Source organism: Nocardia sp. NPDC050378, assembly GCF_040655675.1.
GTDB lineage: Bacteria > Actinomycetota > Actinomycetes > Mycobacteriales > Mycobacteriaceae > Nocardia > Nocardia coubleae.
This window is the reverse complement of record NZ_JBFAKI010000017.1, coordinates 56,826-112,702: the sequence shown is the minus strand read 5'-3', so window position 1 is coordinate 112,702 and position 55,877 is coordinate 56,826. Positions and strand designations below refer to the sequence as shown.

Here is a 55,877-nt window from a genome sequence, read left to right as displayed (position 1 = left end):
CTCGCACCCGAGAACCAGGTGCAGGAACGGGATGTCGGCGCCGTCGAGCAGCACATAGGCGGCGACGTAGGGCGGCTTGATCCGCTGGCCGAGGAACGGCACGTTCACGATGCAGAAGGTGGTCACCGTGCCCTTGTCGGGCAGTTCGACCAGGTCGTCGGTGGGGGTGCCATCGGTCGGGTTGGCCCCGCGCGGCGGGAAGTACACGGCCCCACCGGCTTCGGAGCGGCCGCCGATCAGCTTGCCCTCGGCGAGACCGCGCAGGTACACGCTCTCCTGGGGCGAGGCGGTGTGTTTGTAGCTCATGTCGACGGGCGTCACCAGCACGGTCACCGGCTCGGCGGAGTCCTCGGCGGGTGGCGCGGTCGCGCCCTCGCCCGGCTCGAAGCAGGTGATGTCGGCGATGGTGCCCGCGCGTTCCTCGGCCCAGCGCACGCGCACCCGCATACCGGTGCTCACCTGCGCGGGCTCGGTCACGTCGAGGGCGTGGAGCATGCTGGTGTCGGCACCGTCGAGCTGCACGAGCACCCAGGCGAACGGGCGGTCGAACGGCTGACCGGGTAGCGGCTCGGCCACCCACGTCCACGAGCGCACCGTGCCGGTCGTCTCCACCTGCACCAATTCGGCCAGCGGGGCCGAGGTGATGGGATCGTATTCCTGGGCAGGCACGAGCACCCGGCCGTCACTGCCGCGCACGCCGAGTATGCGGCGTTCACGCAGTCCGGTCAGGAAGGCTCCGATGATCGGTCCGACGGATCTGGTGTAGTCGAACTGCACCCGAAGGGGTGCACTCAATACTTCCACTGCGGTATTCCCCTGGGTCACGATATCGAGTAGAACAGGTTCTTATTCTGCACGCAAGGATTCGCCGGAAAGGGCGTCGGCCATGAAATTCGGACTGCAACTCGGATACTGGGGTGCGCAGCCGCCCACAAACGCGGGCGAGATGGTCGTCGCGGCCGAGGAGGCCGGGTTCGACGCGGTGTTCGCGGCCGAGTCCTGGGGGTCGGATGCCTTCACCCCCCTGGCCTGGTGGGGCTCCTCCACGCAGCGTGTGCGGCTGGGTACCTCGGTCGCCCAGCTGTCGGCGCGCACCCCGGCGGCAGCCGCCATGCATGCGCTCACCCTGGATCATCTCAGTGGTGGCCGGGCCATTCTCGGGCTCGGCGTGTCCGGCCCGCAGGTGGTGGAGGGCTGGTACGGGCAGCCGTTCGCGCAGCCGCTGCGGCGCACCCGCGAGTACGTCGACATCGTGCGCAAGGTGCTGGCCCGCGAGGCGCCGGTGACCTCCGACAGTCAGGTCTACGGCCTGCCCTACACCGGTCCCGGCGCCACCGGCCTGGGCAAACCGCTCAAGCCGATCGTCCATCCGCTGCGCGCCGACCTGCCGATCTGGCTCGGTGCCGAAGGTCCGAAGAACGTCGCACAGACCGCCGAGATCGCCGACGGCTGGCTTGCGATCTACTACGCCCCGCGTCTGGCCGGCATGTACAACGAGTGGCTCGACGAGGGCTTCGCGCGGCCGGGCGCCCGTCGTTCACGTGCGGATTTCGAGATCGCGGCCAGCGCGCAGGTGGTGGTCACCGACGACCCGGCCGCCGAGATCGAGCGGATGCGCTGGGTCACCTCGCTCTACATCGGCGGGATGGGCGCACCCGAGCTGAACTTCCATGCCCAGGTCTACAAGCGGATGGGCTACGACAAGGAGGTCGACGAGATCTCGGCGCTGTTCCGGGCCGGGCGCAAGGCCGAGGCCGCCGCCGCGGTGCCCGACGAGCTCATCACCGACACCGCGATCTTCGGCGACGAGGCGCACGTCCGCACCCGATTGCGGGAATGGGAGGACGCCGGCGTGACCATGATGCTGATCTCGGTTTCCGATCCCGAACAACTTCGTCGGCTCCAACCCCTTGTTACGCGGTAGAACACGTTCTAAATTCTTAGGGGTGAGCAGTCAGCAGACAACGGAAATCCTCGGACTGTGGAATATCGCCGCGGCCGAACCCGAGCGGGTCGCCGTCGTCGACCCGGACGGCCGGGAGATCACCTATCGAGAATTGGCCACCCTCGCCAACCGGTACGCCAACGGGCTACGCGGGATCGGATTGCGAACCGGAGACGTCGTTGTCAGCATGCTGCACAACGGCGTCGAGGCGATCGCCGCGTACTTCGCCGCCTACCAGTGCGGTTTCTACATCGTCGCGGTCAACTGGCATCTGACCGCGCCCGAGATCGCCTACATCCTCCAGGACAGTGAAGCCTCGGCCTTCCTGGCGAGCGAACGGTTCGCCGCCACCGCCGCCGCGGCCGCCGACGAGGCCGGACTCCCCGCCGACGCGCGGTTCGCCGTGGGCACCATCGAGGGCTTCCGTCCGGTGTCGTGGCTCGGCGCGGCCGATACCGGCCGGCCGGGCGAGCGTTCGGTCGGCGCACCGATGCTCTACACCTCCGGAACCACCGGACGCCCGAAGGGCGTTCGCCGCCCGCTGACCGGCGCCGATCCCGACGAGGTCCCCGCGCCGAACAAGGCGTTCTTCAGTCTCTTCGGGCTGGCGCCCTACGACGACCACGTGCACATCTGCGGTTCGCCGCTCTATCACACCGCCGTACTGAACTTCTCGACCATCTCGATCCAGTTGGGGCACAAGCTCGTTCTGATGGACCGCTGGGACGCGCAGGACATGCTCGCCCTCATCGAACGGCATCGGGTGACCCACTCGCACATGGTGCCCACCCAGTTCCACCGCCTGCTCGCCCTGCCCGACGAGGTACGCGCCCGCTACGACGTGTCGTCACTGCGCAGCATGGTGCACGGCGCCGCGCCGTGCCCGCCGCAGACCAAGCGGCAGATGCTGGACTGGTGGGGTCCGGTCGTCACCGAGTACTACGCCGCCACCGAGGGCGGCGGCACGGTGATCTCCGGGACCGAATGGCTGGCCAAGCCGGGATCGGTCGGCAAGGCCTGGCCGTGGTCGATCATCAAGGTCCTCGACGAGGCCGACGGCACCGAACTGCCGCCGGGCAAAGAGGGCCTGGTCTACATGAAAATGGGCGCCTCGAGCTTCGAATACCACCACGCCAAGGAGAAGACCGAGGAGTCGCGCGTCGGTGATCTGTTCACCGTCGGCGACATCGGTTACCTCGACGAGGACGGTTATCTGTTCCTCTGCGACCGGCGCTCGGACCTCATTCTCTCCGGCGGCGTGAACATCTACCCGGCCGAGATCGAAGGCGTGCTGATGAGCCACCCGAAGGTCGCCGACGTCGCGGTTCTCGGTGTGCCCGACCCGGATTGGGGTCAGCAGGTGAAGGCGTTCGTGCAGCCGGTCGACGGAGTCGCGGGCGACGACGAACTCACCACCGACCTGCTCGCCTTCGCGGCCGGTCAGCTCGCCAAGTACAAGCTGCCCCGCACGGTGGAATACCGTGCGGAGCTGCCACGCGACCCCAACGGCAAGCTGTACAAGCGCCGGCTGTGCTGATTAGCGGCTGGCGCCGCGGGTTTCGGCCCTAAACCCTGGCTCTTCCCTCCCTACGGGCACTCCTTCGTCGCACCCTTCGGTCAGTCCATCGCCAGGGACGGGCCGAAACCGGGCGGTCAGGCGGCTTCGCGCCACTCGGGCGGCAGGCCGAACAGCGGGAACAGGCGCTGGGTGTCGAGGAAGAAGTTGAGGCCGGCGATGGTGTCGCCCTCGAGTTCGAGCACCGTGATCGACCACGGCACCCAGACGCCGGGCTCCTCGCTCGGCTTGTAATGGCCGAACGCGGGCAGGCCGTTGGCGCCCTCCAACGGAACCATCCGCGAATCGCGGCAGGCACTTCCGGTGCCGAGCATGAACGCCGCCACGTTCTCCGGACCGGAGATCCAGAGGTCGAAGGGCGGCATCGACAGCGCCACATCGGCTTTCAGCAGCGTGGTGAGCGTGTCCATATCGTAGGCCTCGAAGGCTTTGACGAAATCGTCGACGAGTTTGCGCTGATCGGGGTCCGACTCGTCGAAACCGTCGGTGACCGTGGGCTGCACCTTCGACATCGTGGAGCGGGCGCGTTGCAGCGCGCTGTTCACCGACGCGGGCGACATCATCAGTGCCTCGGCGGTCTCGCTCGCCGAGAAGCGCAGCACCTCGCGCATGATCAGGATCGCGCGCTGGGTGGCGGGCAGATGCTGACACGCGGCCACGAACGCCAGGCGCAAGGTGTCCTTGGTGGAGGCGTGCTCGGCCGGGTCGGCGCCGAAGGCGAGCGCGTTGGGGATCGGCTCGATCCACACATAATCCGGCTGCGGCATCGGCAGCGGCGAATCCGGGCGGCCCGGGCCGTTCAGATCCATCGGTCTGGCTCGGCTCTGCGGGCGATCGAGCATGTCGAGACAGATGTTGGTGGCGATCTTGTAGAGCCACGAGCGAAGGCTCGCCCGGCCCTCGAAGGAATCGTAGGAGCGCCAGGCGCGCGTGAACGTCTCCTGCACCGCGTCCTCGGCCTCGAAGGAGGAGCCGAGCATGCGGTAGGCGTACGCGCACAACTCGCGCCGGTGGGTTTCGAATTCGGCGAGGACCTCGGGGTCCGGTCCGGTGGTTGCGGTTGTGGCGTCCGTCATGGTTTTCACCATGCCATAGGGGTCCGACAGCCGACAGGGGACGAATCGGACTATCGAGATTTCGCGAATTCTCCGGTTCGGCGATGAATCCCCACGCGTCACAGCGTCTACATGAACGAGACCGCAACGACGCTCCGAAAGGCTGAAACCATGAGCAGCAAGATGATCTTCATCAACCTCCCCGTCGCCGACCTCGACCGCTCCAAGGGGTTCTACGAGGCGCTCGGCTGGAAGGTCAACGAGGACTTCACCGACCAGAACGCGGCCTGCATCGTCGTCGACGACAACATCTGCCTCATGCTGCTGACCAAGGACTTCTTCACCACCTTCAGCAAGCGCCCCATCGCCGACACCGGCACCCAGGTCGCCGCGGCTTACGCCCTGTCGCTCGGGAGCGCCGAAGAGGTCGACGCCCTCACCGACGCCGCCGTCGCCGCGGGCGCTCGCGAGGAAGTCAACGACGACAAGCGTGCCGAAGAGGCACAGGTAGGCATGCACGGCCGCACCTTCATCGACCCGGACGGCCACCAGTGGGAGCCCTTCTTCATGAACTACCCCGGGGCGTAAGCACCGTTGCCGAACAGGGCGCCGGGCACATGTCCCGGCGCCCTGTGGCGTGTCAGGAGCCGGTGAAGTTCGGCTTGCGCTTTTCGGCGAAGGCTCGGGGGCCTTCCTTGGCGTCGGCCGATTTGAAGACCTCGATGCCGATCTTCGCCTCGATGGGGAACGCCTCGTTCTCCGGCATGGCCTCGGTTTCGCGCAGGGTGCGCAGCATCGCCTGGACGGCGAGGGGGCCGTTGTCGGCGATCTGGCCTGCCAGTGCGAGGGCCTTGTCGAGGGCGGTGCCGTCGGGGACCACGTGGCCGATCAGGCCGATCTCCTTGGCCTCGGTGGCGGTGATGTGCCGGCCGGTCAGCAGCAGATCGGCGGCCACGGTGTACGGGATCTGGCGGGCCAGGCGCACGGCGGAACCGCCGAGCGGGAACAGGCCCCAGCGGGCCTCGGAGACGCCGAACTTGGCGCTTTCCCCGGCCACGCGCAGGTCGGTGCCCTGCAGGATCTCGGTGCCACCGGCGATGGCCGGGCCCTCGACCGCGGCGATCAGCGGCTTGCTCAGCCGCCGCCCCTTCAGCAGGGCGGGGAGATAGGCCGGGTCCCAGCCGCCGCCCGCGGCGGTGTCGCCCGGATGCGACGAACTCATCGCCTTCAGGTCCATCCCCGCGCAGAAGGCCCCGCCCGCGCCGGTCAAGATCGCGACACGGATGTCGGGATCGCTGTCCACCTGGTCCCAGGCGTCGCGCATGATCGCCATCATCTCGCCGGACAGGGCGTTGCGCGCCTCCGGACGGTTCATGGTGACGATGAGGACGTGGTCTCGCTTCTCGACCAGACAGTGGGCCATTTCGATGTCTCCTGACGTTCAGCCTTGTCAGAAACAGTAACACGTTCTATTTTTGTCTTTGTGAGCTACAACATAGCCGATCTCGTCGAACACGCCGTCGACCTGATGCCCGACCGGATCGTGCTGGTCGGCGAACATCGTGAGTCGACCTACGCCGAACTGGAGGAGCGGGCCAATAAACTGGCCCACTACCTGCTGGAACAGGGTGTGCGTCCCGGCGACAAAGTCGGAATCTACAGCCGGAACACCGTGGAGGCCGTCGAAGCGATGGTCGCCGTCTTCAAGGCGCGGGCGGTGATGATCAACGTCAACTTCCGCTACGTCGAGAACGAGTTACTACACATCTTCGACAACTCGGACATGGTCGCCCTGATCCACGAGCGCCGCTACACCGACCGGGTGGCCGCGGTGCGCGACAAGGTGCCCGCCCTGAAGACGGTGATCGTCGTCGAGGACGGCACCGACACCCCGACCGCACCGGGAACGGTGGAATACGAGGCGGCCCTTGCCGATTCGTCCGGCGAGCGCGACTTCGGCGAACGCTCGCCCGACGACATCTACATGCTCTACACCGGCGGAACCACCGGCCTGCCCAAGGGCGTCATGTGGCGCCACGAGGACGTGTGGCGGGTGCTCGGCGCGGGCATCAACTTCGTGACCGGCGAATACGTCAAGGACGAGTGGGAGCTGGCCAAGGTCGGCGCCGCCAATCCGCAGATGGTGCGCTACCCGATCCCGCCGATGATCCACGGCGGTTCGCAGTGGGCCACCTTCCACAGCCTGTTCGGTGGCGGCAAGGCCGTGATGATCCCGGAGTTCAGCGGGCACGGTGTCTGGCAGGCCGTCGACAAGCACGGCGTGAACCTGCTCTTCATCACCGGTGACGCGATGGCGCGCCCGATGCTCGACGCGCTCGCCGAGGGCAACCCGGAAACCGGTGCGCCCTACGACCTCTCGACGCTGTACGTGCTCGCCAGCAGCGCGGCGCTGTTCTCGCCCTCGCTCAAGGACAAGTTCCTCGAGGTGCTGCCCAACCGGATGATCTCCGACTCCATCGGTTCCTCGGAGACGGGCTTCGGCGGTCTGGCGCTGGTAACCAAGGGCGCCACCCACACCGGTGGTCCGCGGGTGAAGATCGACACCGCCACCCAGGTCCTCGATGAGGACGGCAAACCGGTGGAGCCCGGTTCCGGCGTCGTCGGCATGCTCGCGCGCAGCGGCCACATCCCGCTCGGCTACTACAAGGACGAAGCGAAGTCGGCCGCGACCTTCAAGGAGTACAACGGGATTCGCTACGCCATCCCCGGCGACTACGCGCGCGTCGAGGAGGACGGCACCGTCACCATGCTCGGCCGTGGTTCGGTGAGCATCAACAGCGGTGGCGAGAAGATCTACCCCGAAGAGGTGGAGGGCGCGCTCAAGGCTCACCCCGAGATCTTCGACGCGCTCGTCGTGGGTGTGGAGGACGAGCGGTGGGGTCAGCGGGTGTGTGCTGTGGTCCAGTGTCGCGGTGACAAGCGCCCCACCCTCACCGAGCTGAGGCCGCTGCTCACCCAGGAGATCGCCTCCTACAAGCAGCCACGCAGCCTGTGGTTCGTCGACGAGATCAAGCGCTCACCCGCCGGTAAGCCCGATTACCGCTGGGCCAAGGAGCAGACCGACGCCCGTCCCGCCGATGAGCACGCCGACGCAGGCGCCTCCTGAGGTGACACCATCGAATCGGCCCGCCCAGCATCTCGCTGAGCGGGCCGATTCGCGTCTACCGGGCTTCGCCACCGCCGGACATGTGATCACCACGCTCTGGTGGCGGTGGCCTCTCGGGCTTTGCCGCCACCAGAGCGTGGTGACCGACTCAGCGGGCGCGGAGTTCGGCGAGTTGGTAGGCGAGTCTGGTGCGGACGGCGGGGATCCGGGTGAGGACGCGCATGGCGGTGTTGCGGAGGGTGCGGGCGGGGGAGGAGCTGAGGGTGGCCATTTTCGTCATGCGATCGGTGAAGGCGACGACTTCGGTCGCGATGGGCCTGCGGGTCGTTTCGTAGGTGTCGAGCAGGGAATCCGGCTCGCCCGCCGCCACTTTCGCGAGCAGGGTGCCGAGCAGGGCGGCGTCCTGGATGCCGGTGTTCATGCCCTGGCCGCCTGCGGGGCTGTGGACGTGGGCGGCGTCGCCCGCGAGGAGAACGCGGCCGGCGCGATACCGGTCGGCGACGCGGTGGTGCACGCGGAAGCGTGAGCTCCACAGGACCTCGTCCACGCGGACCGCGCCTGCCGGGCCGCGGGTGTCGAGGACGGCCTGGATGTCCTCGCGCGTGGGGTGCTCGGGTGCCTCGTCCACGGTGGCGACCACGCGGTAGCGCTCGCCGTCCGCGTCGGGGAGCGGGGCGACGACGGTGACGCCTTCGGGTGAAAGGTGCAGGGAGACTTCGCTGCGTGGCGACGGCCAGGTCATCCGGACGTCGGCCAGGACGAACGACGCGGGGTAGGTGTCGCCGCTGAAGCCGATGCCCGCCTGTTCGCGGACCACGCTGTGCATGCCGTCGGTGCCGACCACGTAGTCGGCCGCGATGCTGCCCGGTGTGCCGTCGGCGTTCACGTATTCGACGGTGGCGGAATTCTTTTCGTTGCCTATCGCGGTCACCGTGATCGGGCGGTGTACCCGGCCGCCCGCCTTGTGGAGCCGGTCGAGCAGGACGCGCTCGGTGACATCCTGGGGAACCATCAACGTGTAGGGGAACGCGGTCGGCAGGCCGCCGAATTCGATGGTGGCCAGGGTCTTCGGGCCGTCGTGCACCTTGAAGGTCGGCACCTCGATGCCGAGCCCGACCAGTTCGTCGGCGATACCGAGCTCGTCGAGCACCTCGAGTGTCCTGGCGTGCACCACGGCGGCGCGAGAAGTGTTGGCGCCCTCGGCGAGACGGTCGATGAGCACGTGATCGACGCCCGCTTCGGCGAGCACGATCGCGGTGGTGAGGCCGGCGGGACCCGCGCCGACGATGACGACGGAAGTGGTTGCGGGAAGGGTGATGGCGGCCATTTCGACTCCTGGTCAACGAGTGTTTGCCAACGCTTGTAGGCATAACGGTAGACCCGGTGCCGCTGGGAAGTCAACAGTTGTTGGCCTACAATCGTTGGCATGTCATCCGCACAGCAAGAGCAGCCGGTCCGGCGCTCCGATGCCACCCGCGCGGCCATCCTCGCCGCTGCCCGCGCACGCTTCGCCGCCGACGGCTACGCCAAGGCCACCATCCGCGCCATCGCCGCCGACGCCGACATCGATCCATCGATGGTGATGCGCTACTTCGGCTCCAAGGACGGCCTCTTCGCCGCCGCGGCCCAGATCGACCTCGACCTCCCCGACCTCGGTGCCGCCGACCCGAACACATTGGGAGAGCAATTGATCCGCCGCTTCCTCACCATCTGGGAGGACAACGACAACACGGTCCTGCTGATCCTGCTGCGCACCTCGATCACCGACGACGCGGTAGCCGAGCGAGTCCGCGAAATCTTCGCCGCCCAGGTCCTCCCCGCGGTCCTGCGCTTCGGGGATCCGGCCGACGCCCCACGCCGGGCCGGAATGATCGTCACCCAGCTCTTGGGCCTGGCCCTGTGCCGCTACATCCTGCGCCTACCGCCGGTGGTGGCTCTCGCTCCGACCCAGATCGTCACCGACATCGCGCCGACCTTGCAGCGTTACTTGACCTTATGAGTCGGCTGACGACAGCCCTGGTCGGCATCGGTATGCGCAACCGTCGGGTGATGCGTGACTAGTGCTCGATCACGAGTGCTCGAAAATGGCTGCGGCGGCCTCGAAGTCGTGGTGCTCGCCGCTGACGAGCGCGTTGCGGGCGAGCGGCGAGCTGAGCCCTCGGCTCGCAACGTGGCGCGCGGTGGGCGTCGCTTACCCCGCCAGTCGCGAGCCGAGGGCGAGGAGGTGGGGGGTGGCGCCGCCGAGGGCGAATTCGTGGTGTTTGGCGGCGGTGAAGTAGTTGTGGGTGATGTGGTCGCGGTCGATGCCGAGGCCGCCGTGGACGTGGACGACGGTGTGGGCGACCTTGTGGCCCGCTTCTGCTGCCCAGAACTTGGCGATGTGCACGGACTCGGTGGCGGGCAGCCCCTCGGACAGGCGCCAGGCCGCCTGGGTGACGGTCAGGCGGAGGCCGCCGATGTCGATGTAGGCGTCGGCCAGGCGCTGGGCCACCGACTGGAAGGAGCCGATGGCCTTGCCGAACTGTTCGCGGGTGCGGGTGTGCTCGGCGGTGATCTCGAGTGCCCGTTCCAGGGTGCCGAGCTGCAGGGCCGAGAGACCGAGCCAGGCGCGCTCACGCAGCCAGGTGAGGATGTCGGCGCCGGTTTCCACGGTGCCGAGCAGTTCGGCCGGGGTGCCGTCGAACTCCACGAGGAATTCGGGGGACAGGTCGACGACCTGCTGGGGCGTGACAACGGCATCCGCCGGGTCGACGAGGAAGACCGCCACGGTACCCGTACCGCGCGCCGACGCATCACCGGAAATCGACGCGGGCACCAGGATTCGCTCCGCCCGGTCTGCGTACGGGACCGTTGTCGCGACACCTGTCAGAGTCCACGCGGAGCCCTGGCCGGCCGAGGCCGAAGCGCCGCTGGTCGAATCGTCGGCCGAACCGCCGGTGGTCGCGGCGGAACCATCCGCCGGATCGGCCGCAGGGGTGGAGCTGTGGGGGGCGGCGGGAGTCGCCGTGATCCCCGGTGCACCGATCGGATCCTGCAGCGAGGACGACAGAGCCGCCGTCAAAACCGATTCACCCGCGCCCGCGCGCTGTGCCAGCCCCCGCTGACCCTCGTCGCCGAACCGCGCGAGCGCGCCCGCACCGAGCACGACCGACCACAGGTACGGCACGGCGGCGACAGCCCGCCCGAGCTCACCCAACACGGCGGTCTGCTCGAGCTCACCGAAATCGCTGCCGCCCAGTGCTTCCGGCAGCGCGGCCGCGAGCACACCGGTTTCGGCGAGCGCCTTCCAGAGTTGCTCGTCGAAGCGGCCCGGTGTGTCGAGCTCACGCAGCCGATCGGCGGTGACGAGTTTGGCGCAGACCTCGCCGGTGAGACGGGCGAGGTCGGTCTGGGCTTCGGTGGGGGTGAAATCCATGGCGGTGTACCGGCTTTCGTGGTTCAGCGGGCGGCGGCGGGCTGGCGCAGGGCGGTCATGGCGATGATGTCGCGCTGCACCTCGTTGGTGCCGCCGCCGAAGGTGAGGATCAGGGCGGCGCGGTGCATCCGCTCCAGCCTGCCGAGCAGCACCGCACCGGGGGAGTCCTGGCGCAGGTAGGCATCGGCGCCGACCACTTCCATCAGCAGCCGGTAGGCCTCGGTGGCCAGTTCGGTGCCGTACACCTTGCACGCCGAGGCATCCCACGGGCGCGGTGCGGCCTCGCCGCCCTGGTCGGCGCGGCTGGCGATCTCCCAGTTCAGCAGCTTCAGATATTCGACCTTGGCATGCACGCGGGCCAGATTCAGCCGCGCCCATTCCTGGTCGATCACGCGCGAACCGTCGGGCAACAGGGTGTCGCGGGCCCACGCGGTCGTCTGCGCCACCGCGAGCGACAGCGGCCCGGCCGAGGTGAGCGCCACCCGCTCGTGGTTGAGCTGGTTGGTGATGAGCGACCAGCCACCGTTCTCCGGGCCGACCATCGACGACGCGGGAACGCGAACATCCTGGTAGTAGGTGGCGCTGGTGTCGGGACCGGCCATGGTGTGCACCGGCGTCCAGGAGAAGCCTTCGGCGGAGGTCGGCACGATGAACATGCTGATCCCCTTGTGCTTCTTGGCAGTGGGGTCGGTGCGCACGGCCAGCCAGATGTAGTCGGCGTAGGCGATGAGGCTGGTCCACATCTTCTGGCCGTTGATGACGAAGTCGTCGCCGTCGCGCACCGCGGCGGTGCGCAGCGAGGCCAGGTCGGTTCCCGCGCCCGGCTCGGAATAGCCGATCGCGAAGTGCAGCTCACCGGCGGCGATGCGGGGCAGGAAGAACTTCTTCTGCTCCTCGGTGCCGTACTGCATGATAGTTGGGGCCACCGAGTTGAGCGTGAGGAACGGGACAGGCGCGCCCGCGATGGCGGCCTCTTCGACGAAGATCAGCTGATCCATGGTGGTCCGGTCCTGGCCGCCGTACTCCTTGGGCCAGCTCAGGGTGAGCCAGCCGTCGCGGCCCATCTGACGCACCACCTCGCGGTATACGTCGCCCTCGCCGTACTCCCCGGTCTGCAGGCTCAGCGCCTTCTTGCGCTCCGGTGTCATGAGCCCGGCGAAATACGCGCGCAGCTCGGCGCGCAATTCTTCCTGCTGCGGCGTGTACGCGACGCGCATGCTTCCCACCTCGGTGTCGAACTCCAGCTTCGGTGAGCCGATCATTGCACAGCAACTGGAACATGTTCCAGTATTGACAGTGAATCGGTGCCGGTTCCGCCGCGCGAGGTATGCCATCCGGGTTACTCTCGCCGAGACCGTCTGGAAGGAAGATCCCATGAAGATCATCGTCGATTTCGACCGCTGCGAAGCGAACGGCGTCTGCGTCGGAATCGCCCCTGACATGTTCGAACTCGATGAAGACGATCAGCTGACCGTCGCCGAGGGCGATATCGCCGCCGACCGCGTCGCCGATGCGGAGGAGGCGGTGGCGCAGTGCCCGAAGGCCGCGCTGAGATTGGCGTGATCGCCTCTTGTCGGATGGTGAAACACGTTCTAAAGTCGGCCCGATGAGTGTGATGCAGACTTCACTGGAGGGCCGGGTCGCCATCGTGACCGGTGCGGGCGCGGGTCTCGGCCGGGCCGAGGCGCTCGCGCTGGCCTCGGCAGGCGCGGCGGTGGTCGTCAACGACCTCACCGAGGACGCGGCCGCCGAAACGATCGCCGCGATACGCGAACTCGGCGGAAAAGCGGAATTCGTCGGTGGAAGTATCGCCGAACGCGCCACTGCCGACGCGCTCGTCGCCACCGCGCGGGAATCGCTCGGGGGCCTCGATATCGTTGTCAACAATGCGGGTATTACGCGCGATCGCATGCTGTTCAACATGTCCGACGAAGACTGGGACGCGGTGCTCGCTGTTCATCTGCGCGGCCATTTTCTTTTGTCGCGCAATGCTTGCTCGTATTGGCGAACGGCCGCCAAAGCGGCGGGCGAACCGGTGTACGGGCGGTTGATCAACACCTCCTCCGAGGCCGGTCTGCTCGGTCCGGAAGGCCAGGCGAACTACGGTGCGGCCAAGGCGGGCATCACGGCGCTCACCCTTTCGGCGGCGCGCGGTTTGTCGCGCTACGGCGTGCGGGCCAACGCGATCTGCCCGCGGGCGCGCACGGCCATGACCGAGGCTGTTTTCGCCGACGCGCCCGAGGGTCAGGTCGACCCGCTCGCTCCCGAACATGTCGCGAAACTGGTCGCCTACCTGGCCTCACCCGCGGCCGACGAGGTGAACGGGCAGGTCTTCGTGGTCTACGGCCCGATGGTCGCGCTGATGGCGCCCCCGACGGTCGAGCAGCGCTTCGACGCCGCGGGCGAGCAGTGGGCCGAGGACGATCTCGCCTCGACCCTGCGGCAGTACTTCGCCGGCCGCCCGGCCGAGCACACTTTCTCGGCACGAGCGCTGCGCGATCTCGGCTGAGGTTGCCGGATGTTGGCCGGGCGGAAAGTCGCCGTCCCGGCTCGCCGCAGATCTGTTGTACGCCGGTCCAGGTATTGGTAGACATGGACGTCGGCGTGTGTGGTGTCTCACAGGAGGTCTGGGTGAAGCGGTCAGGAGTCGTTTCAGTTCGGATGGCATTTTCCGGGAAAAACTCCTGGTACAAGTCTCCGGAAATCGCAGACATTCGTGAGAACGTGTTCTAGTCTTTGGGCAGTCTTCAGATCGGGGTGGCGGTGAAGTACGGAAACGCGGACGCCATGGTCCGCCCGTCTAACGAGGAGGATTGCCGGTGAACGACCTCCTTGCTGTCCCGTTGCGGGCAGTCGGCGGATTCTTCGAACTCGGCGCGGAAGTGGCACGAGCCGCCTTCCGCAGGCCGTTCCAATGGCGTGAGTTCGTCGACCAGTCCTGGTTCGTCGCCCGCGTCTCCATCCTGCCGACGCTGCTGGTGGCGATCCCGTTCACCGTGCTCGTCGTCTTCACCCTCAACATCCTGTTGCGCGAGATCGGTGCCGCCGACCTCAGCGGGGCGGCCGCCGCCTTCGGCGCCGTCACGCAGGTCGGCCCGATCGTCACGGTGCTGATCGTGGCCGGAGCGGGCGCGACAGCGATCTGCGCCGACCTCGGCGCCCGCACCATTCGCGAGGAGATCGACGCGATGAAGGTGCTCGGCATCGACCCGGTGAGCCGGCTGGTCGTGCCACGCGTGCTCGCCTCGATGTTCGTGGCGCTGATGCTCAACAGCCTGGTGTGCACGGTCGGCATCGTCGGTGGCTTCGCGTTCTCGGTGTTTCTGCAAGGCGTGAATCCCGGTGCTTTCGTCAACGGCATTCCGCTGCTCACCAATCTGCCCGAGCTGATCATCTCCGAAATCAAGGCGGGTCTGTTCGGGCTCATCGCCGGAATGGTCGCCTGTTATCTCGGGCTGCAGGTGAAAGGCGGGCCCAAGAGTGTGGGCGACGCCGTGAACCAGACCGTGGTGTTCGCCTTCATGGCGCTGTTCGTGGTGAATGTCGTCGTCACCGCGATCGGCCTGAAATTCACGGTGCGGTGAACACATGGCCTTCGTAGTTCGTTCAAAATTCCCGCGGGCGGTCCGTCGTTACGAGCGGGCGTCCAAAGCGCTGGACTCTCTCGGTGACAAGGCGATCTTCTTCGTCAAGGCACTCGGCTCGGTGCCGCGCGCGCTGGTGCACTACCGCACCGAGACCATCCGACTCATCGCCGAGATCAGCATGGGCAGCGGCGCACTCGCGGTGATCGGCGGCACCGTGGTGATCGTCGGCTTCCTGACGCTGATGGCGGGCGGCACCATCGCGGTGCAGGGTTACAGCTCGCTCGGCAATATCGGCGTCGAGGCGCTCACCGGCTTCTTCGCCGCCTTCATCAATGTGCGCATCGCGGCGCCGGTGATCTCCGGTATCGGCCTGGCCGCGACCATCGGCGCGGGCGCGACCGCCCAGCTCGGAGCCATGCGCGTGGCCGAGGAGATCGACGCGCTGGAATCGATGGCGATCCGGCCGGTGCCGTTCCTGGTCGGAACCCGGGTGCTGGCGGGCATGATCGCGATCGTGCCGCTCTACGCCCTGGCGGTGATCGCCTCGTTCATCGCCAGCCGCTTCGCCACCGTGGTGATCTACGGGCAGTCGGCGGGCGTCTACGACCACTACTTCTCGACCTTCCTCATCCCCAGCGACATCCTGTGGTCGTTCGCGCAGGCGATGGTGATGGCCCTGGCCGTGATGCTGATCCACACCTACTACGGCTTCCATGCCGCGGGCGGTCCGGTCGGCGTCGGTGTGGCGGTCGGCAATGCGGTGCGGGCCTCGCTGGTCGCGGTCGTCACGGTGACGCTGCTGATCTCGCTGGCCATCTACGGCACCTCCGGCAACTTCCACCTCTCGGGATAGCGGTATGGACACCTCACGGATCGTTGCCGCACTGCAGGGCGGGCTCGGGCGCAAGCTCGCGGCCCTCGCCCTCGTCGGTGTACTCGTCGCGGGCGCGGCCTTCGCGATCGCGCTGTTCCAGGGCGCGTTCACCAACACCGCCGTGGTGCTGGTCGACGCGCCACGCTCGGGCCTGGTCCTCGACCCCGACGCCAAGGTGAAGGTGCGCGGCGTCGAGATCGGCCGGGTCGCCGACATCGACCTGGCCGCCGACGGTGCGACCCTGCGGTTGGAACTGGACCCCGACCAGCTGAAGCTCGTGCCCGACAATGCCGGGGTCGACATCCGCTCGACCACGGTGTTCGGCGCCAAATACGTCAATTTCATTGTGCCCGAACAGCCTTCGGCGAAGTCGCTGGCGCCGGGCAGTACCGTCTCGGCGAGCTCGGTGACCGTCGAGTTCAACACCCTGTTCCAGCACCTGTCCGATGTGCTCGCCCAGGTGGAACCCGAGAAGCTGAACGCGACCCTGACCGCGCTCGGCACCGCGCTCGAAGGGCGCGGCGACAAGTTCGGCGATCTGCTCGTCCGCTCGGATCGCTATCTGCGCGAGCTGAATCCGTACCTGCCGACGCTACAGACGGACCTGGACAAGACCGCGCAGGTGACCGGGATCTACGCCGATGTCGCCGATCCGCTGTTGCGCACGGTCGACAACTCGACGGGCACCGCGCAGACCATCACCGAGATGCAGGGCCAGCTCGACAACGTGCTGGTGAATGTGATCGGCCTGTCCGATACGGCCGGAACTGTCCTGCGGGAGAACGAGAACGACCTGGTGACCGCACTCGACCTGCTGCGTCCTTCCACCGCGCTGCTGTACGACTACCGCGAATCGGTGAGCTGTGTGGTCAACGGACTCGGCACCCTGATCCCGATCGCCGAGGACATGATGGGTGGTTTGCTGCCCGGTGTCGGCATGAACGCGAGCTTCATGCTCGGAGCCAAGCCCTACAGCTACCCCGACGACCTGCCCAAGGTGAATGCCACCGGTGGCCCGCGCTGTGCGGGCGTACTCGACCGCGTGCCCGACAGCCACTCGAACTACCTGGTGACCGACACCAGCGAAGGCGCGCCGTACGCACCGACCACGCGTCACGAATTCCACGGCATGCCAAGGGTGTTCCAGCTGCTGCTCGACGGAATGCCGGGAGTGACACGGTGAAGAACACAGCGACGACGATCAAACTGGCGATCTTCACCGTGGTGATGACGCTGGTGTTCGCCGGTCTGGCAATCGTTTTGAGCCAGGCGCGGTTCTCCAGCGAGAACGGCTATCGCGCGGTGTTCACCAGCTCCTCGGGCATGGTGCCCGGCGCCAAGGTGCGCATCGCCGGTGTGCCGGTGGGTTCGGTGACCTCGGTGGAGGTCGGCGACGACAACCTCGCGCACGTCGAGTTCGATGTCGACACCAAGTACGCGGTCCTGGCCAGCACCCGGGCGGCGATCAAGTACGAGAACCTGGTCGGCGACCGGTATCTGGAACTGCTGGAGGGGCCGGGTTCGGCGCGCAGGCTTTCCGACGGCGACACCATCGGCCTCGAGCAAACCCAGCCCGCCCTCGACCTCGACCTGCTGCTCGGCGGGTTCAAGCCGCTGCTGCGTGGGCTCGACCCGGCACAGGTCAACGATCTCACCGAGGCGCTGCTGCAGATCTTCCAGGGGCAGGGCGGAACGCTCGTGTCGCTGCTCAACAGTGGCGGCGGGTTCGCCAAGACCCTGGCCGACCGCGACGCGCTGATCGGCAGCGTGATCGACAACCTGAACACCGTGCTCGCCACGGTCAGCGAGCGCGGCGACCACTTCGCCACCACCATCGACGAACTGCAACGCCTGGTCAGCGACCTGTCGGCGGAGCGCGATCCGATCGGCAACGCGTTGCCGCGGATCGCCGGCGCGACGAAGGAGGTCAACGATCTGCTGGTGCAGGCCCGTCCCGATCTGCGTTCCACCATCGAGCACACCGGGCGCCTGGCCACCAATCTGGACGAGGGCTCCGACCACATCCAGTGGGTGCTCGACAAGCTGCCGGACACCTACAAGAAGCTCATCCGGATCGGGTCCTACGGTTCCTTCCTGCAGCTGTACATCTGCGGGACCAATTTCTTGGTCACGGGTCCCGACGGCCAGCCGATGGAAGTTCACATGCCGGCTCTGCAGGTGACCGGAAGGTGCAAGCCCAATGAATGAGAACAAGTCGTCGGCCGCGACGATCGGCATCGTCGGCGTGGTGCTGGCGCTGACGATCTCGCTCGCGACCTTGCAATTCACCGACCTGCCCTTCATCCGATCGGGTGCGACCTTCACCGCGAACTTCCTCGACGCGGGCGGCTTGGTCCCGGGCGACCCGGTGCATGTGGCCGGGGTGCGCTCCGGCGAGGTGCGGCAGGTGAGCCTCGACGGCGACAAAGTGCTGGTGAGGTTCGACCTGGACGAGTCGATCGTCTTGGGGGAGAAGACAACCGCCGCGATCAAGACCAACACGGTGCTCGGCCGTAAATCGCTGGACGTGGTGCCGGACGGGCCCGGTGCCATCGGCGTGCGCGACACCATTCCCCTCGAGCGAACCACCTCGCCCTACTCGCTCAACGAAGCGCTGAGCGATCTCGGCGGGACGGTACGTGACCTCGACCTGGAGCAGGTCGACCAAACCCTCGACACCCTGTCGGCGGCCTTCGCCGACACACCGGGTCCGTTGCGCAACGCGCTCGACGGCATCACCGCGCTCTCGCGCAGCATCAACACCCGCGACCAGGCGCTGACCGACCTGCTGGCCAGGGCACAGAACGTCACCAAGATCCTGGCCGACCGCAGCACCCAGCTCAACACGCTGCTCATCGACGGCAACGCCCTGCTCGGCGAACTCGACAACCGCCGGGCCGCGATCAACCAGCTCGTCGTGTACATCGACGATGTGGCCAGACAACTTTCGGGCCTGGTAGCCGACAACGAGCCGCAGATGCGGCCCACCCTCGACCGCCTGAATTCGGTGCTGGCCCTGCTCCAGCGCAACAAACAGAACCTCAACGACGCACTCGACGGCCTCGGCCCCTACGCCGCCGCGCTCGGTGAGCAGGTCGGCAACGGACCCTGGTTCAACGCGTATGTGGTGAACGCGAGCAGTGTCGAACTCCGCCCGCTCGTCGACGCGCTGGTCTGGCCGGAACAACTGCCACAGGACGTGATCGACATCTTCACCCACCCGAGGGCGCCGTACATCGCTCCCGCCGAGGAGGATCCCCCGCGATGAGCTTCACCCAGCAGGTGCGCGGGTTGCCGCGCTGGACGATCGCGGTGGCGGTGGTGGTGATCGCGGCGCTGGTCGCGGTCGGCGTCTACCTCGCGACCGGCGTCGGAAAGAACACCGTGACCGCCTCGTTCACCTCGACCACCGGCCTGTACGCGGGCGACGAAGTGCGCGTACTCGGTGTCACCGTCGGCAGCATCGACTCCATCGAACCGGGCCGAGGTCAGGTCACGGTGACGATGAGCATCGACAGCGATATCGATCTGCCCGCCGACGCCCGCGCGGTCATCATCGCGCCGTCGTTGGTCTCGGCCCGCTTCGTGCAGCTCGCCCCCGCCTACAGCGGTGGCCCGAAACTGGCCGACGGAGCGCGGATTCCGCTCGAGCGCACCGCGGTGCCGGTGGAGTGGGACGAGATCAAGGCCGAGCTGACCAAACTGTCGGCGGCGCTCGGTCCGGTCGGTGACGACAAGCAGGGCTCCTTCGGCCGCTTCGTCGACACCGCGGCCCAGAACCTCGACGGCAACGGCCAGAAGTTCCGCGACACCCTGCGGGAACTGTCGGCGACCCTGACCACCCTGTCCGACGGGCGAACCGACCTGTTCGCCACCATCCGCAACCTGCAGAAGTTCGTCGAGGTGCTCTCGGCGAGCAATGAGCAGATCGTGCAGTTCAGCGGCCGGCTCGCGTCGGTGTCGTCGGTGCTGGCCGGTGCGTCGGAAGAACTCGGCGCCGGTCTCGACAGTCTCGATGTGGCACTGGCCGATGTGAAGCGGTTCCTCGAGGGCACCGGTGGTGAGCTGACCGAGGGCGTGCAGCGGCTCGCCGACGTCACCCAGACCCTGGTGGACAATCGGCCCGAGATCGAACGGGTGCTGCATTCCGGTCCCACGGCGATGGTGAACTTCTACCAGCTCTACAAACCGGCTCAGGGCTCGCTCACCGGTGCTGTCGCACTGAACAACACTGCCAATCCGCTCAGCTTCCTGTGCGGTTCGATCCGGGCCATCGAGCACAACAACTCGGACAAGTCCGCAGATCTGTGCGCGGAATTCCTCGCGCCGGTGATCAGTTCGCTCGCCATGAACTACGTGCCGATCATGACCAACCCGGCCAGCGGCGTCACCGCCTTCCCCGAGCAGCTGGAATACAGCGACCCGGCTCTGGCCGGTGCGGTCGAACAGAACCAGCCCCCCGGCGCCGCGCCGATCACCGTGCCCGAAGGTCTTGCCGGGCTTGCTATTCCAGGAGGCCAGCGATGAGGCGGCAACGCGCACTCGCCGGGCTGGCCGTCGGCGTCGCCGTGGCACTCGGCACCACCGGTTGTCAGTTCGACGGGCTCAACTCCCTGCCCATGCCCGGCTCCGAGGGGCGCATGGACGGCTCCTACACGGTGCGCATCCAGATGCCCAATGTCACGACGCTGACCCGGAATTCGCCGGTGCGGGTGCACGACATCGAGGTCGGCAATGTCACCGGGATCGAGGTCGAGGGCTGGCACGCGCTGGTGACGGTCTCGCTCAACCCCGATGTGCGCCTGCCCGCCAACGCGGTCGCCAAGATCGGCCAGACCAGTCTGCTCGGCAGCAACCACGTCGAGTTGGCCGCGCCGACAAGCGAACCGCCGACCGGTCAGTTGCGGGGCGGCGATGTCATCCCGCTCGAGCGGGCCGGTGCCTTCCCGACCACCGAGCAGGTGCTGTCTTCGCTGTCGGTGGTGCTCAACGGCGGCGGTATCGCGCAGCTCGAGACCATCACCACCGAACTGAACGCGATGGTCAACGGCCGCGAGGACGAGATCGCCGACCTGCTCCCGCAGCTCAACGAACTGACCACCGGGCTGCAGCGCCAGACCGGCAGCATCATCGCCGCGATGGAGGGACTGGATCGGCTGTCGGTGCAGCTGGCCGGTCAGCGTGATGTGATCGCCCAGGCGATCGAGCAGATCCATCCCGCGCTCACCGCCCTGGCCGACCGGTCGGCGAACATCACCAGGGCGATCACGGCGCTGGGTGAGCTCGGCGACGTGAGCGAGCGGCTGATCAAGACCAGCGGCGACGACCTGGTGGCCAACCTGCGCAGCCTCGGCCCCGTGCTGCAGACGCTGGCCGACACCGGAACCAATCTGGTCCAGGCCCTCGGCATCCTGCCGACGTTCCCGTTCCCGATCCGCAACATCGACAACGCGATCATGGGCGACTACCTGAATCTGTTCATCACCTTCGACCTGACCGGCAGCCGCCTCGACAGCAACTGGCTCACCGGTACCCCGCTCGGCGGCCGCTTCGGCGGTGTCGAGGGGGTAGTCGGCTCGTTCGCGCCGTCGACCGCGACGGATGCCGGTGACCCGGCCACCACACCGCTCGCCCCCGCGCCGGCTCCCGCTCCCGCTGTTCCGGGGTTGCCGTCGATTCCCGGTCTGCCCGCCATCCCCGGTATCACCGCGCCGCTGCCCGGCCAGGAAGGGGCGGGTCGATGAAACTCACCCGGTTCGTGCGAGCCCAGCTCGCGATCTTCGCGGTGCTCACCGTGGTCGGTCTGGTCGTCATGGGCGGCACCTACCTGCAGGTGCCGGCGATGTTCGGCATCGGCCGGTACGCGGTGACCGTGCAGCTGGCCGCCACCGGCGGGCTCTACCCGACCGCCAATGTGTCCTATCGAGGCCAGAACATCGGCAAGGTGGAGGCGGTGCGGCTCACACCCGCGGGCGTCGACGCCGACCTGTCGATCGACAGCGACTACAAGGTGCCCGCCGATTCGAGCGCGTGGGTGCGCAGCGTCTCGGCCATCGGTGAGCAGTACGTCGACCTCGTGCCGAGCGAACAGCCTGCCGACGGGCACCTGCGCGACGGCTCGGTGATCCCGGTGCAGCGCACCCACCTGCCGCAGGACGTCGGCGCGATGCTCGACCAGGCCGACAAACTCCTCGCCACCGTGGCCGACACCCGTCTGCGTCAGGTGATCGACGAGGCGTTCCTGGCGTTCAACGGCGCCGGGCCCGACCTGCAACGGTTCATCGACTCCGCGGCGCTGCTCATCCAGCAGGCCGAGACCGATATCGAACCGACCAAGAAGCTGCTCGACCAGATCGGCCCGCTGCTCGACACCCAGATCGAGTCCGAAGCCGATATCCGTTCCTGGACAAACGATCTCGCCACGATCACCGATCAGCTCCGGGAAAGCGACCCGACGCTGCGAAACCTTTTCAACAATGCGCCTTCCGCGATGGAGACGGTGAACAAGCAGTTCCAGGACCTGCGCCCCACCCTGCCGCTGCTGGCGCGCAACCTGGTGAGTCTCGGGCAGGTCGGCGTGACGTACCACGCCAGCGTGGAACAACTCATGGTCGTGTTCCCGCCGTTGATCGCGGCGCTGCGCACCGCCATCCGTGGCCCGGCCAAGTACGGCGTGATGGTCGACTTCATGACCGTGCTCAACGACCCGCCCGCCTGCACCACCGGCTTCCTGCCCGCGGAGCAGTGGCGGGAGCCGAGCGACCTGACGCCCATGGACACCCCGCCCGGGCTGTACTGCAAGGTCCCGCAGGACTCGCCCATCGCGGTTCGCGGCATCCGCAACACCCCGTGCATGGAGTTCCCCGGCCGCCGTGCCCCCACTCCCGAACTGTGCCGGACCGGGTTCGTGCCGGAAGGCAACAACCCGCCGTTCGGTCCGGTCGAGCCGGTCGCTCCGGCGTCCGCACCGGCAGGCGCATCGACGGGCGCTGTGACGCCCGCCGCAGCGCGCCCCTATGATCCGTCGACGGGTACGTACCTGGGAACAGACGGACGCACCTACCGCCAAGGTGACATCGCCACCGATGGTTCGGGCACCGTTCCGGCCAGCTGGCAGGCGATGTTGGAGGAGCAGCAACGATGAACGACAACGACAACCGCCGCCCGCGTCGCCGGGCCGCACGCTCGGCCGGGCCTCCGGTCGAGGAGACGGCGGCCGTGACGGTGGCCGTGAGTAAGAGCGAATCCGCATCACCAGCCGCTGAGGTTGCCGCCAGGTCGACGGACACGGTGAAGTTCGCCGAGGGCGCCGCCGCACCCACAGTGAAGTTCGGCAAGGACGCCGTCGAGCCCGCCGCCTCGACCGCGAAGGTCGACAAGGACGCCGTCGATTCGTCCGCTCCGACCGTGAAGTTCACCGACGGCATCGCGCAGTCCGAGGACGCGACGGTGCACAACGTTCGCGACGAGGAGAAGAAGTCGCGCGTGCGTCGCCTCCTCGCCGTCGCGGCCGCGGCCGTCCTCGTGCTCGCGCTCATGGTCGGCGCGGGGGCCGCCGCTGTCGCCGCGTTCATGACCGACGCCGAAGAGGACCTGCGCGCGGAGTACACCGAGACCGCACGTCAGGCCGTGCTGAACCTGACGACCATCCGCGCCGAATCCGCCAAGGAAGACATCGACCGCATCCTCGCCGTGGCATCGGGCGACTTCAAGTCCGAGTTCGACGGTCGAGTCGACCCGTTCATGGATGTCGTCAAGCAGGCCAACGTGGTGTCCAACGGCAGCGTTGTCGAATCGGCCGTCGTCTCGGCCGACCTCGAGTCCGCCCAGGTGCTCGTCGCCGCGAAACAGACGGTGACCAACAACGGCTCGCCCGAACCCCAATCGCGTCAGTACCGATTCCGGATCACGGTGACCAACGGTGAGACGGGCATGACCGTGTCGAAAGTGGAGTTCGTGGGATGAGTCGCACAAGCGCACAGATCATTTTCGGTGTCCTCGCTGTTTTCGGCCTGCTCGCCGCCGCCGTCCTCGGCATCAGCAGCTATCAGCTGTGGCAGCACGACCGCACCGAGCAGGCCCGCGGCGAGGCGATGAGCACGGCGAGCCGCACGGTGAGCGCCATGTTCAGCTATGAACACGGCACCGTCGACACCGAGCTGCCGAAGGCGGCTGACGGCCTGAGCGAGTCGTTCCGCAACGACTACCTGCGGCTCATCGAGGAAGCCATCGCGCCCGGCGCCAAGGAGAAGCAGCTCACCGTCAAGGCGACAACGCAGGCCGAAGGCGTGATCTCCGCCGAACCCGAGCACGCGGTGGTGCTGCTGTACCTGAATCAGGTGACCACGAGCAAGGACACGCCGCAGGGCACCGCCTCGGGCAGCCGCGTCCGGGTCTCGCTGGACAAGACCGGCGATCGCTGGCTGGTTTCCCAGGTCACGCCGGTCTGAGTCCTAACGGCTGGTGTCGGGGTAGTTGTCGTCGTCGTCGCTGAGTAGCGCGGAACCGGCCACACTGCCCTGGGAGAGGGCGTCGAGGAAGGCGCGGGCCCAGCGGTCCACGTCGTGGGTGAGGACCTGGCGGCGCAGGGAGCGCATGCGGCGGCGTTTGGTGTCGCGGTCGTCGTCGAGGGCGCCGACGATCGCGTCCTTCACGCTGTCCAAATCGTGCGGGTTGCACAGGTAGGACTGCCGCAGTTCGGCTGCCGCACCGGTGAATTCACTGAGGACCAGGGCGCCGTTGAGGTCGCTGTGGCAGGCCACGTACTCCTTGGCGACCAGGTTCATGCCGTCACGCAGCGGCGTGACGAGCATGGCGTCGGCGGCCACGAAGAAGGCGATCAGCTCGTCGCGGGGGATCGGCCGGTGCAGGTAGTGCACCACCGGGTAGCCGACGCGGGCGAACTCGCCGTTGATCCGGCCCACCTGACGTTCGATGTCGCCGCGCATCTTGATGTAGCTCTGTACGCGCTCACGCGACGGCGTGGCCAGCTGGACCATCACTGTCTCGGCCGGGTCGATGCGACCCTCCTCCAGGAGCTCCTGGAGGGCATTGAGGCGGATGTCGATGCCCTTGGTGTAGTCGAGGCGGTCGACACCGAGCATGATGTTCTTCGGGTTGCCCAGTTCGGCGCGGATCTTGGCCGCGCGCTCACGCACCGACCGGCGTCGTGAGTGCTCGTCGAGTTCGGCGGAATCGATCGAGATCGGGAACGCGCCGACACGTACCGTGCGGAAACCGACCTGGACCACACCCAGCTTCGACCGCACGCCGATGGTGCCGCGCGAGGTGGGTTGACCGGCCAGCCTGCGGGCCAGGTACAGGAAGTTCTGCGCGCCACCGGGCAGATGGAAACCGATCAGGTCGGCGCCCAGCAGGCCCTCGACGATCTCGGTGCGCCACGGCATCTGCATGAACAACTCGACCGGCGGGAACGGGATGTGCAGGAAGAACCCGATCGTCAGATCCGGGCGCAACATGCGCAGCATCTTCGGCACCAGCTGCAGCTGGTAGTCCTGCACCCAGACCGTCGCGCCCTCGGCGGCCACCTTCGCGGTCTCCTCGGCGAAACGCCGGTTGACCTCCACATAGGCCGCCCACCAGGCCCGGTCGTACACGGGCCGCACGATCACGTCGTGGTACAGCGGCCACAGCGTGCCGTTGGAGAACCCCTCGTAGTAGTCCTCCACCTCCTGCGACGACAGCGGCACCGGATACAGCTCGAGGCCGTCCTCGATGATCGGCTCGACGTCGACATCGGGCACCCCGGCCCAGCCGACCCAGGCGCCCTTGTTGCTGCGCAGTACCGGTTCCAGCGCGGTCACCAGACCGCCGGGGCTGCGCTTCCACCGGGTGGTGCCGTCGGGCAGTTTCTCGAGGTCGACCGGGAGCCGGTTGGCGACGACGACGAATCCCGATCCCGCACCCGAGGGTGCCACGGGTTCTTCGGACGGACGGTCGTTGGACTGTTCATCGATCATCTGGTCCACTCACGCATCCTTTGCGTCGCAGGGTGCCGTTTTGAGGTTGTAGTAGGTGGTTTCGTCAGCTGGGGCCGATGCCGAGCATCGACAGCAGCATGCGGCACTCGTCGGCGTCCTCGGCATATGCCGCGACCACGCGCTGCGCCTGGCGAGCGGTCTCGTCGGCCAGCGGCTCGAGCTCGTCGTCGGCGATGTCGTTGGCGGTGCTCTTCGCGGCCATAGTGGTTCGTCCTCCCGGTTTTCCAACGCTCTTCGTGCGAGTAGTCAATAGTATCGGGCGCCGGTTACCGTGGATTGGTTCGTCAACCCGACCGAAAGGTTTCCCCATGCCACTGGCCACGGTGAACGGCATCGCACTGAACTATCAGGTCAAGGGCGACCGTACCAAGGGCACCGACGTCAAGGGCGGTGGTCCGCTGGTGGTGTTGATCATGGGGACCGGTTCGCCCGGGCGGGTCTGGGAGCTGCACCAGGTGCCCGCGCTGGTCGCGGCCGGATACCGGGTCTGCACCTTCGACAACCGCGGCATCGCGCCGTCCTACGAGGCGGCGGGCGGTATGCGCATCGAGGAACTGGTCGCCGACACCGCCGCGCTCATCGAGTTCCTCGACGAGGGCCCCGCGCTGGTCGCCGGCACGTCGATGGGTGCGCGGGTGGCCCAGGAACTGGCCCTCGCCCGCCCCGATCTCGTGCGCAAGGCCGTGTTCATGGCCGGTCACGGCCGTCTCGACCAGTTCCAGAAGACCCTGTCGGCCGGTGAGCAGGACCTCGACGCATCGGGCGTGCAACTGCCCGCCAAGTTCGAGGCGGCCGTCACCGCGGTGATGAACCTGTCGCCCGCCACCATGGCCGACCGCAATGCCGCCCGCGACTGGCTCGACCTGTTCGAATTCACCGGCGGGCCGGCCACTGCGGGCATCCGCGCCCAGCGCGCCATGGACCACGACTTCGACCGCGTGGCCGCCTACCGCGCGATCACCGTGCCCTGTCTGGCGATCGGTTTCGCCGACGACCGGATGATCCCCCCGTACCTGTCGCGCGAGGTCGCCGAGGCCATCCCCGGCGCCCGGTACCAGGAAATCCCCGACGCGGGTCATTTCGGCTACCTCGAACGGCCCGAGGCCGTGAACAAGATCCTGCTCGATTTCTTCGCGAGCTGAGGTAACCGCCTACGCGTAACGTATGGCTTGCTAGGGTCGACACAACGCTCGGGGCTTGCCGGCCTCAGCGATCCCGTACACAGCGCCAGTATCCAGTGAGGTGAAATGAGCACCAACCCCTTCGACGACGAGGACGGCCGCTTCTTCGTTCTGGTCAACGACGAAGAGCAGCACTCCCTGTGGCCCGCGTTCGCGGAGGTCCCGGCGGGTTGGCGTGTCGTGTTCGGCGAAGAAAGCCGGGCCGCGTGCGTCGAGTACGTCGAGAAGAACTGGACCGACATGCGTCCCAAGAGCCTGCGCGACGCCATGGCCGCCGACGACGCCGCCCGCGCCCAGTCCTGACCGGTACCTTCCGAATACTGCGCCGGGACCGCTCGCTGGGCGTCCCCGCGTGACACCGAACTCGGTGTCACGCGGCGGACGTGTCCGGCTATGATGGTCGCTGCCCTCCGGGGACCCGCCTCCTTAGCTCAGTGGTAGAGCACTCGCCTTGTAAGCGAAAGGTCGTCAGTTCAATCCTGACAGGGGGCTCTTTCAGCCTTGACCCGAAGTTCGGGTCAAGGCTTTTTTCGTGGGGCATCGATCGAGAGGCCGATCGTCTGTCTACTGTGAAATGGTGAGCTCGTCCTGATTCATCGGTGCGGTAGCAACGGGATGGAGGATCGGCGTGGCTGTTTACGAGGTGGGGCATCGGTCGGCTGTGGTGAGTGGGGCGGGGTCGGGGATCGGGCGGGCGGTGGCGCTCGGGCTGGCGGGGAACGGGGCGTCGGTGGTGGTGTTCGATCTGAACGAGGGGGCGGCGCGGGAGGTTGCCGACGAGATCGTGGTCAATGGGGGGACCGCGGTGGCTTTGGCGGGGAATGCGGCTGATCCGGGGGACGTGGCCAGGAGTGTGGCGGCGGCGCAGGAGATGTTGCCGTTGGGGATCGCTGTGAACAATGCGGGGATCACGGGGGAGCGCAACGCGATCGGTGATTATTCGATCGAGGGGTGGCGCAAGGTGATGGCGGTGAATCTCGATTCCGTGTTCTACGGAATGCGCGAGCAATTGCCGGTGCTCGCGGCGAACGGTGGCGGGGCGATCGTGAATATGGCCTCGATCCTGGCCAGTGTGGGAAATCCCGAATACGCCGGATATGTCACCGCCAAGCACGCGCTGCTCGGTCTGACGAAGAACGGCGCTCTCGAATACGCGCGGCAGAATGTCCGTGTGAACGCCGTCGGACCCGGCTACATCCGCACCCCGCTCCTGGCCGACGATCCCGAAACCGTCAAGTTCCTGGAAGACAAGCATCCGATCGGCCGCCTCGGTACGCCGGAAGAGGTCGCCAACCTGGTTCTGTTCCTCGCCAGCGACGCCGCCAGTTTCATCACCGGCAGCTATCACCTCGTCGACGGTGGCTACACCGCGCAGTGAAAGCGCCTGCCTACCAATCCGACCGGCGTTGGTCCGCGCTCGCTCGGGCGATGAGGTTTTGGAGCTCGACGTTCAAGCGGTCGGAGGTCAGGGGGTGGGCGGAGACTCGGGTGGCGTCTCGAAGGAGATAGCGGCCGTCGGCGGTGTAGTCGATGACCTGGAGTGTTGTGCCACCTTCTTGCCAGCCGTCCAGGGCGGGGCCCTTGTCGACGCGGAATTCGGCGTAGGTGCGGAACGGGCGTTCGAGGAAGGCAAGGGCGTGTTCGGCCGGGGTGCGACGGGTGGCGTAAGGGTCTGGGGTGGTGGTGAATTCGTCGCGGTGCAGGTCGAAACCCTGGCTTGTGCCCGGCGGAACTGTCGGCAGGACGGAGATCAGTCGCTGGGTCACGGCGTGAGCGGGGCGCAGGTAGATGAGGATGTTGCCGCCCTGGCCGTATTCGGGACCGGGGAGTTGAGCCGCGACGGTGCCATTGGTGGACTCGATCGTCGCACACGCTCGGACCATGCGGGTGCGACCGTCGAAACGGTGACCGAACAATTCGACCCGGATCTCGGGACGCGCCAAGGCGTGCAGGGCGTGGTACAGCGACTCGTCGTCGCCGATCTTGGCGATGAGGGTGTCGGCGGCGATCCGGCATTCACGGTCGAACTCGGCCTGGGTTTCCACACCCGCGGTGAAGGTCAACGGCCACGGCATGCGGTCGCGGCCGAGAGTTTCCCAGGCGACCCAGAATTCGAACTGGGTGAGCTCCCAGTTGTCGGTCATGCGTCGCCACCGATGACCGGCGGGATGTGCGGGCGATCCGGACCGAGCAGCTCCTCCTGCACGCCGCGAAGATAGTCGGGAGCCCCGTGTTCGTTCTCGTCGTCCTTGCCGCCGCGCGCGCCCGGTGCGCCCATGCCGCCCATACCGGGCATCCCCGCCCGCCCCGCCGACCCGCCTGCGGACGCGGCGAGCTTCTGGCCGGCCCCGGCGCCCGGGGCGGCACCGCCTGCGCCGGGGAGGGAGCTGCCCGCGCCGGGAACGCTCGGGCTTCCGCTACCCGCACCCCCACCCGCGCCTGCACCTGCACCTGCGCCGCCACCTGAGCCCAGACCGTTCGGGGTGGTGCCCGCGGGCGTGGTTGCGGCTGGGTTCGTCGCAGGGGTGGAAGCCGGTGTGGTGTCCTCGGGTGTCGTGGCGGCGGGTTCCTCCGTCGACGATGAGGAATCGTCGCCGCTGTTGTCGTCGTCGCCCGGCTCGGTCGTTGTCGGGTCTTCCGCCTCGGTGGTCGTGTCGGCCGGGTTCGTGCCAGGAGTTCCGCCGGTGTTGTTGTTGTCGCCGTTGGTGATCCCGCTGCCGGGGCCGTCGCCGGGATCGCCGTTCCCCGGGTTGTCCTGCTGCGATTTGGACGGTCCCGGCACCTTGGGGACCTGGGTGTCGGACTGCTGGGCAACCGGCTGGTAGACGGTTTGCATGACTTCACGGGCGGCTGCCTGCGCGGCTTCCGCCCGGCCGGCGCTGGCGCTATCGATGACCTTCCCGGTGGCGGGAGAGAGAACGGACACCAGAATTCCCAACTTGCTGTCGCCCTGGTCGTCGGACTCGTGCGGGACCGAGTACTTCACCTGCTGAAAGCCCGACCGCGCCTCGTCCATCTTGTTGGCGATCAGCTTGGCGGCCTGATCGACCTTGTGGATATCCGCGAGATACGCTTTGGTGCTGGCCAGCGCCTGAGTGGCAGCGCTACCGGCCCATCCACGCTCCATCTCCTTGCTGATGTTGTCGTGGAAGGCGGTTGCCTTGGCCGTCGTGTCGTTGGCCAGCTGGGTCCAGCCTTGAATGCTTGTACTCATCTGGCCGAGGTCGATCGACTCGACGAACTGCATGATGCGGGAATGCGACATGTCGGTGAAACTCTCCATCACCGGCGGCACGACCTGTGGGGTGTACTCACCGGAGAAACCCGAGGCCAGCGCCTGGTTTTCGCCGTAGATGCGGTTCCGCTCCTTGTTTCCGTCGGCCTGCGCGTCCAGTTCGGACTGCGTCGGTGCGATATCGGAATCGAACAGTGAGCCGACGCGATCCGTGGCCGCGCGCAGATTCGACAGCCCGGTCATAAAAGCTACGAACGGCATGGTTCCCCCAGTAGTCAGTCGAGCTTGTTGGTCTGCTGCTTGATCGCCAGTTGCGTGGCTTCGTCGCAGTTCTTGTAGGCGGCACCGGCTTTGCGGTACATATCGGCCATTTGGGTGAGGATCTCGATGTGTTTGGTTACCGCATCCAAGTACGATCCGCTTCCCGGCCCGCCTTCGGCGAGGTCGGCAAACTTCTTTGCGAGGGTACCTGCGGAATTGAGGTCGCCGAACGAGTCGGCATCGACCATCCTTCGGGTGCGCAGGGAGAGGGTCCGCAGGTCGGTGATGTAGTCCTCGCACCACTTCGCGCAACGCTCAGCGGCGTCGGATTCGATTATCAAGCGCCCGCCGGCGGCTTCACCAGCCAATCGCTGAAATTCCTGTGCGGCAGCGTTAGTCATGGCAGTCTCCTTTCGGCAGAGGGCGTCTACTGCGGGACGTAATCGATGAAGTGTGGGGCAGCATCCTCAGCAAGGACACATGGGTCGATAGTCGATTTGCTGTCGACAAACTTTGTGGCGTTGATGAGCGCGCGGCCCTGCTGCGTTTCCACGGCAATTTCGCACTCGACCGGAACTGCTTCGTCACCGATTGTGAATCGCAGGGCTTTTCGGTTACCTACCGTGACATCTTTGAAGTTGTGGTAGCGATCGTTAGCGCGAATCTCTTCGATGGTGTAGACGGTGGACATGAACGAGATGAAGTGATCGCCGCCCCGCCACGCGCAGCCCTTCCACTCCGCCCGCGGGACCGAGAACAGGTTGGTGTCCTTCGACGCCGGATCGAGTCCCGCCGCGATCAACGCACTCTCCGGCACCCCACACGGATCGAACAACTGCTCCTTCGTCAGCGGAGCACCACTCACCTCGGGCTGCCCGTCCACACTCTGCCCACACCCGGAGAGCACGAGCGCAACGCCCACTCCCACGGCGATCCCCACCAGTCGCATCGTCTCTCCTCTTCGCACAGAACCACTCGATCTCTTTAGACGCACCCCACCCCGCTTCGGTTCCATCCCGCGGCCCCGACCCCCTGATCAGCCGAACCGGCACCGCCACAGCCTCTCACAACCAGCCCTTCGGCAACCCACCCTGCGGCCTATCCCGCGCCGTCCGCACCCCGCAGGAGAGGGCGGCACGTGTGGTTGTGCGTCGCCTCCAGGCAACCGGTCGGTGAGCTCGATGTCATTGCGCTTCGGGATGGGTCGTGGCTGCGCTGCTCACCGTCGTCCTATAGAGGGGTTCGTGTGTCAACTGATCCTGGCTCGCCGGGAACAGATTCGCGATGGTCCCCGACGAGGTGGCCGACGCGGGCACTTACGTCCAACAAGTTGCCGAGTCGCTGATCAATGCGGCGATGGCCGAACTCCTCGGCGTCGCAAGCAAATCCGTTGTCGGCCAGGATATCTCGAGCGCTGTGGACATTCAGTCGCTAGATCTACCGGACATGTGATGGCCGACGGCTCCGGGATTTCACTTTCGATATCGACGAACTGGACCAGCTCGTCACCCGCGCCAATGCATTCATCGGCTTCCTCACCGACAGTCTCGACGGTCTCAATCACCGAATAGCTGCCATTCAGTAGAATTGGCAGGGAGCCGCAGCCATCGCCCAGGAGGAAGCCTACCGGGAAAGGGTAACCGGGGCCGCGGCAATGTTTGAAGGGATCACGGAGATGTACAACGCAGCCGTCACCGCCCGTGACGCCTACAGCGAAGCTGAAGAAATCAATTTGAGAATGAGCGGTGGCTGACCTCAAATGGGCGCGATCATCCCGCAGACCTATGAGGATGCAGCCAAAGAATGCTACGACCTGTCGACTCGTTAGATTCAGCGGAATCGACGGAATGTCAGCAGTTTGGATGTCCTCGGGCGTCGGTCGGAAGATGGTGATTCCGACTATATTGCATACCGCCTGAGGGAACTTCAAATATTTGAGGAAATTCCCGTACTGCAGTTGGCCAGAGAGGCTACGGCCGTCGAATCATCGTCGTTTGCCCGAAGTGGATTCGAACAATTGGAGAGTCTATTGTCAGATGAGGGCGATATTTGAATCCTGCCGCCGCGGACCGTTGCGGTGCCCGCGTTGATGCGGGCACCGGTGGTGATCAGTTGGGAACGTTGGCTCCGTAACCCAACTCGCGGAGGGCGGCTTTGATCTTGGACTGGGCTTCGTCGAGGGATTCGGGGGTAGGGGAGTTGTCGGCTCCGGAGATGTCGAAGTCGCCCATGGAGTAGGCGGGGAAGACGTGGGTGTGTAGGTGGGGGACCTCGAGGCCGGCGATTAGGAGGCCGGCGCGTGGAGCGTCGAAGGCGGCGCGGACGGCCTGGCCGATCTTCTGGGCGACGCCCATGAGGCGGGCCATCACCTCGGGGTCGGTGTCTTGCCACTGGTCGATCTCGGCGCGGGGCACCACGAGAGTGTGGCCCTGGGTGACGGGGGCGATGGTGAGGAAGGCGACGAATTCGTCGTCCTCCCAGACGAAGCGGCCGGGGATCTGACCTGCGATGATCGCGCTGAAAACGGATGCCATGCAGGCGAGCCTAGTTAGATCGCGACGTAGTGGGACAGGATGCCCTGTACCTCGTAGATGTCGACCTGGCGGTTGAATCGCTGCTTCACCGGTTCGTGGCTGCCGCTGAGCCAGATGTAGAGCTCGGCGTCGAGGTCGAAGGTGCCCGCCGTTTCGACGGCGAAATGGGTGATCGAGCGGTACGGGATGCTGTGGTAGCTCACCTTGCGGCCGGTGACGCCCTGTTTGTCGATCATGATGAGGCGGCGGTTGGTGAACAGCATGGCGTCGCGGACCAGCAGGTAGGCGGCGTACACCTGCTCGCCCTGGCCGAACAGTTTGGCGTATTCCTGCTGGGCGGCGGCGGGGTCGATGCGACCCGCGTTGCCCATCATGCCGTCGAGCAAGCCCACGATTTCCCCCGCTTCCGCCGTTGGTTCCATTGTGGCCCAGATCAACCCGATACGGCCAGGGTGAACTGTCGTGAACGAGCAGATGTCGGGATCAGGGGGTCGCGAGTGGGCGCGCGGCGGCGCGACTAATCTGTTCCGGTGCGCGTACTCGTCATCGGTTCCGGAGCCCGTGAACATGCCCTCGTCCTGGCGCTGCGCCGGGATCCGTCGGTGACGGCGGTGATCGCCGCCCCGGGCAATCCCGGTATCGGCCAGCAGGCCGAGCTGCGACCGGTCGATCCCTGCTCGGCCGAGGACGTGGCCGCGCTGGCCGGTGAGGTCGCCGCCGACCTGGTGGTGATCGGGCCCGAGGTGCCGCTGGTGCTCGGTGTGGCCGACGCGGTGCGCGCGGCCGGGATCCCCGTGTTCGGCCCGTCGGCCGACGCGGCGCGGATCGAAGGGTCCAAGGCGTTCGCCAAGGATGTGATGGCGGCGGCCGGTGTGCGGACCGCGCACAGCGAGATCGTCGACACCCCGGCCGACCTGGATGCCGCGCTCGACCGTTTCGGCCCCACCTGGGTGGTCAAGGACGACGGTCTGGCCGCGGGCAAGGGCGTGGTGGTGACCGCCGATCGCCGGGCCGCCCGCGATCACGGCGCCGAGCTGCTCGAGCAGGGTCATCCGGTGTTGCTGGAGTCCTTCCTCGACGGGCCGGAGGTTTCGCTGTTCTGCCTGGTCGACGGTGAGACCGTGGTCCCGCTGCTGCCCGCGCAGGACCACAAGCGCGTCGGTGACGGCGACGCGGGCCCCAACACCGGCGGCATGGGCGCCTACACCCCGCTGCCGTGGCTGCCCGCCGAGACGCTCACCGAGATCGTCGACGATGTCGTGAAGCCCGTCGCGGCCGAACTGGTCCGGCGTGGCAGCGGTTTCTCCGGGCTGCTGTACGCCGGCCTGGCGATCGGCGCCAACGGTCCCGCCGTCGTCGAATTCAATTGCCGCTTCGGTGATCCCGAGACCCAGGCGGTGCTCGCGCTGCTCGACAGCCCGTTCGCCGAACTGCTGCACGCCACCGCCACCGGCCGCCTCGCCGAGGTCGAACCGCCGCGCTGGAAGGACGGCTCGGCCATCACGGTCGTGCTCGCCGCCGAGAACTACCCCGCCCGTCCCCGCACCGGCGACGTGATCACCGGCGCCGAGGAAGGCGCCCTCGACGGTGACACCCTCGTCCTGCACGCGGGCACGGCCCTGCGCGAGGACAAGGCGCTGGTCTCCGCGGGTGGTCGCGTCCTCAATGTCGTCGGCATCGGCGAGGACCTGGCCGAGGCCCGCGAACGCGCCTACGCCCGCCTCGCCAAGATCAAGCTCCCCGGCAGCCACTTCCGCACCGACATCGGCGCCACCGAAGTCGTTGTCCCGGAACGGAAGCGGTAGCTGGTCAGGTCAGGCTGAGCCCGTGACGGGCCAGCCAGGCTTGCGGGTCCACGTGCTGGCCGTTCTGGACGATCTCGAAGTGCAGGTGGGGGCCGGTGGAGTCGCCCCGGTTGCCGATGCGGGCGATCTGCATGCCCGCGGGGACGCGTTCGCCAGGCGAGACGAAGAAGTCGTACATGTGGCCGTAGATGCTGATGGTTCCGTCGTCGTGGCGGATACGGACCCACAGGCCGAAGCCCTGGGCGGGGCCCGCCTCGACGACGGTGCCGTCGGCGACGGCGTAGATGGGGCTGCCGATGGGGCCCGCGATGTCGATGCCGCGGTGCATGGTGCCCCAGCGTGAGCCGAAACCTGAGGTGAACAGACCCTTGGCGGGCAGGCTGAAGCCGCCGGTCGACGGGGTGCTCGAACCGGGAACCATGACGCCGGGCACTACGGGGGCGCGCTCACCCATCCAGTCTTGCCACTGTCCCGAGGACGCGGCCGCCGCCTCGGCCTTGGCGCGTTCCAGGGTGGCGCGGGCCGCCGCGGCGACCACCGCGGCCTCGCGGCGCTTCTCGCCGTTGTCGATGGCGACGAGCAGGCGGCGCACCGACTGTGGGTTGGGCGGGATCTGCGGGGGATAGGCGATGGCGACCCGCTGGGCCTCGCCCGGTGCGAGCGGCCTGTCCACGAGGCCGCTGAACTGCCCGTCCGAAGCCACGAGCACCGCGACCACCGCGACGCCCGCGATGAGCACACGCCGCTCGACGAGCACCGCACGCACCCGCTCGCTGCTCGGACTGCGTGACCACAGGTCCGTCGCCTGCCGAGAAGGCCGCTCCCAGAACACTTTCCGAAGGTCACCGCGCCGCAGGTCGGCCGCGATCTCCCCGAGTGCGGGATACTTGGCGACCCACGCCGTCACCCGATCCCGCACCGGAACCCGCGCGGGCAGGTGCTCACGCCAATTGGCGCGCAGGACAAGCCCGTTCACATTCGAACGACGGGTACGTACGGTGCCCGGCCTGTTCGGTGTGGCAACGCCCGTTCCATCGCCGTTCGGCTCGGCCCCACGCGGCATGGATTTACCGTTCGCCTGCGCGTCGCGGGAATCGACCCCGCGCGCAGCCTCGGCGGATGCGGTGTCGCGGTCAGGCTCCCGCACCTCGTCCGACGCGAGTCCCTGCACCTCAGTCCGCCTCATACCGCCCCCACGACCCTGCCCGGCGCCCCACTGCCGGTGGCGTCGGTGCCTGCGTATTCGCTGTCGGAGCCATTGTGCCGACCATATCTGTGCAGGCGCGCGATCGGGTGATCTACCGTCTCTCGGGTGTCCACAGAATCGCTACGGTCGACCATTCCTCCCTTCTACGTGATGGACGTGTGGAAGGCGGCCGCCGAACGGGCCAGGTCACACGGTGACGTGCTGGTGCTCGCGGCGGGTCAGCCGTCGACGCAGGCGCCCGCGCCGGTGCTTCGGGCGACCCGTGCGGCGATCGACCACGAGCTGCTCGGGTACACCGAGACGTTCGGGATCCTGCCGCTGCGCGAGGCCATCGCGGGCCATCACAGCGAGACCTACGGCTACGACGTGCACCCCGACGAGGTAGTGGTGACCACCGGTTCGTCGGGCGCGTTCACGCTGATCTTCCTCGCCGCCTTCGACGTGGGCGACACGGTCGTGGTCGCCCGGCCGGGCTATCCGGCCTACCGCAACACGCTCACCGCCCTCGGTTGCCGCGTCGTGGAGCTCGACTGCGGTCCGCAGACCCGTTTCCAGCCGACGGTGGCGATGCTCGAGGCGCTACCCGAACCGCCCGCGGGGCTGGTGCTGGCGAGCCCGGCGAATCCGACCGGAACCATGATCGACCCCGCCGAACTGGCGGCCATCGCCCGCTGGTGCGAATCCCACGGCACCCTGCTGATCTCCGACGAGATCTATCACGGCATCACCTACGCGGGTGAGCCGACGTCCTCGGCGTGGGAGTTCTCCCGCGACGCGGTGGTGATCGGGTCGGTGTCGAAGTACTTCTCGATGACCGGGTGGCGGCTGGGCTGGATGCTCGCGCCCGCGCACCTGCGTCCCGCGTTGCAGCGGCTGGCGTCGAACATGACCGTGTGCCCGCCCGCGATCTCGCAGTACGCGGCGGTGCACGCCTTCGGGCCCGAGGCCAAGGACGAACTCGACGGGCACGTGCGCCGGTACGCGACCAATCGGGCGTTGCTGCTCGAGGGTTTGCCGGCGCTCGGCATCACGGATCTGGCGCCCGCCGACGGTGCCTTCTACGCCTACGCGGATATCGGTCATTTGACCAGTAATTCACTGGAGTGGTGCGCCCGGGTTCTCGCCGAAACCGGGGTGGCGGTGGCACCGGGTCTGGACTTCGATACCGAGCGCGGTCTTCGCACGATTCGCTTTTCCTTCGCAGGCGCCACAAACGACATTTCCGCAGCGCTGGACCGGTTGTCAACGGTGATGTCCCCCAACAACTTTCCCTAGTACGAACACATCGGTGCCGGGATACGGTAAAACTCAGATATCCCGAATTCCCAGCGTTTCCCCGATGACGATTGCGCACGGTTGAACTGATGATGACTGGCACGATGGCACGGTGACCACCGCGACGACTCCGAAAGGCGAACGACGTCGCCAGGCTCTGGTGGCGGCGGCGGCTGAACTGTTGCTCGAAGGCGGCTTCGACGCCGTGCGACATCGTTCGGTGGCCTCGAGAGCCGATCTTCCCCTCGCGTCCACCACCTACTACTTCGCCTCACTGGAAGATCTGATCGCCAGCGCCGTCGAGTTCAGCGGCGCCCGTGAGCTCGACGCGATGCGCCGCCGCGTCGGCGACGTGAGTCACCGCCGCCGCGGCACCGAGGCGACCGTCGACCTGGTGCTCGACCTGCTGGTCGGCCCCGACGACAGCGATCTCGACGCCCGTGGCCAACTGATCGCCCGCTACGAGCGGTCGGTCGCCTCCGCGCGGCACCCCGAGCTGCGCGAGGTGCAGCTACGACTACGCACCCAGCTCGAAGACCTGCTCGCCGACGTGTTGCGCCGCTCCGACCGGGTGGTGCGCCCCGAGCAGTTACGCAGGCTCGTCGCCGTCGTCGACGGTGCCGTCGTCGCCGCGCTGATCGAGGGACACCCCGAGCCGCGCCGCCCCGCCCGAGCCGGATTGCTCGAGATGATCGACATCGTCGCCCCGCCCGTGGTGCCCAACATGATGCCCCAGCAGGGCGAACGGGTCAGGCAACTAGACTGAGTGCTCGTGAGCCTCGTCCCGAATGTCCTCGCCACCCGATACGCCAGCCCGGAGCTCGTCGCGCTCTGGTCGCCCGAGAACAAGATCGTGCTCGAGCGCAAGCTGTGGCTCGAGGTGCTGCGTGCCCAGTCGCAGCTCGGGATCGACGTTCCCGCAGGGGTGGTCGAGGACTACGAGCGGGTCATCGATCACGTGGACCTGGCCTCGATCGCCGAGCGCGAGCGGGTCACCCGCCACGATGTGAAGGCCCGCATCGAGGAGTTCAACGCGCTGGCCGGGCACGAGCACGTGCACAAGGGCATGACCAGCCGCGACCTCACCGAGAACGTGGAGCAGCTGCAGATCCGGCTCTCGCTCGAGCACGTCTACGACCACGGTGTCGCCATCGCGGCGCGGCTCGGTGAGCGGGCCGCCGAGTATCAGGCGCTGGTGATGGCCGGTCGCTCGCACAACGTCGCCGCGCAGGCCACCACCCTCGGCAAGCGTTTCGCCTCCGCCGCCGACGAGGTGCTCGTCGCGCTCACCCGGTTGCGCGAGCTGATCGACCGCTACCCGCTGCGCGGCATCAAGGGCCCGATGGGCACCGCCCAGGACATGCTCGACCTGCTCGACGGTGACGCGGGCAAGCTCGCCGCCCTCGAACAGCAGGTGGCCACCCACCTCGGGTTCAAGAACGTCTTCACCAGCGTGGGTCAGGTGTACCCGCGCTCGCTCGACCACGACGTGCTCTCGGCGCTGGTGCAGCTGGGTGCCGGGCCGTCGTCGTTCGCGCACACCATTCGCCTGATGGCGGGCCACGAGCTGGTCACCGAGGGATTCCAGCCGGGTCAGGTCGGTTCCTCGGCCATGCCGCACAAGATGAACACCCGGTCCTGCGAGCGGGTGAACGGTCTGCAGGTGGTGCTGCGCGGTTACGGTTCGATGGCCGCTGAGCTGGCGGGCGCGCAGTGGAACGAGGGCGACGTGTTCTGCTCGGTGGTGCGTCGTGTCGCGCTGCCCGATGCCTTCTTCGCCATCGACGGGCAGATGGAGACGTTCCTGACCGTGCTCGCCGAGTTCGGCGCCTACCCGGCCGTCGTCTCGCGCGAGCTCGACCGGTACCTGCCGTTCCTGGCCACCACGCGCATCCTGATGGCGGCGGTGCGGGCCGGTGTCGGCCGTGAGACGGCGCACGAGGTCATCAAGGAGCACGCGGTCGCCGTCGCCCTCGCCATGCGTGAGCAGGGTCGCGAACCCGATCTGCTCGACCGGCTCGCCGCCGACGACCGGATGCCGCTCGACCGCGCCGCCCTCGACGCCGCACTGGCCGACAAGTCCGCGTTCATCGGCGCGGCCACCGACCAGGTGTCCGAGGTGATCGCCCAGGTGCAGAAGCTGGTCGAGGCCAACCCGGAGGCCGCGCGGTACACGCCCTCGCCGATTCTGTAGCGCCGTGCGTGTGAGCCCGCCACTGCCCGCCCTGCGGCGGCGGTGGCGGGCTTTCGTGCGTTTTCGATACCGTGCGCGGATGAATCCGTACACGATCTTCTCCGACATCGTCGCCGGGCGGGCGCCCGCCTCCAGGGTGTACGAGGACGATGATGTGCTGGCGTTCATGGACATTCGTCCCGTGACGCCCGGCCATGTGCTCGTGGTGCCCAAGGTGGCCGCGCCGAGCCTGGCCGATCTCGATCCGGTGCTGGGCGGCAAGCTCTTTCAGGTGGGACAGCAGATCGCGGCCGCCCTGCGCGCCAGCGAGGTGGCCGCCGACGGCGTGAATTTCTTTCTCGCCGACGGGGTTACGGCCGGGCAGGAAGTGTTCCACGTGCACCTGCACGTCATTCCGCGCACGCCCGGCGACGGCTTCGGGTTGCGCGCGCGACCCACCTCGCCCGCTCGCGCCGATCTGGACTATCTCGCGGGCTCGATCCGGGGCGCTCTTACCCGCTGACCAGCGATTTCGGACGAAGCGGGCAATATATACCCAAAAATTTGCCGAAGAAACGCCCAAATCGCCGAATGCTTCCTCGACGTTCCTCGGTGGGTTACTTTGGACTGTCATTGGCATGCGGTTATGGAGGGTAGATCGTGCGTCGTTCAGGTGTTGCTGCATCAGTGCTGGCATTCGCCATCGCGTTCATCGGTCCGGGCGTTCTGCAACCCGCACCCGCCGCGGCCGCGGACATCGTCGGGGAGCGTGCGCTCACCCCGAACCGCACCGCGATCACCGTCACCTCGCCCGCCATGGGGCGCAATATCGAGCTGCAGGTTCTGCACCCGGCGGGTGGCGGGTCGCGCGGTACGTACTACCTGCTCGACGGACTCGATCCGGGCATCGGCCAGAGCACCTGGACCAATGCCACCGACGCCGAGGCGTTCTTCCGTGGCAAGCACGTGAACGTGGTGCTGCCGATGGGCGGACAGGCCAGCTACTACACCGACTGGATCGCCGACGACCCGCGTTTCGGCCGCTACAAGTGGGAAACGTTCCTCACCCGTGAACTGCCCGGCCTCATCGACGCCCGCTTCGACGGCAACGGCGTGAACGCCATCGGCGGCCTGTCGATGGGCGGCAACGCTGCCTACATCCTGGCCGCCCGCAACCCCGGCCTCTACCGGGCCGTCGCCGGCTACAGCGCGTGCCCGGACATGGGCATGGCGGCGGGCGCGATGATGTTCTCCATCACCAACCGCGGTGGTAACCCGCTCAATATGTGGGGTGCGCCGGGCGGTCCCGAATGGGCGGCGCACGACCCGGCCCAGCTGCTCGACAACCTGCGCGGCAAGGCGCTCTACATGTCGACCGGCACCGGCATCCCCGGTCACCACGAGGCCCAGCTCAAGCCTCAGCTGCCGGAGAACATCGTTCTCGGCGGTCCCATCGAGGTCGGCGTCAACGGTTGCATGGCCTCCTTCGGCCAGCGTCTGGCCGCCGCGGGCATCGGTGCCGACATCGACTACCACCCCGTCGGCACCCACTCCTGGGGCTACTGGCAGGACGCCCTGCACCACTCCTGGCCAACCATCGGGCCCGCTCTCGGGGCCTAGCGGGTCGAGCGACGGCGCAGCAATGCGCCGCCCGCCACGGCCAGGATCGAAAGCGCCACGGCGACAAGGACGTAACCGGCGGGGAAGCCGAGAATTTCGACGTACTCCTTCTTGATTATGCGGTCGCGCACGGTGGCGTCGGTGTCGGCCGGGGCGAAGGTGAAGTCGGAGGTGATGGCGGTGGGGCGGGGGATGGAGACCGACAGTTCGGTCAGGTAGGTCTTGCCTGCGGCGAGCGCGATCAGATCGGGGTCGGTGATCGCGCCCACGGGTGAAGCGAATTCGGTCGTGGTGAACTGGGATTCGGTGTCGGCGTCGGTGCGGGTGAGGCGGTGGTCGCCGAAGACGTAGAGGTGTACCGATTGGGGAGTGGTCGCCGCCGCCGACATGCGCATCGGATAGACGAGGCGATCGGAATCGAAGGTGAGGCGCACCGGGTCGAGGGCGCCGTCGAGGGATTCGGGGCTGGTGAGCCGCATGGCGACGAACGACCAGCCTTCGCGCAGATACGGCTCGAGGGTGGCGCTCACCTCCGGCCGAAGCTGATAGCCGTTGGCGGACAACCACTCCCGCACGCCGGTGAGGTCGCCGCCGCGTAGCGTTGTCGCCTCGAGTGGACCCAGTTGCACCTGGCCGAGTACTTCCGGCCCGGAACCCGGTGCACCGGCGGAGGATTCGTACCTGTCGCTGTCGAACCAGTAGCGGTCGACGACCACCTCCGGCGCGGTGAGTCGCGACAACTCGGCGAACGACGCGGCACTACCGGCCGACACCGTGGCAGGCGTGGGGGTCGGCACGATGAGCGCCGCGTCGGCACCGGTGAACCGCATCCCCAAACGCATCAGAATGGTTTCGCGTCGACCGTCCCAGCCGAGCACGGCGGTCTCACTGTCCACGCGCGCGGAGCCGTCGCCGCTCACCACCCCGCCACACGCACACGCCACCGCGGGCGCTACGACAACCGAACCGGAAGCCAGCAGCAGCGCACCGGCGACAACAAGCGAACGAACCGTCCCGCGAATCCCCATGCGAGCAGGTTACGGACCCCGCCCCGAGCCGCCATCCGCAGAAATACTCACCGCCACGAGCGGGGTGGATCCCGGTGACGGCCGAGTTGGCGGGCCGGGCCCGGGGGCGGCGACTACGGTGGACCCATGGCTGGCGAGAATCAGACGGTGGTGTCGGCGCCGATCGCGAAGAAGGTGCCCGTCGAACGGGTGCACCACGGCGACACGTTCGTCGACGAGTACGAGTGGCTACGGGACAAGGAAGATCCCGAGGTCATCGCGTACCTGGAGGACGAGAACGCCTACACCGCGGCGCGCACCGATCAGCTGCAGCCCCTGCGGGACAAGATCTTCGACGAGATCAAGGCGCGCACCCAGGAAACGGACCTGTCGGTGCCGACCCGGCTGGGGGAGTACTGGTACTACTCGCGCAGCTTCGAGGGCAAGCAGTACGGCGTGCACTGCCGCTGTCCGATCGACGCCGAGGCCGAGGGCATCGACGCCTGGACGCCGCCGCAACTCGAGGTGGACACCTCCATCGAGGGTGAGCAGGTGCTGCTCGACAGCAATGTGCTCGCCGAGGGCCTCGACTTCTTCGCACTCGGCGCGTTCTCGCTGAGCCACGACGGCAACCTGCTCGCCTACTCGGTCGACAGCACCGGCGACGAGCGCTACACCCTGCGCATCAAGGACCTGCGCACCGGCGAACCGCTGCCCGACGAGGTCGTCGGCGCCGCACCGGGGGCCACCTGGTCGCTGGACGGGACGCACATCTTCTATCAGACCGTCGACGAATCCTGGCGCCCCGACACCGTGTGGCGGCACCGCGTCGGCACCGCGTCCACCGACGACGTGAAGGTCTTCCACGAGCCCGACGAGCGCTACTGGGTGAGCGTCGGCGCGACCCGCTCCGAGAAGTACCTGATGATCTGGCTCGGTTCCAAGATCACCACCGAGGGCTGGGTGCTGGAGTCGGACAACCCCGAGGGCGAGTTCCGGGTGCTGCTGCCCCGGCGCGAGGGTGTGGAGTACTCGGCCGAACACGCGGTGATCGCGGGTGAGGACCGTTTCCTGATCCTGCACAACGACGTGGTCGACGGCGTGAAGGCGGAGAACTTCGTTCTCGCGCAAGCGCCTGCCACCGACCCGTCGGACATGACGATCCTGATCGGGCACCGCGAGGACGTGCGGCTCGAGGACATCGACGCCTTCGCCGACCACCTGGTGCTCGGCTACCGCCGCGGCGCCCTGCCCCGCCTCGCGGTGTGGCCGCTCACCCCGGCCGGCTACGGCGAGCTGACCGAACTCGAGTTCGGGCTCGAATTGTTCTCCGCCGGTATGGGATCCAGCCCGGAGTGGGAGCAGCCGACGCTGCGGGTGGGCGTCACCTCGTTCATCACCCCGATGCAGGTGTTCGACTACGTGCCTGCCACCGGGGAACTGCTGCTGCGCAAGGAGCAGCCGGTGCTCGGCGGTTACAACGCCGAAGACTATGAGCAGCACCGTGATTGGGCGGTTGCCTCCGACGGCACCCGTATCCCGATCTCGCTGATCCAGCGGCGCGATCTGCCGCCGGGCCCCAAGCCGATGCTGCTCTACGGGTACGGCTCCTACGAGGCGAGCATCGATCCGTCGTTCTCGGTGTCGCGGCTGTCGCTGCTGGATCGCGGCATGGTGTTCGCGGTGGCGCACGTGCGCGGCGGCGGCGAGATGGGCCGGCTCTGGTACGAGCACGGCAAGACCCTGTCGAAGATGAACACCTTCACCGACTTCGTCTCCGTCGCAAGCCATCTCGTCGACGCGGGCACCACCGCGCCCGACCGGCTCGTCGCCGACGGCGGCAGCGCGGGCGGTCTGCTGATGGGTGCGGTGGCCAACCTGGCTCCGGAGCTGTTCGCGGGCATCCTGGCCAATGTCCCGTTCGTCGACCCGCTCACCTCCATCCTCGATCCGTCGCTGCCGCTGACGGTGATCGAGTGGGACGAGTGGGGTAACCCGTTGGCCGACAAGGACGTCTACGAGTACATGAAGTCGTACTCGCCGTACGAGAACGTCGAGGCCAAGGACTATCCGCCGATCCTGGCGATCACCAGCCTCAACGACACCCGTGTGCTGTACGTGGAACCGGCCAAGTGGGTCGCCAAGCTGCGCGCCACCAAGACCGGTGACAGCGAAGTGCTGCTGAAAACGGAGATGAGCGCGGGCCACGGCGGCGTGAGCGGCCGCTACGAGAAGTGGAAGGAAGTCGCGTTCGAGTACGCCTGGGTGCTGGACACGGTGGGCTTGGCCGACAAATAGACGCTCGCCGACAAATAGACGCTCGCTAGGAGTTCATCGCGCAACCACGCTGCCGTCACCTCCGGCTGCCATCGTTGACACATGAACGGCGAGCTGATCGTTTCGGTGTCGGGAATCCGGGATACCACGCGCGATGCCGCGATCGAGTTCGCGGAGCTGATGGATCAGCGCGGGGTGCGGCTGTCGTTGCTGGTCGCGCCCCGGCTGAAGGGCAAATACCGGCTGGTCGACGACCCGGCGACGCAATCGTGGTTGCGCGGGCGGCGGCTGGCCGGTGACGCCATCGTGCTGCACGGCTACGACCAGGCGGCCACCAAGTCGCGGCGGGCCGAATTCGCCACGCTGCCCCGGCACGAGGCGACGCTGCGGCTCAAAGCGGCCGATCGGGTGATGGAACAGGTGCAGTTGCGCACCCGGCTGTTCGCCGCCCCGCGCTGGGATGCCTCCGCCGGTGCGCTCGCCGCGCTCCCCGACGTGGGGTTCCGCCTCGCCCTCGGCCTGACGACCATGCTCGACCTGGAAAACAATGTGGTGCAGCGTTCCCGGGTGTACGGCATCGGTGAGGGGTTCCGGGCCGAACCCTGGTGGTGCCGGGCGCTGGTGATGGGCGCGGCCCGCACGGCCCGGCGCGGCGGCGTCCTGCGCCTGGCGATCTCGGGGGCGCAGTTGCAGCGTTCGGGTCCGCGCCAGGCCGTGCTCGACGCGGTCGACCTCGCGCTCTACCACGGTGCCCGCAGCACCGTTTACCGCTGGGAGCCGGTCCCGGCGAGCAAGGCCGCCTGACCGGCCCCGCCGCGCGCGAATCGGCGATCACCCGCGCGCGGCGGCGGCCTATCGGCTGCCCTGCTTTCGCTGTCCGAACATTCGCGCTGTAATCGTGCCCGTTTCGAAGCCGCCGGTCGGCTGCCGCACGGTTACGATCCTCAAGCGTTATTCGAGGGTTTCCGCTAGTTGTGCGAACACAGCAGGAGGCAGCGCTGATGACGGGCACCGCGACGAAAGCCGCGACCACGACGAAATACCTGTCCTGGGTGACATTGGCGCTGATGACCACGAGTTCGGTGGCCAGCCTGCGTTCCGCACCGACAATGGCCGTCTACGGACTGGCCTGTGTATTCCTCTACATCGTTCCCGCCGTTCTCTTTCTCATGCCGACCTCGCTGGTGGCGGCGGAATTGGCATCGGGCTGGGACGGCGGTGTCTACAAATGGGTGGGCGACGGCCTGAGTAAACCGCTGGGTTTCCTCGCGGTGTGGTGCCAGTTCGCCATGACGATCTTCTACTATCCGAGCCTGCTGGCTTATGTGGCAAGCACTTTCGCCTATATCATTCACCCCTCGCTGGCGTCGAACGGCCCGTACGTGGCGATCGTGATCATCACCGTCTACTGGGCTGGGGTGTATGTGTCCTCGCGCGGCACGACGACGGTTGCCGGGTTGTCCAGCATGGGGCTGATCATCGGCACGCTGGTTCCCGGCACGCTGCTCGTCGTCCTCGGGCTGGTGTTCCTCAGCCAGGGCAATCCATCGGCGGCACCGATGGACTCGGCGCATCTGCTGCCTGCCTGGACCGGCCTGGCGAGCCTGGTCCTGATCGTGAACAACTTCCTGTCCTACGCGGGGATGGAGATGAACGCGGTCCACGTGTCGTCGCTGCGCGACCCCGGCAGGCAATTTCCCAAGGCCATGGCATTGGCGGCGGGGTTGGTGCTGGTCATCTTCATCCTGCCCGCCCTGGCGATCAGCTGGGTGGTGCCCTCGGCCAGCCTGAGCCTGACAGCCGGTGTGATGCAGGCGTTCGACGGATTCTTCAGCCACTTCCACATCGGATTCCTCACCCCGATCGTCGGCATCGCCCTGGTGGCAGCCGCACTGGGCGGGATGCTCACCTGGCTGGCCGGACCGTCCAAGGGGCTGCTGCTGATCGGGCGAAGCGAGGGCTATCTGCCGCCGGTTCTCACCCGGCTCAACAAGCACGGTGTGCAGCAGAACATGCTGGTCGCCCAAGGAGTTTTCACCACGGCCATCGCCTTGCTCTACGCATTGATTCCCAATGTGTCGAGCGCGTATTGGATTCTGTCGGTGATCACCACGCAGGTGTATCTCATCATGTATGTGCTGATGTTCGCCGCGGCCGCGAAATTGCGCCGCGACGACCCGGATCATCCCCGTGGTTACCGGGCGCCCGCGCTGTATGCGCTGTGTCTGCTCGGATCGGTGTCCTCGGTGGCGGCGTTCGCCATCGGTTTCGTGCCGCCCTCGCAATTCGGTAGCGGTAGTCCGCTGGTGTATTTCGCGATCGTCGGCGGCGGTATGGGCATCGTCGGGCTGCTCATTCCCTATCTGTTCTACCGGAATCGCCGGGAAAGCTGGAAGATCGCCGTTCCGCAGGAGGCGCAGTGATGAGTACCGCAGATGCCCCCGATCGCACCAGGATCTGGATATATCTCACGGCCGCCGTGCTACTCGTCGTCTTCGCCTTGATCGGGCTTCTCACCTTCGACGAAATCCACCGGAACAACGAAGCCACCGCGAAAGCCGAACAGCTGCACAGCAATTTGCTCGCCGCAGGCCTGCCCGCGCCCGAGCCGGATGTCATCGCCTCGGCGCTCGGTGACGACGGCGGTTCGGTGTGCCAGGACCCGGACGCTGCCCACATCAAGGCGAAATATCAAGCCGCACTGAGCAATGGCGCCTCCGGACCCGGACAGCGCCCGGTGATCGGCTCGAAGGAGGCCGCCGAGGCGGTCGGGCAGGCCATCGCCGTCTACTGCCCGCAACACCTGGCCGACTACCGTGCACATCTCGACACCCTGCATCTCGACGACACGACGAAGTGAGGCCACCGATGACCGAGGCTCCCGATGTCGACGCGCTGCGCGCCAAGGTTTCCGGACTCATGGGTGAGGCGAAAGACGACCTCGCACAGTTGGTTTCGTTCCGGTCCGTGGCCGATCCGCGCCAGTTCCCGGCGGAAGGCTGTACGCGGGCCGCGCAGTGGGTGGCCGAAGCGTTCACCGCGCTCGGGCTGACGGTCGGCCTGCACGAGACACCTGACGGCAGCAATGCCGTCATCGGGCACCGGCCGGGTCCGCCCGGCAGCCCGACGGTACTGCTGTACTGCCACTACGACGTGCAACCACCACTCGATGACGAGGCATGGGAAACCCCGGTCTGGACGCTCACGGAGAAGAACGGCCGCTGGTACGGCCGCGGCGCCGCGGACTGCAAGGGCAATATCGTCACCCACCTCACGGCCCTGCGCGCGATCGGCCCCGACTTCCCGGTCGGCATCAAGCTGGTGGCGGAGGGCTCGGAGGAACAGGGCACCGGCGGGCTGGAGAAATTCGTCGTCGCGAATCCCGAGCTGCTCACCGCCGATGCCATCCTGGTGGCCGACTGCGGCAATTTCGCCGTCGGGCTGCCGACCTTCACCCAGACCCTGCGCGGTCAGGTGAATGTCGTCGTCACCGTGACGACCCTCGCCGGGCCGATGCATTCGGGCATGTTCGGTGGGCCCGCACCCGACGCGCTGGCGGCGATGATCCAGCTGCTGTCGTCCCTGCGCGACGAACACGGCAACACCACCGTCGACGGCCTCACCGCCGACCAGCAGTGGACCGGCGTGCAATACCCGCCCAAGGACTTCCGGGCCGACGCGGGCGTCCTCGACGGCGTGGACCTGATCGGCGGCGGCACCGTCGCCGACATGCTGTGGGCCCGTCCGGCGCTGACCGTGCTCGGCATGGACGTGCCAGCGGTGGTCGGCTCGTCGGCGGCGATCCAGCCGAGCACAAGGGCGCGGCTCAACCTGCGCATCCCGCCCGGCACCGACCCCCGACACGCCTACGAACTGCTGGAAAAGCATCTGCGGGCGCACACGCCGTGGAACGCGCGACTCGACATCGAACTGGAGGGGCTCGGCGAACCGTTCGTCGCCGCCGAACACGGCCCCGCCCGCGACGCGATGTCCGCGGCGATGGCGACCGCGTACGGCCGACCGGCCACGACGGAAGGACAGGGCGGTTCCATCCCCCTGTGCAATATCTTCGCCGACACCTACCCCGAGGCCGAGATCATGCTGATCGGGGTCGAGGAACCCAAATGCCTCATCCACGCGCCCAACGAGAGCGTCGATCCGAGCGAGATCGAGCACATGGCGTTGGCCGAGGCACTGTTCCTGCGCACCTACGCGCGTTAGAACTGGTCCTGGTCCTCGGGGTCGATCACCCGGAACTCGGTACCAGCCGGCGCCATCTCGGCGAGGCGCCCGAAGTAGATGCCGTGCGCGGAGCGATCGATGATGCCGAAATGGATCGGCAGGGCGGTGCGTGGGTTGACCGCGCGCAGGTAGTCGACGGTGTCCCAGATCCGCATCCACGGGGCGACGGCCGGGATGGCGAGCACACCGACCGGCACCGGCGGCACCCAGAGGGAGTCACCCGGATGCACCAGCTGCGCGGGGTCGGCGGCGGTGCCGAGCTGGAAGACCGTGTTGTCGATCACCGGGATCTCGGGGTGGATCACCGCGTGGCGGCCGCCGCCACCGGTGATCTGTAAGTCGCCGATGTCGAGCACCTGACCGGCCGATACCGGCTCCCAGCCCTCGCTGCGCTGCTGGGCGGTCTGCGGGTCGGACAGCAGCCGCGCGCCCGGATTGGCGTCGATCAGGTCGGCGATCCGGTTCGGGTCGATGTGGTCGGGGTGCTGGTGGGTCACCGCGATCGCGTCCAGACCGGTGATGCCCTCGAATCCGTGGGCGAACGTGCCGGGATCGAACAGCACTTTCGCGCCGTGCAGTTCCACGAGGATGCAGGAGTGGCCGAAGTGGGCGATACGCATGACCCGATGCTATTCGCCACCGACCCCGGAACGCGGGCACGACGGCCGGGTCAACTAGGATTTCTACGTAACCCCCACACCACATGAGGAGCATTGCGTGGCACGAGTCGTGGTCGAGGTCATGCCGAAGGCCGAGATTCTGGACCCCCAGGGGCAGGCCGTGGTCGGCGCGCTCCCACGTCTGGGATTCGCCGGCATCTCGGATGTACGGCAGGGCAAGCGATTCGAGCTCGAGGTGGACGACAGCGTCTCCGACGCTCAGCTCGAACAGATCGCCGAGGCGCTGCTGGCCAATACGGTGATCGAGGACTGGAAGGTCGTCCGGGTCTCATGAGTGTTCGCATCGGGGTCATCACGTTCCCGGGCACGCTCGACGATGTCGACGCGGCCCGCGCGGTGCGGCTGGCCGGCGCCGACGCGGTGAGCCTGTGGCACGCCGACGCCGACATCAAGGATGTCGACGCGGTGATCGTGCCCGGCGGCTTCTCCTACGGCGACTACCTGCGTTGCGGCGCCATCGCCCGGTTCGCGCCGGTGATGGGCGAAGTGGTCCGGGCCGCCGGTCAGGGTCTGCCGGTGCTCGGCATCTGCAACGGCTTCCAGGTGCTGTGCGAGGCCGGGCTGCTGCCCGGTGCGCTCACCCGCAACGAGGGCCTGCACTTCATCTGCCGGGACGAATGGCTCACGGTCGAGGCGACGAATACCGCCTGGACCTCGCGGTACGAGCCGGGCGCGCAGATCCTCATCCCGCTCAAGTCGGGTGAGGGCCGTTTCCAGGCGTCGACGAAGGTGCTCGACGAACTGGAGGGTGAGGGCCGCGTGGTGTTCCGCTACTCCGGTGAGAACCCCAACGGCTCGCAGCGCGGAATCGCAGGCATCTCCTCGGCCAACGGCCGGGTCGTCGGCCTGATGCCGCACCCCGAGCACGCCACCGAGGCGCTCACCGGGCCCAGCGACGACGGTCTCGGAATGTTCTTCTCCGTGATCGACAGCTTCGTCAACGCCTGACTCAGCCCAACCGGTCGATGATGTCGAAGTCGACTCCGTCGGCCCGCGCCAGGTGCGTGGGGCCGACGGCCTGATTGCCGAGGAAACCGCGCCGGGTGGCCGGGCCGTCGACGGCCAGGCCGTCGGCCAGCCGGGCCTGCACGGTCGGCACGTCGAGCGTGCCGACGGTGTCGGCGACACTGCGCAGCAGGTGCACCGCCTCGTAGGTGGAATTGCCGAACGTCGTGAGCACCGGGGCGAACTTCCCCTGGTGGTGGCGGTAGCGAGCGCGGCGGCCGTCGTTGTCGTCGAGGAAGAAGCTCGAGGCGACATACAGGTTCTTGTTGGCGCCGGGGCCCGCGCTGAGCAGCACATTCTCGTCCACCGCCGGGCTGAGACGCGGCAGGAAATCCGATAGCCCCACCGCGGTGAACTGCCTGTTGAAGCGGGCGGTGTCGGCACCGACCATCAGGATCAGGACGGCATCGGCGAACAGCAGGGCGGGTTCGTCCAGGAAGTTCGCGAAGTCCGTGGTGCCCATCGGCACATAGCGTTCCAGCACGATATCGGCGGGTGAGGGCAGCGCACGACGCAGCGCGTGCGCGGTATGGCGCGGCCAGACGTAGTCGTTGCCGATCACCGCCCAGCGGCGCACCCCCAGCTCCCGGCCCATCCACGCGGCGGCGGGCACGGTCTGGTGATCGGGGTGTTCGCCGACCATCAGCACGCCCGCGCGCTCGTCGGGCAGACCCTCGTGGTCGGTGGCGTACAGATATGGCACCCGGCTGTCGACGGCGGTGGCGACCGCACGGCGCACCGCGGAGGTGTGCCAGCCGGTGATCGCGCCGACCATTCCGGTGGCGAGCAGTGCCTCCACTTCGGTGGCGACCACACTCGGTCGGCGGCCGCCGTCGATGGTGGTGAGCCGGATCTCACGGCCGAGAATGCCTGTGCCGCTGTTGATTTCGTCTACCGCCAGCGATATCGCCGCAGTACACGACGGTGCGATGATGCCACCCGGGCCCTGGGTGGGCACGATCGAGAGAATCTCGATCGTCTCATCCCGGCTCTCGTCGAAGGTGGGCATTCTGTACTCTATCGCCTAGCTCGAGCAGCATTGTTCGAATGAATTTCTCGGCAGGTGGGAATGCGATCGGTGTCCATCATAAGTGGCTGTTCCACGCTGCACGGCGCCCTGCGCTCGGCAGAGCGAAATTGGGTGCGCCGATTAGACGCGGCGCTGTCGGCCGACAATCTCACCGACGACCACTGGGCGATTCTCACCCAGCTGTCCACCGAGCACGGCGTGACCATGTCGGAGCTGGCTTCGCAGGCCCGCCTCGCCCCGTCCTCGGCCACCCGGCACGCCGACAATCTCGCCGAGCGCGGCCTGATCTTCCGCGTCGCGGCCACCGATGACCGGCGGCGGATTCTCATCGGGCTGAGCAGCCTCGGCGCCAAGCTCGTGGCCAAGATCCGGCGGGAAGAACAGCTGGCCGAAGAGGAGTTGAAGGCGCGGCTGGGAGCCCGACGCTACAACGACCTCGTCGCCGCCCTCGCCGTCATCGCCGACCAGTAGCGGGTGCCGGTCCCGGCGTTCGGCCGCCGGAGCCGACGGTATTGCCCCTAGGATCGGCTTCATGCCGGTATCTCTGACTGCGGCCACGGCCAGTGGGTTGTGTGCGTTCATCGATGCTTCGCCGTCGCCGTTCCATGTGTGCGCCACGGTCGCGGCGGAATTGGATGCCAATGGCTTCACGCCGTTGACCGAGGCGCGGTCCTGGGACGACGCGGGTGGGAAACACTATGTGGTCCGTGGCGGTTCGCTGATCGCCTGGGCCGATTACGACGCGGCACCCGCCGACCCGTTTCGCGTGGTCGGGGCGCATACCGACAGCCCCAATCTGCGGGTGAAGCAGCATCCGGATCTGGCCGGGTCCGGCTGGCAGCTGGTCGGGCTCGAGCCCTACGGTGGGGCCTGGCTCAATTCGTGGCTCGACCGGGAACTGGGGATCTCGGGGCGGCTCAGTGTGCGCGACGGTGCGCGGATGCGCGACGTGCTGGTGCGCGTCGACGAACCGATTCTGCGGGTGCCGCAGCTGGCGATCCACCTGTCCGAGGACCGGCGCGGGGTGACGCTGGACCCGCAACGTCACGTGAACGCCATCTGGGGCATCGGTGATTCGCCCGCCTCGTTCTTGGATTTCGTGGCTGAGCGTGCCGAGGTGGACGGTGACTCGGTGCTCGGCTGGGAACTGATGACCCACGATCTGGCGCCGAGCACCATCGTCGGCCGCCATCACGACCTGGTGAGCGCGCCGCGCCTGGACAATCAGGGCACCTGTTATGCCGGACTGCAGGCGTTCCTCGCCGCCGCCGACGACCCCGGCGCGGCCACAGCGGTGCTGGTGATGTTCGACCACGAAGAAGTGGGCAGTCAGTCCGATCGCGGCGCCCAATCGGATCTGCTGCCCGCCGTGCTCGAGCGGATCGTGCTCGCCCGTGGTGGTGGACGCGCGGATTACCTTGCCGCACTTGCCGGTTCGGTGGTCGCCTCCGGTGACATGGCACATGCCACGCACCCGAACTATCCCGACCGCCACGAACCCGCGCACCGGATCGAGGTCGGCGGTGGGCCGGTGCTCAAGGTCAACCAGAACCTGCGCTACGCCACCGACGCCGCCGGTGCCGGGGCGTTCGCGCTGGCGTGCGCCCAGGCCGAGGTGCCGTTGCAGCGGTATGTGCACCGCGCCGATCTGCCGTGCGGATCGACCATCGGCCCGATGACCGCGGCCCGCACCGGAATATCCACCGTCGACGTGGGCGCACCGCAGCTGGCCATGCATTCCTGCCGCGAACTGATGGGCGCCGCCGACATCCCCGCCTACGCCTCGGCGCTGGCCGCCTTCCTCACGCCGACGCCACTGGACTGAGGCCGATAGGTGATCACCGCGTACACCAGGACCGCGAAAGTGGCCCACACGTAGGTACTTCCGATGATCTGCTGCCACCACGCCCAGTCCAGCTCGTGATCACTGTTGTGCGGCAGCAACCATTGCGGGCCGATGACGAAGACCACCGTGAACACGGCGACCAGCGTCGTGAACGCGCGTGAACGCCTGCGCACCGCCAGGTCGACGGCGACGACCAGCGCCAGGGCCACCCACACCCAGTGATGCGACCACGACACCGGCGAGACGAGCAGGATCGCGGCGGCGTTCACCAGCATGGCCGCGACGTCACGACCCGCCTCGATGAGCCGGTACATCCACACCGCCGCCAGCGTGATCGTCAACGCCGACAGCAGGACCCAGAGCGCGGTGGCCACCGAGGAGTCGATGCCGAGCCGGTACAGGGTGCCCTTGATCGACTGGTTCCCGGCGAAATACGGCGTGCCGATGCGGCCGGTGTCGGTGACCGTGTGGAACCAGTATTCGACCGAGTCGCTCGGGAAGAGCAGGAAGCCGACGCCGATCGCGCCCGCGGCCGAAACCACCAGTGTCGCCGCGGCTTTCCAATCGCGGCGCAGCAGGAAATACAGCAGATAACCGGCCGGGATCAGCTTGATCGACACGGCGATGCCGATCAGCATTCCGCGGGGCCAGAACGGTTTGCGCACCAGGATGTCGACGGTGACCGCGGCCATCAGGATCAGGTTGATCTGCCCGAAATTGACCGTCTGCCGCACCGGTTCCAGGAACTGGGCGAGGCCGAGCCCGGCGATCACCACGGCCAGCACCGTGATCCGGTCGAACTCGGGCCGCACCCGGATCAGCACGAGCCACAGCGCGATCGCCAGGCTGAGCAATGAGGTGGTGAGCACGAGCACCTCGGCCGCGACCAGCGGCAGCAGGGCCAGCGGAACGAAGAACAACGCGGCGAGCGGGGGATAGGTGAACGGCAGGCCGAGCCCGCGCACCGGCGGCATCGGTCCGTAGAGGTCGCCGCCGTCGAGCCAGACACGGGCACCGGTGCGGTAGACCTGCAGGTCGATGAAGCCGGTCCACCAGTTCGCGACGAAGGCGATCACGCCGGAGACCACGAACAACGTGATCGCGGCGATTAGCAGCCCGCGTTGCCGACCCGGCAGCGAGTTCTGTTCCCGATCCCTTGCGCCCGACGTGATGCGCGCGGAAAACGGCGGCTCTACCTGCTCGGCAACCCCCGGACTTTCGTTCACGGCGCCAGCGTAACGGGTGCTCACCGCGTCGAACCGCAAGTGTGATCAGACCGAATCCGCGCACCACCGGCAGCCGGGGAGTACAGGCGGCGGGCCGCGACGGCCCTACCGATAGACTCGGAGCCAAGTTCCCCCCGGCCGAAAGGACCCTGGTCTCCCGTGACACTGCAGGTCGACACCGTCGCCACCGCCGCAGCCACCCCGGATGCTCCGCAGCCGTACAAGGAACTCGGTCTCAAAGACGACGAGTACGCCCGCATCAAGGAGATTCTCGGCCGTCGGCCCACCGACGCCGAGCTGGCCATGTACTCGGTGATGTGGAGCGAGCACTGCTCCTACAAGTCCTCGAAGGTGCACCTGCGCTACTTCGGTGAGACCACCACCGACGAGATGAAGGCCTCGATGCTTGCCGGTATCGGCGAGAACGCCGGTGTGGTCGACATCGGCGACGGCTGGGCCGTCACCTTCAAGGTCGAAAGCCACAACCACCCGTCGTACGTGGAGCCGTACCAGGGCGCGGCCACCGGCGTCGGCGGCATCGTGCGCGACATCATGGCCATGGGCGCGCGCCCGATCGCGGTGATGGACCAGCTGCGCTTCGGCGCGGCCGACGCCCCCGACACCCGTCGCGTGGTCGACGGTGTGGTGCGCGGCATCGGCGGCTACGGCAACTCCCTCGGCCTGCCCAACGTCGGCGGCGAGACGGTGTTCGACGCCTCCTACCAGGGCAACCCCCTCGTGAACGCGCTGTGCGCGGGCGCGATGCGCACCGAAGACCTGCACCTGGCCTTCGCCTCCGGCGCGGGCAACAAGATCATCCTGTTCGGCGCGCGCACCGGCCTCGACGGCATCGGCGGCGTGTCGGTGCTCGCCTCCGACAGCTTCTCCGGCGACGAGTCCGGCACCGGCCGCAAGAAGCTGCCCGCCGTGCAGGTGGGCGACCCGTTCACCGAGAAGGTGCTCATCGAGTGCTGTCTCGACCTGTACAAGGCCGGGCTGGTCGTCGGCATCCAGGACCTCGGCGGCGCCGGGCTGTCCTGTGCCACCTCCGAACTCGCCGCGGCGGGCGACGGCGGTATGCACATCGACCTCACCAAGGTGCCGCTGCGCGCCAAGCACATGACCCCCGCCGAGATCCTGTCGAGCGAGTCGCAGGAACGCATGTGCGCGGTGGTCACCCCCGAGAACGTCGACGCGTTCATGGCGGTGTGCAAGAAGTGGGACGTGCTGGCCACCGTCATCGGTGAGGTCACCGACGGCGACCACCTCGTCATCAGCTGGCACGGCGAGACCGTGGTCGACGTGCCGCCGCGCACCGTCGCCCACGAGGGCCCGGTGTACGAGCGCCCGGTGCAGCGCCCGGACTACCAGGACGCGCTGATCGCCGACACCACCGCGAACCTGCCCCGGCCCAAGACCGCCGACGAGCTGCGCGAAACCCTGCTGACCATGCTGGCCAGCCCGCAGCTGTGCAGCCGCAAGTGGATCACCGAGCAGTACGACCGCTACGTGCGCGGCAACACCGTGCTCGCCGAGCACGCCGACGCGGGCGTGGTTCGCATCGACGAGACGTCCGGTCGCGGCATCGCCCTGGCCACCGACGCCTCGGGCCGCTACACCAAGCTCGACCCCTACACCGGCGCCCAGCTGGCGCTGGCCGAGGCCTACCGCAATGTGGCGACCACCGGCGCCA

56 protein-coding genes and 1 tRNA gene (2 of these 57 cut by a window edge) are annotated in these 55,877 nt (G+C 67.4%); 38 read left to right on the top strand and 19 right to left on the bottom strand.

Going from position 1 to position 55,877, the window contains the following annotated elements; translation table 11 throughout:
* On the bottom strand, nt 1-825 hold the 5' portion of the coding sequence (locus AB0I35_RS27325) for an OB-fold domain-containing protein (RefSeq protein WP_357399203.1). It extends 144 nt beyond the left edge of the window; the window shows 825 of its 969 coding nt (coding positions 1-825); it begins with the start codon at nt 823-825; the stop codon falls past the left edge of the window.
* Nucleotides 826-886: 61 nt separating this feature from the next.
* Between AB0I35_RS27325 and AB0I35_RS27320 the strand changes: the two genes are divergently transcribed.
* Complete coding sequence (locus tag AB0I35_RS27320) at nt 887-1,924, top strand: LLM class F420-dependent oxidoreductase (RefSeq protein ID WP_357399201.1); 1,038 nt, start codon at nt 887-889, stop codon at nt 1,922-1,924.
* A 22-nt stretch (nt 1,925-1,946) separates the two neighbouring features.
* On the top strand, nt 1,947-3,482 hold the full coding sequence (locus tag AB0I35_RS27315) for an acyl-CoA synthetase (RefSeq protein WP_357399199.1): 1,536 nt from the start codon (nt 1,947-1,949) through the stop codon (nt 3,480-3,482).
* Nucleotides 3,483-3,598: 116 nt separating this feature from the next.
* On the opposite strand, the gene AB0I35_RS27310 is transcribed toward AB0I35_RS27315, so the two are convergent.
* Nucleotides 3,599-4,597, bottom strand: coding sequence for a sigma-70 family RNA polymerase sigma factor (locus AB0I35_RS27310; RefSeq protein ID WP_357399198.1), 999 nt, complete (start codon nt 4,595-4,597; stop codon nt 3,599-3,601).
* A gap of 150 nt (nt 4,598-4,747) precedes the next feature.
* Between AB0I35_RS27310 and AB0I35_RS27305 the strand changes: the two genes are divergently transcribed.
* On the top strand, nt 4,748-5,164 hold the full coding sequence (locus AB0I35_RS27305; RefSeq protein ID WP_357399197.1) for a VOC family protein: 417 nt from the start codon (nt 4,748-4,750) through the stop codon (nt 5,162-5,164).
* 52 nt (nt 5,165-5,216) lie between these two features.
* Here the strand turns inward: AB0I35_RS27305 and AB0I35_RS27300 are convergent, their stop codons facing one another.
* On the bottom strand, nt 5,217-5,999 hold the full coding sequence (locus AB0I35_RS27300; protein WP_357399196.1) for a crotonase/enoyl-CoA hydratase family protein: 783 nt from the start codon (nt 5,997-5,999) through the stop codon (nt 5,217-5,219).
* Between the two features lie 60 nt (nt 6,000-6,059).
* On the opposite strand from AB0I35_RS27300, the gene AB0I35_RS27295 reads away from it, so the two are divergent.
* Nucleotides 6,060-7,703 carry an acyl-CoA synthetase gene (locus AB0I35_RS27295; RefSeq protein WP_357399194.1) on the top strand — a complete coding sequence of 548 codons (1,644 nt, stop codon included), beginning with the start codon at nt 6,060-6,062 and terminating at the stop codon, nt 7,701-7,703.
* Nucleotides 7,704-7,851: 148 nt separating this feature from the next.
* On the opposite strand, the gene AB0I35_RS27290 is transcribed toward AB0I35_RS27295, so the two are convergent.
* Nucleotides 7,852-9,030 carry an FAD-dependent monooxygenase gene (locus AB0I35_RS27290; protein ID WP_357399193.1) on the bottom strand — a complete coding sequence of 393 codons (1,179 nt, stop codon included), beginning with the start codon at nt 9,028-9,030 and terminating at the stop codon, nt 7,852-7,854.
* Nucleotides 9,031-9,129: 99 nt separating this feature from the next.
* Between AB0I35_RS27290 and AB0I35_RS27285 the strand changes: the two genes are divergently transcribed.
* Nucleotides 9,130-9,702, top strand: a complete 573-nt coding sequence (locus AB0I35_RS27285; RefSeq protein WP_357399191.1) for a TetR family transcriptional regulator — start codon at nt 9,130-9,132, stop codon at nt 9,700-9,702.
* A 192-nt stretch (nt 9,703-9,894) separates the two neighbouring features.
* Here the strand turns inward: AB0I35_RS27285 and AB0I35_RS27280 are convergent, their stop codons facing one another.
* Nucleotides 9,895-11,118 (bottom strand): acyl-CoA dehydrogenase family protein, encoded by a 1,224-nt coding sequence (locus tag AB0I35_RS27280; protein WP_357399190.1) that lies wholly within the window; start codon nt 11,116-11,118, stop codon nt 9,895-9,897.
* 23 nt (nt 11,119-11,141) lie between these two features.
* Nucleotides 11,142-12,335, bottom strand: a complete 1,194-nt coding sequence (locus AB0I35_RS27275; RefSeq protein ID WP_357399189.1) for an acyl-CoA dehydrogenase family protein — start codon at nt 12,333-12,335, stop codon at nt 11,142-11,144.
* Nucleotides 12,336-12,492: 157 nt separating this feature from the next.
* Here AB0I35_RS27275 and AB0I35_RS27270 point away from each other — a divergent pair, with 157 nt between their 5' ends.
* The 12 genes from AB0I35_RS27270 to AB0I35_RS27215 all read left to right on the top strand — a co-directional run bounded on the left by AB0I35_RS27270 (nt 12,493) and on the right by AB0I35_RS27215 (nt 24,029).
* Complete coding sequence (locus tag AB0I35_RS27270; protein ID WP_357399188.1) at nt 12,493-12,681, top strand: ferredoxin; 189 nt, start codon at nt 12,493-12,495, stop codon at nt 12,679-12,681.
* 43 nt (nt 12,682-12,724) lie between these two features.
* On the top strand, nt 12,725-13,627 hold the full coding sequence (locus tag AB0I35_RS27265; protein ID WP_357399187.1) for a 3-oxoacyl-ACP reductase: 903 nt from the start codon (nt 12,725-12,727) through the stop codon (nt 13,625-13,627).
* Nucleotides 13,628-13,937: 310 nt separating this feature from the next.
* Nucleotides 13,938-14,702 carry an ABC transporter permease gene (locus AB0I35_RS27260; RefSeq protein WP_067492283.1) on the top strand — a complete coding sequence of 255 codons (765 nt, stop codon included), beginning with the start codon at nt 13,938-13,940 and terminating at the stop codon, nt 14,700-14,702.
* 4 nt (nt 14,703-14,706) lie between these two features.
* Nucleotides 14,707-15,558 (top strand): ABC transporter permease, encoded by an 852-nt coding sequence (locus tag AB0I35_RS27255; protein ID WP_067492284.1) that lies wholly within the window; start codon nt 14,707-14,709, stop codon nt 15,556-15,558.
* A gap of 4 nt (nt 15,559-15,562) precedes the next feature.
* Nucleotides 15,563-16,762: an MCE family protein gene (locus AB0I35_RS27250; RefSeq protein ID WP_357399185.1), complete on the top strand. Its 1,200-nt coding sequence runs from the start codon at nt 15,563-15,565 to the stop codon at nt 16,760-16,762.
* Nucleotides 16,759-17,787 carry an MCE family protein gene (locus AB0I35_RS27245; RefSeq protein WP_357399184.1) on the top strand — a complete coding sequence of 343 codons (1,029 nt, stop codon included), beginning with the start codon at nt 16,759-16,761 and terminating at the stop codon, nt 17,785-17,787. Before AB0I35_RS27250 ends, AB0I35_RS27245 begins: the two co-directional genes overlap by 4 nt.
* Complete coding sequence (locus AB0I35_RS27240) at nt 17,780-18,847, top strand: MCE family protein (RefSeq protein ID WP_357399182.1); 1,068 nt, start codon at nt 17,780-17,782, stop codon at nt 18,845-18,847. The genes AB0I35_RS27245 and AB0I35_RS27240 overlap by 8 nt, the downstream gene beginning before the upstream one ends.
* A complete protein-coding gene (locus AB0I35_RS27235; RefSeq protein WP_357399181.1) occupies nt 18,844-20,106 on the top strand; it encodes an MCE family protein in 1,263 nt (420 codons plus the stop codon). The genes AB0I35_RS27240 and AB0I35_RS27235 overlap by 4 nt, the downstream gene beginning before the upstream one ends.
* Nucleotides 20,103-21,323, top strand: coding sequence for an MCE family protein (locus tag AB0I35_RS27230; protein WP_357399180.1), 1,221 nt, complete (start codon nt 20,103-20,105; stop codon nt 21,321-21,323). Before AB0I35_RS27235 ends, AB0I35_RS27230 begins: the two co-directional genes overlap by 4 nt.
* Complete coding sequence (locus AB0I35_RS27225) at nt 21,320-22,723, top strand: MlaD family protein (RefSeq protein ID WP_357399178.1); 1,404 nt, start codon at nt 21,320-21,322, stop codon at nt 22,721-22,723. Before AB0I35_RS27230 ends, AB0I35_RS27225 begins: the two co-directional genes overlap by 4 nt.
* Entirely contained in the window at nt 22,720-23,544 is an 825-nt protein-coding gene (locus tag AB0I35_RS27220; RefSeq protein WP_357399177.1) for a hypothetical protein, read from the top strand. The genes AB0I35_RS27225 and AB0I35_RS27220 overlap by 4 nt, the downstream gene beginning before the upstream one ends.
* Nucleotides 23,541-24,029 carry a h domain protein gene (locus AB0I35_RS27215; RefSeq protein ID WP_357399175.1) on the top strand — a complete coding sequence of 163 codons (489 nt, stop codon included), beginning with the start codon at nt 23,541-23,543 and terminating at the stop codon, nt 24,027-24,029. The genes AB0I35_RS27220 and AB0I35_RS27215 overlap by 4 nt, the downstream gene beginning before the upstream one ends.
* Nucleotides 24,030-24,032: 3 nt before the next feature.
* Here the strand turns inward: AB0I35_RS27215 and AB0I35_RS27210 are convergent, their stop codons facing one another.
* Complete coding sequence (locus AB0I35_RS27210) at nt 24,033-25,559, bottom strand: trehalose-6-phosphate synthase (RefSeq protein ID WP_357399212.1); 1,527 nt, start codon at nt 25,557-25,559, stop codon at nt 24,033-24,035.
* 64 nt (nt 25,560-25,623) lie between these two features.
* Nucleotides 25,624-25,782 carry a hypothetical protein gene (locus AB0I35_RS27205; RefSeq protein ID WP_166655756.1) on the bottom strand — a complete coding sequence of 53 codons (159 nt, stop codon included), beginning with the start codon at nt 25,780-25,782 and terminating at the stop codon, nt 25,624-25,626.
* A gap of 106 nt (nt 25,783-25,888) precedes the next feature.
* Between AB0I35_RS27205 and AB0I35_RS27200 the strand changes: the two genes are divergently transcribed.
* The 4 genes from AB0I35_RS27200 (at nt 25,889) to AB0I35_RS27185 (ending at nt 28,139) form a co-directional block, all read left to right on the top strand.
* Nucleotides 25,889-26,722 (top strand): alpha/beta hydrolase, encoded by an 834-nt coding sequence (locus AB0I35_RS27200; RefSeq protein WP_225281317.1) that lies wholly within the window; start codon nt 25,889-25,891, stop codon nt 26,720-26,722.
* 105 nt (nt 26,723-26,827) lie between these two features.
* The gene (locus AB0I35_RS27195; RefSeq protein WP_022565839.1) at nt 26,828-27,064 is read left to right on the top strand and encodes an MbtH family protein; all 237 of its coding nucleotides are present in this window, start codon (nt 26,828-26,830) and stop codon (nt 27,062-27,064) included.
* Nucleotides 27,065-27,181: 117 nt separating this feature from the next.
* A tRNA-Thr gene (locus AB0I35_RS27190) sits at nt 27,182-27,253 on the top strand.
* A 136-nt stretch (nt 27,254-27,389) separates the two neighbouring features.
* Complete coding sequence (locus tag AB0I35_RS27185) at nt 27,390-28,139, top strand: SDR family oxidoreductase (RefSeq protein ID WP_357399174.1); 750 nt, start codon at nt 27,390-27,392, stop codon at nt 28,137-28,139.
* A 10-nt stretch (nt 28,140-28,149) separates the two neighbouring features.
* Here AB0I35_RS27185 and AB0I35_RS27180 read toward each other — a convergent pair whose 3' ends face one another.
* Genes AB0I35_RS27180 through AB0I35_RS27165 form a run of 4 tightly spaced genes read right to left on the bottom strand, consistent with a single transcriptional unit; the run spans nt 28,150 to nt 31,206 of the window.
* The gene (locus AB0I35_RS27180) at nt 28,150-28,905 is read right to left on the bottom strand and encodes an ESX secretion-associated protein EspG (protein WP_357399173.1); all 756 of its coding nucleotides are present in this window, start codon (nt 28,903-28,905) and stop codon (nt 28,150-28,152) included.
* Nucleotides 28,902-30,239 (bottom strand): hypothetical protein, encoded by a 1,338-nt coding sequence (locus tag AB0I35_RS27175; protein WP_357399172.1) that lies wholly within the window; start codon nt 30,237-30,239, stop codon nt 28,902-28,904. The genes AB0I35_RS27180 and AB0I35_RS27175 overlap by 4 nt, the downstream gene beginning before the upstream one ends.
* A 32-nt stretch (nt 30,240-30,271) precedes the next feature.
* Nucleotides 30,272-30,658 (bottom strand): hypothetical protein, encoded by a 387-nt coding sequence (locus AB0I35_RS27170; RefSeq protein ID WP_357399171.1) that lies wholly within the window; start codon nt 30,656-30,658, stop codon nt 30,272-30,274.
* 26 nt (nt 30,659-30,684) lie between these two features.
* The gene (locus AB0I35_RS27165) at nt 30,685-31,206 is read right to left on the bottom strand and encodes a DUF3558 domain-containing protein (protein ID WP_357399169.1); all 522 of its coding nucleotides are present in this window, start codon (nt 31,204-31,206) and stop codon (nt 30,685-30,687) included.
* Nucleotides 31,207-31,541: 335 nt separating this feature from the next.
* Between AB0I35_RS27165 and AB0I35_RS27160 the strand changes: the two genes are divergently transcribed.
* Entirely contained in the window at nt 31,542-31,709 is a 168-nt protein-coding gene (locus AB0I35_RS27160) for a hypothetical protein (protein ID WP_357399167.1), read from the top strand.
* Between the two features lie 656 nt (nt 31,710-32,365).
* Here AB0I35_RS27160 and AB0I35_RS27155 read toward each other — a convergent pair.
* Both AB0I35_RS27155 and AB0I35_RS27150 read right to left on the bottom strand, forming a co-directional pair.
* The gene (locus AB0I35_RS27155; RefSeq protein WP_357399166.1) at nt 32,366-32,791 is read right to left on the bottom strand and encodes an HIT family protein; all 426 of its coding nucleotides are present in this window, start codon (nt 32,789-32,791) and stop codon (nt 32,366-32,368) included.
* Between the two features lie 14 nt (nt 32,792-32,805).
* A complete protein-coding gene (locus AB0I35_RS27150; RefSeq protein ID WP_357399164.1) occupies nt 32,806-33,213 on the bottom strand; it encodes a PH domain-containing protein in 408 nt (135 codons plus the stop codon).
* A gap of 108 nt (nt 33,214-33,321) precedes the next feature.
* Between AB0I35_RS27150 and purD the strand changes: the two genes are divergently transcribed.
* The gene (gene purD / locus AB0I35_RS27145) at nt 33,322-34,596 is read left to right on the top strand and encodes a phosphoribosylamine--glycine ligase (RefSeq protein ID WP_357399163.1); all 1,275 of its coding nucleotides are present in this window, start codon (nt 33,322-33,324) and stop codon (nt 34,594-34,596) included.
* A 4-nt stretch (nt 34,597-34,600) separates the two neighbouring features.
* Here the strand turns inward: purD and AB0I35_RS27140 are convergent, their stop codons facing one another.
* On the bottom strand, nt 34,601-35,572 hold the full coding sequence (locus AB0I35_RS27140; RefSeq protein ID WP_357399161.1) for a M23 family metallopeptidase: 972 nt from the start codon (nt 35,570-35,572) through the stop codon (nt 34,601-34,603).
* Between the two features lie 336 nt (nt 35,573-35,908).
* On the opposite strand from AB0I35_RS27140, the gene AB0I35_RS27135 reads away from it, so the two are divergent.
* The 5 genes from AB0I35_RS27135 (at nt 35,909) to AB0I35_RS27115 (ending at nt 40,871) form a co-directional block, all read left to right on the top strand.
* The gene (locus AB0I35_RS27135) at nt 35,909-37,078 is read left to right on the top strand and encodes a pyridoxal phosphate-dependent aminotransferase (protein WP_357399160.1); all 1,170 of its coding nucleotides are present in this window, start codon (nt 35,909-35,911) and stop codon (nt 37,076-37,078) included.
* A 112-nt stretch (nt 37,079-37,190) separates the two neighbouring features.
* Nucleotides 37,191-37,844, top strand: coding sequence for a TetR family transcriptional regulator (locus AB0I35_RS27130; RefSeq protein WP_067492301.1), 654 nt, complete (start codon nt 37,191-37,193; stop codon nt 37,842-37,844).
* A gap of 6 nt (nt 37,845-37,850) precedes the next feature.
* Nucleotides 37,851-39,272 (top strand): adenylosuccinate lyase, encoded by a 1,422-nt coding sequence (gene purB / locus AB0I35_RS27125; protein ID WP_181698723.1) that lies wholly within the window; start codon nt 37,851-37,853, stop codon nt 39,270-39,272.
* A gap of 79 nt (nt 39,273-39,351) precedes the next feature.
* Nucleotides 39,352-39,774 (top strand): HIT domain-containing protein, encoded by a 423-nt coding sequence (locus tag AB0I35_RS27120; protein WP_357399158.1) that lies wholly within the window; start codon nt 39,352-39,354, stop codon nt 39,772-39,774.
* Between the two features lie 164 nt (nt 39,775-39,938).
* Nucleotides 39,939-40,871, top strand: a complete 933-nt coding sequence (locus tag AB0I35_RS27115; RefSeq protein WP_357399157.1) for an alpha/beta hydrolase family protein — start codon at nt 39,939-39,941, stop codon at nt 40,869-40,871.
* Here AB0I35_RS27115 and AB0I35_RS27110 read toward each other — a convergent pair.
* A complete protein-coding gene (locus AB0I35_RS27110) occupies nt 40,868-41,899 on the bottom strand; it encodes a DUF2330 domain-containing protein (protein WP_357399156.1) in 1,032 nt (343 codons plus the stop codon). The genes AB0I35_RS27115 and AB0I35_RS27110 overlap by 4 nt on opposite strands.
* Before the next feature lie 126 nt (nt 41,900-42,025).
* Between AB0I35_RS27110 and AB0I35_RS27105 the strand changes: the two genes are divergently transcribed.
* The 5 genes from AB0I35_RS27105 to AB0I35_RS27085 all read left to right on the top strand — a co-directional run bounded on the left by AB0I35_RS27105 (nt 42,026) and on the right by AB0I35_RS27085 (nt 48,376).
* Entirely contained in the window at nt 42,026-44,176 is a 2,151-nt protein-coding gene (locus tag AB0I35_RS27105) for a S9 family peptidase (protein WP_357399155.1), read from the top strand.
* 81 nt (nt 44,177-44,257) lie between these two features.
* Nucleotides 44,258-44,959, top strand: coding sequence for a DUF2334 domain-containing protein (locus AB0I35_RS27100; protein WP_357399154.1), 702 nt, complete (start codon nt 44,258-44,260; stop codon nt 44,957-44,959).
* Between the two features lie 197 nt (nt 44,960-45,156).
* A complete protein-coding gene (locus AB0I35_RS27095) occupies nt 45,157-46,578 on the top strand; it encodes an APC family permease (protein WP_357399152.1) in 1,422 nt (473 codons plus the stop codon).
* Nucleotides 46,578-47,015, top strand: coding sequence for a hypothetical protein (locus tag AB0I35_RS27090; protein WP_356986787.1), 438 nt, complete (start codon nt 46,578-46,580; stop codon nt 47,013-47,015). The genes AB0I35_RS27095 and AB0I35_RS27090 overlap by 1 nt, the downstream gene beginning before the upstream one ends.
* A gap of 8 nt (nt 47,016-47,023) precedes the next feature.
* Nucleotides 47,024-48,376, top strand: coding sequence for a dipeptidase (locus AB0I35_RS27085; RefSeq protein WP_357399151.1), 1,353 nt, complete (start codon nt 47,024-47,026; stop codon nt 48,374-48,376).
* Here the strand turns inward: AB0I35_RS27085 and AB0I35_RS27080 are convergent.
* Nucleotides 48,373-49,017: an MBL fold metallo-hydrolase gene (locus AB0I35_RS27080; RefSeq protein ID WP_067492318.1), complete on the bottom strand. Its 645-nt coding sequence runs from the start codon at nt 49,015-49,017 to the stop codon at nt 48,373-48,375. The genes AB0I35_RS27085 and AB0I35_RS27080 overlap by 4 nt on opposite strands.
* A 97-nt stretch (nt 49,018-49,114) precedes the next feature.
* Between AB0I35_RS27080 and purS the strand changes: the two genes are divergently transcribed.
* On the top strand, nt 49,115-49,351 hold the full coding sequence (purS, locus tag AB0I35_RS27075; RefSeq protein ID WP_056818769.1) for a phosphoribosylformylglycinamidine synthase subunit PurS: 237 nt from the start codon (nt 49,115-49,117) through the stop codon (nt 49,349-49,351).
* On the top strand, nt 49,348-50,025 hold the full coding sequence (purQ, locus tag AB0I35_RS27070; RefSeq protein ID WP_357399150.1) for a phosphoribosylformylglycinamidine synthase subunit PurQ: 678 nt from the start codon (nt 49,348-49,350) through the stop codon (nt 50,023-50,025). Before purS ends, purQ begins: the two co-directional genes overlap by 4 nt.
* Nucleotide 50,026: 1 nt before the next feature.
* On the opposite strand, the gene AB0I35_RS27065 is transcribed toward purQ, so the two are convergent.
* On the bottom strand, nt 50,027-51,091 hold the full coding sequence (locus AB0I35_RS27065) for a substrate-binding domain-containing protein (protein WP_357399149.1): 1,065 nt from the start codon (nt 51,089-51,091) through the stop codon (nt 50,027-50,029).
* 60 nt (nt 51,092-51,151) lie between these two features.
* On the opposite strand from AB0I35_RS27065, the gene AB0I35_RS27060 reads away from it, so the two are divergent.
* Nucleotides 51,152-51,583: a MarR family transcriptional regulator gene (locus AB0I35_RS27060; protein ID WP_181698713.1), complete on the top strand. Its 432-nt coding sequence runs from the start codon at nt 51,152-51,154 to the stop codon at nt 51,581-51,583.
* 61 nt (nt 51,584-51,644) lie between these two features.
* On the top strand, nt 51,645-52,937 hold the full coding sequence (locus AB0I35_RS27055) for a M18 family aminopeptidase (protein ID WP_357399148.1): 1,293 nt from the start codon (nt 51,645-51,647) through the stop codon (nt 52,935-52,937).
* Here AB0I35_RS27055 and AB0I35_RS27050 read toward each other — a convergent pair.
* Nucleotides 52,889-54,184, bottom strand: coding sequence for a glycosyltransferase 87 family protein (locus AB0I35_RS27050; protein WP_357399147.1), 1,296 nt, complete (start codon nt 54,182-54,184; stop codon nt 52,889-52,891). The two genes, AB0I35_RS27055 and AB0I35_RS27050, sit on opposite strands and share 49 nt — an antisense overlap.
* A 159-nt stretch (nt 54,185-54,343) precedes the next feature.
* Between AB0I35_RS27050 and purL the strand changes: the two genes are divergently transcribed.
* Nucleotides 54,344-55,877 carry the 5' portion of a phosphoribosylformylglycinamidine synthase subunit PurL gene (purL, locus tag AB0I35_RS27045; RefSeq protein ID WP_357399146.1) on the top strand. 761 nt of this gene lie beyond the right edge of the window, so the window shows 1,534 of its 2,295 coding nt (coding positions 1-1,534); the start codon lies at nt 54,344-54,346; its stop codon lies beyond the right edge, outside the window.

Bases quoted from the DNA above. Each gene is read 5' to 3' on its own strand.
- AB0I35_RS27320 (WP_357399201.1), top strand. From the start codon at position 887: ATGAAATTCGGACTGCAACTCGGATACTGGGGTGCGCAGCCGCCCACA.
- AB0I35_RS27310 (WP_357399198.1), bottom strand. From the start codon at position 4,597: ATGACGGACGCCACAACCGCAACCACCGGACCGGACCCCGAGGTCCTC.
- AB0I35_RS27305 (WP_357399197.1), top strand. From the start codon at position 4,748: ATGAGCAGCAAGATGATCTTCATCAACCTCCCCGTCGCCGACCTCGAC.
- AB0I35_RS27300 (WP_357399196.1), bottom strand. From the start codon at position 5,999: ATGGCCCACTGTCTGGTCGAGAAGCGAGACCACGTCCTCATCGTCACC.
- AB0I35_RS27290 (WP_357399193.1), bottom strand. From the start codon at position 9,030: ATGGCCGCCATCACCCTTCCCGCAACCACTTCCGTCGTCATCGTCGGC.
- AB0I35_RS27285 (WP_357399191.1), top strand. From the start codon at position 9,130: ATGTCATCCGCACAGCAAGAGCAGCCGGTCCGGCGCTCCGATGCCACC.
- AB0I35_RS27280 (WP_357399190.1), bottom strand. From the start codon at position 11,118: ATGGATTTCACCCCCACCGAAGCCCAGACCGACCTCGCCCGTCTCACC.
- AB0I35_RS27275 (WP_357399189.1), bottom strand. From the start codon at position 12,335: ATGCGCGTCGCGTACACGCCGCAGCAGGAAGAATTGCGCGCCGAGCTG.
- AB0I35_RS27270 (WP_357399188.1), top strand. From the start codon at position 12,493: ATGAAGATCATCGTCGATTTCGACCGCTGCGAAGCGAACGGCGTCTGC.
- AB0I35_RS27265 (WP_357399187.1), top strand. From the start codon at position 12,725: ATGAGTGTGATGCAGACTTCACTGGAGGGCCGGGTCGCCATCGTGACC.
- AB0I35_RS27255 (WP_067492284.1), top strand. From the start codon at position 14,707: ATGGCCTTCGTAGTTCGTTCAAAATTCCCGCGGGCGGTCCGTCGTTAC.
- AB0I35_RS27250 (WP_357399185.1), top strand. From the start codon at position 15,563: ATGGACACCTCACGGATCGTTGCCGCACTGCAGGGCGGGCTCGGGCGC.
- AB0I35_RS27240 (WP_357399182.1), top strand. From the start codon at position 17,780: ATGAATGAGAACAAGTCGTCGGCCGCGACGATCGGCATCGTCGGCGTG.
- AB0I35_RS27235 (WP_357399181.1), top strand. From the start codon at position 18,844: ATGAGCTTCACCCAGCAGGTGCGCGGGTTGCCGCGCTGGACGATCGCG.
- AB0I35_RS27230 (WP_357399180.1), top strand. From the start codon at position 20,103: ATGAGGCGGCAACGCGCACTCGCCGGGCTGGCCGTCGGCGTCGCCGTG.
- AB0I35_RS27225 (WP_357399178.1), top strand. From the start codon at position 21,320: ATGAAACTCACCCGGTTCGTGCGAGCCCAGCTCGCGATCTTCGCGGTG.
- AB0I35_RS27220 (WP_357399177.1), top strand. From the start codon at position 22,720: ATGAACGACAACGACAACCGCCGCCCGCGTCGCCGGGCCGCACGCTCG.
- AB0I35_RS27215 (WP_357399175.1), top strand. From the start codon at position 23,541: ATGAGTCGCACAAGCGCACAGATCATTTTCGGTGTCCTCGCTGTTTTC.
- AB0I35_RS27210 (WP_357399212.1), bottom strand. From the start codon at position 25,559: ATGATCGATGAACAGTCCAACGACCGTCCGTCCGAAGAACCCGTGGCA.
- AB0I35_RS27205 (WP_166655756.1), bottom strand. From the start codon at position 25,782: ATGGCCGCGAAGAGCACCGCCAACGACATCGCCGACGACGAGCTCGAG.
- AB0I35_RS27200 (WP_225281317.1), top strand. From the start codon at position 25,889: ATGCCACTGGCCACGGTGAACGGCATCGCACTGAACTATCAGGTCAAG.
- AB0I35_RS27195 (WP_022565839.1), top strand. From the start codon at position 26,828: ATGAGCACCAACCCCTTCGACGACGAGGACGGCCGCTTCTTCGTTCTG.
- AB0I35_RS27180 (WP_357399173.1), bottom strand. From the start codon at position 28,905: ATGACCGACAACTGGGAGCTCACCCAGTTCGAATTCTGGGTCGCCTGG.
- AB0I35_RS27175 (WP_357399172.1), bottom strand. From the start codon at position 30,239: ATGACCGGGCTGTCGAATCTGCGCGCGGCCACGGATCGCGTCGGCTCA.
- AB0I35_RS27170 (WP_357399171.1), bottom strand. From the start codon at position 30,658: ATGACTAACGCTGCCGCACAGGAATTTCAGCGATTGGCTGGTGAAGCC.
- AB0I35_RS27165 (WP_357399169.1), bottom strand. From the start codon at position 31,206: ATGCGACTGGTGGGGATCGCCGTGGGAGTGGGCGTTGCGCTCGTGCTC.
- AB0I35_RS27160 (WP_357399167.1), top strand. From the start codon at position 31,542: ATGGTCCCCGACGAGGTGGCCGACGCGGGCACTTACGTCCAACAAGTT.
- AB0I35_RS27155 (WP_357399166.1), bottom strand. From the start codon at position 32,791: ATGGCATCCGTTTTCAGCGCGATCATCGCAGGTCAGATCCCCGGCCGC.
- AB0I35_RS27150 (WP_357399164.1), bottom strand. From the start codon at position 33,213: ATGGAACCAACGGCGGAAGCGGGGGAAATCGTGGGCTTGCTCGACGGC.
- AB0I35_RS27120 (WP_357399158.1), top strand. From the start codon at position 39,352: ATGAATCCGTACACGATCTTCTCCGACATCGTCGCCGGGCGGGCGCCC.
- AB0I35_RS27110 (WP_357399156.1), bottom strand. From the start codon at position 41,899: ATGGGGATTCGCGGGACGGTTCGTTCGCTTGTTGTCGCCGGTGCGCTG.
- AB0I35_RS27105 (WP_357399155.1), top strand. From the start codon at position 42,026: ATGGCTGGCGAGAATCAGACGGTGGTGTCGGCGCCGATCGCGAAGAAG.
- AB0I35_RS27100 (WP_357399154.1), top strand. From the start codon at position 44,258: ATGAACGGCGAGCTGATCGTTTCGGTGTCGGGAATCCGGGATACCACG.
- AB0I35_RS27095 (WP_357399152.1), top strand. From the start codon at position 45,157: ATGACGGGCACCGCGACGAAAGCCGCGACCACGACGAAATACCTGTCC.
- AB0I35_RS27090 (WP_356986787.1), top strand. From the start codon at position 46,578: ATGAGTACCGCAGATGCCCCCGATCGCACCAGGATCTGGATATATCTC.
- AB0I35_RS27085 (WP_357399151.1), top strand. From the start codon at position 47,024: ATGACCGAGGCTCCCGATGTCGACGCGCTGCGCGCCAAGGTTTCCGGA.
- AB0I35_RS27080 (WP_067492318.1), bottom strand. From the start codon at position 49,017: ATGCGTATCGCCCACTTCGGCCACTCCTGCATCCTCGTGGAACTGCAC.
- purQ (WP_357399150.1), top strand. From the start codon at position 49,348: ATGAGTGTTCGCATCGGGGTCATCACGTTCCCGGGCACGCTCGACGAT.
- AB0I35_RS27065 (WP_357399149.1), bottom strand. From the start codon at position 51,091: ATGCCCACCTTCGACGAGAGCCGGGATGAGACGATCGAGATTCTCTCG.
- AB0I35_RS27060 (WP_181698713.1), top strand. From the start codon at position 51,152: ATGCGATCGGTGTCCATCATAAGTGGCTGTTCCACGCTGCACGGCGCC.
- AB0I35_RS27055 (WP_357399148.1), top strand. From the start codon at position 51,645: ATGCCGGTATCTCTGACTGCGGCCACGGCCAGTGGGTTGTGTGCGTTC.